General features: G+C 45.0%; 45 protein-coding genes (2 of these 45 only partly in view). 15 read left to right on the top strand and 30 right to left on the bottom strand.

All coding sequences use genetic code 11. The annotated features are described in order from the left end of the window. From M2470_RS01660 to M2470_RS01585, 16 genes are all read right to left on the bottom strand, one after another. Positions 1-305, bottom strand: partial view of an ABC transporter ATP-binding protein gene (locus M2470_RS01660; protein WP_280743042.1) — the beginning only. 361 nt of this gene lie to the left of the window's left edge; 305 of the gene's 666 nt are visible here — the first part of the coding sequence; its start codon is at positions 303-305; its stop codon lies off the left edge, out of view. 8 nt (positions 306-313) lie between these two features. After that, complete coding sequence (locus M2470_RS01655) at positions 314-2,416, bottom strand: PQQ-binding-like beta-propeller repeat protein (RefSeq protein WP_280743043.1); 2,103 nt, start codon at positions 2,414-2,416, stop codon at positions 314-316. A 190-nt stretch (positions 2,417-2,606) separates the two neighbouring features. After that, the gene (locus M2470_RS01650; protein WP_280743044.1) at positions 2,607-5,024 is read right to left on the bottom strand and encodes an NAD(P)H-dependent oxidoreductase subunit E; all 2,418 of its coding nucleotides are present in this window, start codon (positions 5,022-5,024) and stop codon (positions 2,607-2,609) included. Positions 5,025-5,026: 2 nt separating this feature from the next. Then, positions 5,027-6,808, bottom strand: coding sequence for a PQQ-binding-like beta-propeller repeat protein (locus M2470_RS01645; RefSeq protein WP_280743045.1), 1,782 nt, complete (start codon positions 6,806-6,808; stop codon positions 5,027-5,029). Further along, positions 6,805-8,061, bottom strand: coding sequence for a 4Fe-4S binding protein (locus M2470_RS01640; protein ID WP_280743046.1), 1,257 nt, complete (start codon positions 8,059-8,061; stop codon positions 6,805-6,807). Before M2470_RS01640 ends, M2470_RS01645 begins: the two co-directional genes overlap by 4 nt. A gap of 2 nt (positions 8,062-8,063) precedes the next feature. Next, a complete protein-coding gene (locus M2470_RS01635) occupies positions 8,064-8,636 on the bottom strand; it encodes a ferredoxin (protein ID WP_280743047.1) in 573 nt (190 codons plus the stop codon). Positions 8,637-8,890: 254 nt separating this feature from the next. After that, the gene (locus M2470_RS01630; protein WP_280743049.1) at positions 8,891-9,223 is read right to left on the bottom strand and encodes a hypothetical protein; all 333 of its coding nucleotides are present in this window, start codon (positions 9,221-9,223) and stop codon (positions 8,891-8,893) included. A 93-nt stretch (positions 9,224-9,316) separates the two neighbouring features. Continuing rightward, the gene (locus tag M2470_RS01625) at positions 9,317-10,336 is read right to left on the bottom strand and encodes a hypothetical protein (protein ID WP_280743050.1); all 1,020 of its coding nucleotides are present in this window, start codon (positions 10,334-10,336) and stop codon (positions 9,317-9,319) included. Between the two features lie 3 nt (positions 10,337-10,339). Then, positions 10,340-11,761 carry a PQQ-binding-like beta-propeller repeat protein gene (locus tag M2470_RS01620; protein ID WP_280743051.1) on the bottom strand — a complete coding sequence of 474 codons (1,422 nt, stop codon included), beginning with the start codon at positions 11,759-11,761 and terminating at the stop codon, positions 10,340-10,342. Positions 11,762-11,768: 7 nt separating this feature from the next. Beyond that, positions 11,769-12,968 carry a PQQ-binding-like beta-propeller repeat protein gene (locus M2470_RS01615; protein ID WP_280743052.1) on the bottom strand — a complete coding sequence of 400 codons (1,200 nt, stop codon included), beginning with the start codon at positions 12,966-12,968 and terminating at the stop codon, positions 11,769-11,771. 1 nt (position 12,969) lies between these two features. Further along, positions 12,970-14,178 (bottom strand): PQQ-binding-like beta-propeller repeat protein, encoded by a 1,209-nt coding sequence (locus M2470_RS01610; RefSeq protein ID WP_280743053.1) that lies wholly within the window; start codon positions 14,176-14,178, stop codon positions 12,970-12,972. Positions 14,179-14,381: 203 nt separating this feature from the next. Next, positions 14,382-16,109: a prenyltransferase/squalene oxidase repeat-containing protein gene (locus M2470_RS01605; protein ID WP_280743054.1), complete on the bottom strand. Its 1,728-nt coding sequence runs from the start codon at positions 16,107-16,109 to the stop codon at positions 14,382-14,384. Positions 16,110-16,180: 71 nt separating this feature from the next. After that, positions 16,181-17,053, bottom strand: coding sequence for a prenyltransferase/squalene oxidase repeat-containing protein (locus M2470_RS01600; RefSeq protein WP_280743055.1), 873 nt, complete (start codon positions 17,051-17,053; stop codon positions 16,181-16,183). Further along, positions 17,054-18,610: a polyprenyl synthetase family protein gene (locus tag M2470_RS01595; RefSeq protein ID WP_280743056.1), complete on the bottom strand. Its 1,557-nt coding sequence runs from the start codon at positions 18,608-18,610 to the stop codon at positions 17,054-17,056. Further along, positions 18,603-19,820 carry a radical SAM protein gene (locus tag M2470_RS01590; protein ID WP_280743057.1) on the bottom strand — a complete coding sequence of 406 codons (1,218 nt, stop codon included), beginning with the start codon at positions 19,818-19,820 and terminating at the stop codon, positions 18,603-18,605. Before M2470_RS01590 ends, M2470_RS01595 begins: the two co-directional genes overlap by 8 nt. Then, positions 19,817-20,446 (bottom strand): ferredoxin family protein, encoded by a 630-nt coding sequence (locus tag M2470_RS01585; protein WP_280743058.1) that lies wholly within the window; start codon positions 20,444-20,446, stop codon positions 19,817-19,819. The genes M2470_RS01590 and M2470_RS01585 overlap by 4 nt, the downstream gene beginning before the upstream one ends. A 232-nt stretch (positions 20,447-20,678) precedes the next feature. Here M2470_RS01585 and M2470_RS01580 point away from each other — a divergent pair, with 232 nt between their 5' ends. After that, entirely contained in the window at positions 20,679-22,022 is a 1,344-nt protein-coding gene (locus M2470_RS01580) for an MFS transporter (RefSeq protein ID WP_280743059.1), read from the top strand. Between the two features lie 53 nt (positions 22,023-22,075). Here M2470_RS01580 and M2470_RS01575 read toward each other — a convergent pair whose 3' ends face one another. Both M2470_RS01575 and M2470_RS01570 read right to left on the bottom strand, forming a co-directional pair. Continuing rightward, positions 22,076-22,282, bottom strand: a complete 207-nt coding sequence (locus M2470_RS01575; protein WP_280743060.1) for a hypothetical protein — start codon at positions 22,280-22,282, stop codon at positions 22,076-22,078. A 347-nt stretch (positions 22,283-22,629) separates the two neighbouring features. Continuing rightward, on the bottom strand, positions 22,630-23,037 hold the full coding sequence (locus M2470_RS01570) for a hypothetical protein (protein ID WP_280743061.1): 408 nt from the start codon (positions 23,035-23,037) through the stop codon (positions 22,630-22,632). Between the two features lie 84 nt (positions 23,038-23,121). On the opposite strand from M2470_RS01570, the gene menA reads away from it, so the two are divergent. Further along, the gene (menA, locus tag M2470_RS01565; protein WP_280743062.1) at positions 23,122-23,997 is read left to right on the top strand and encodes a 1,4-dihydroxy-2-naphthoate octaprenyltransferase; all 876 of its coding nucleotides are present in this window, start codon (positions 23,122-23,124) and stop codon (positions 23,995-23,997) included. A 66-nt stretch (positions 23,998-24,063) separates the two neighbouring features. Here the strand turns inward: menA and M2470_RS01560 are convergent, their stop codons facing one another. The 7 genes from M2470_RS01560 to M2470_RS01530 form a co-directional block, all read right to left on the bottom strand. Continuing rightward, the gene (locus tag M2470_RS01560; protein ID WP_280743063.1) at positions 24,064-24,663 is read right to left on the bottom strand and encodes a nitroreductase family protein; all 600 of its coding nucleotides are present in this window, start codon (positions 24,661-24,663) and stop codon (positions 24,064-24,066) included. Between the two features lie 42 nt (positions 24,664-24,705). Beyond that, the gene (locus M2470_RS01555; RefSeq protein ID WP_280743064.1) at positions 24,706-25,833 is read right to left on the bottom strand and encodes a family 20 glycosylhydrolase; all 1,128 of its coding nucleotides are present in this window, start codon (positions 25,831-25,833) and stop codon (positions 24,706-24,708) included. Positions 25,834-26,039: 206 nt separating this feature from the next. Beyond that, the gene (locus M2470_RS01550; protein WP_280764265.1) at positions 26,040-28,517 is read right to left on the bottom strand and encodes an alpha-amylase family glycosyl hydrolase; all 2,478 of its coding nucleotides are present in this window, start codon (positions 28,515-28,517) and stop codon (positions 26,040-26,042) included. A 74-nt stretch (positions 28,518-28,591) separates the two neighbouring features. Next, positions 28,592-29,998 (bottom strand): DUF5115 domain-containing protein, encoded by a 1,407-nt coding sequence (locus M2470_RS01545; protein WP_280743066.1) that lies wholly within the window; start codon positions 29,996-29,998, stop codon positions 28,592-28,594. A gap of 29 nt (positions 29,999-30,027) precedes the next feature. Then, on the bottom strand, positions 30,028-31,233 hold the full coding sequence (locus M2470_RS01540; protein WP_280743067.1) for a SusE domain-containing protein: 1,206 nt from the start codon (positions 31,231-31,233) through the stop codon (positions 30,028-30,030). A gap of 19 nt (positions 31,234-31,252) precedes the next feature. After that, positions 31,253-32,818 (bottom strand): RagB/SusD family nutrient uptake outer membrane protein, encoded by a 1,566-nt coding sequence (locus M2470_RS01535; RefSeq protein ID WP_280743068.1) that lies wholly within the window; start codon positions 32,816-32,818, stop codon positions 31,253-31,255. 25 nt (positions 32,819-32,843) lie between these two features. Then, complete coding sequence (locus M2470_RS01530; protein WP_280743069.1) at positions 32,844-35,876, bottom strand: TonB-dependent receptor; 3,033 nt, start codon at positions 35,874-35,876, stop codon at positions 32,844-32,846. Positions 35,877-36,095: 219 nt separating this feature from the next. Here M2470_RS01530 and M2470_RS01525 point away from each other — a divergent pair, with 219 nt between their 5' ends. Together M2470_RS01525 and M2470_RS01520 are read left to right on the top strand one after the other, a co-directional pair. Further along, positions 36,096-37,109 (top strand): LacI family DNA-binding transcriptional regulator, encoded by a 1,014-nt coding sequence (locus M2470_RS01525; RefSeq protein ID WP_348524205.1) that lies wholly within the window; start codon positions 36,096-36,098, stop codon positions 37,107-37,109. Positions 37,110-37,525: 416 nt separating this feature from the next. Further along, positions 37,526-39,982: a TonB-dependent receptor plug domain-containing protein gene (locus M2470_RS01520; RefSeq protein WP_280743071.1), complete on the top strand. Its 2,457-nt coding sequence runs from the start codon at positions 37,526-37,528 to the stop codon at positions 39,980-39,982. 7 nt (positions 39,983-39,989) lie between these two features. Here the strand turns inward: M2470_RS01520 and M2470_RS01515 are convergent, their stop codons facing one another. Next, on the bottom strand, positions 39,990-41,183 hold the full coding sequence (locus M2470_RS01515) for an aldo/keto reductase (RefSeq protein WP_280743072.1): 1,194 nt from the start codon (positions 41,181-41,183) through the stop codon (positions 39,990-39,992). Between the two features lie 23 nt (positions 41,184-41,206). Beyond that, positions 41,207-42,070, bottom strand: coding sequence for a DUF6599 family protein (locus M2470_RS01510; protein WP_280743073.1), 864 nt, complete (start codon positions 42,068-42,070; stop codon positions 41,207-41,209). 202 nt (positions 42,071-42,272) lie between these two features. On the opposite strand from M2470_RS01510, the gene M2470_RS01505 reads away from it, so the two are divergent. The 9 genes from M2470_RS01505 to M2470_RS01465 all read left to right on the top strand — a co-directional run bounded on the left by M2470_RS01505 (position 42,273) and on the right by M2470_RS01465 (position 51,910). Beyond that, entirely contained in the window at positions 42,273-43,520 is a 1,248-nt protein-coding gene (locus tag M2470_RS01505) for a serine hydrolase (protein WP_280743074.1), read from the top strand. 154 nt (positions 43,521-43,674) lie between these two features. Continuing rightward, a complete protein-coding gene (locus M2470_RS01500; protein WP_280743075.1) occupies positions 43,675-45,030 on the top strand; it encodes a dipeptidase in 1,356 nt (451 codons plus the stop codon). Beyond that, positions 45,027-46,337, top strand: coding sequence for a DEAD/DEAH box helicase (locus M2470_RS01495; protein WP_280743076.1), 1,311 nt, complete (start codon positions 45,027-45,029; stop codon positions 46,335-46,337). The genes M2470_RS01500 and M2470_RS01495 overlap by 4 nt, the downstream gene beginning before the upstream one ends. A gap of 9 nt (positions 46,338-46,346) precedes the next feature. Next, on the top strand, positions 46,347-47,606 hold the full coding sequence (locus tag M2470_RS01490) for an amidohydrolase (protein ID WP_280743077.1): 1,260 nt from the start codon (positions 46,347-46,349) through the stop codon (positions 47,604-47,606). Positions 47,607-47,684: 78 nt separating this feature from the next. Then, on the top strand, positions 47,685-48,506 hold the full coding sequence (locus M2470_RS01485) for a purine nucleoside phosphorylase I, inosine and guanosine-specific (RefSeq protein WP_280743078.1): 822 nt from the start codon (positions 47,685-47,687) through the stop codon (positions 48,504-48,506). A gap of 91 nt (positions 48,507-48,597) precedes the next feature. Beyond that, positions 48,598-49,353, top strand: a complete 756-nt coding sequence (locus M2470_RS01480) for a hypothetical protein (protein ID WP_280743079.1) — start codon at positions 48,598-48,600, stop codon at positions 49,351-49,353. Between the two features lie 163 nt (positions 49,354-49,516). Further along, positions 49,517-50,287: an SGNH/GDSL hydrolase family protein gene (locus M2470_RS01475; protein ID WP_280743080.1), complete on the top strand. Its 771-nt coding sequence runs from the start codon at positions 49,517-49,519 to the stop codon at positions 50,285-50,287. A gap of 97 nt (positions 50,288-50,384) precedes the next feature. After that, a complete protein-coding gene (locus M2470_RS01470) occupies positions 50,385-51,059 on the top strand; it encodes a response regulator transcription factor (protein WP_280743081.1) in 675 nt (224 codons plus the stop codon). Next, positions 51,056-51,910: an ATP-binding protein gene (locus M2470_RS01465; RefSeq protein WP_280743082.1), complete on the top strand. Its 855-nt coding sequence runs from the start codon at positions 51,056-51,058 to the stop codon at positions 51,908-51,910. The genes M2470_RS01470 and M2470_RS01465 overlap by 4 nt, the downstream gene beginning before the upstream one ends. On the opposite strand, the gene M2470_RS01460 is transcribed toward M2470_RS01465, so the two are convergent. After that, positions 51,894-53,789 (bottom strand): biosynthetic peptidoglycan transglycosylase, encoded by a 1,896-nt coding sequence (locus M2470_RS01460; protein ID WP_280743083.1) that lies wholly within the window; start codon positions 53,787-53,789, stop codon positions 51,894-51,896. The genes M2470_RS01465 and M2470_RS01460 overlap by 17 nt on opposite strands. Positions 53,790-53,882: 93 nt before the next feature. Here M2470_RS01460 and M2470_RS01455 point away from each other — a divergent pair, with 93 nt between their 5' ends. Next, positions 53,883-54,890 carry a 2-hydroxyacid dehydrogenase gene (locus M2470_RS01455; protein ID WP_280743084.1) on the top strand — a complete coding sequence of 336 codons (1,008 nt, stop codon included), beginning with the start codon at positions 53,883-53,885 and terminating at the stop codon, positions 54,888-54,890. A gap of 35 nt (positions 54,891-54,925) precedes the next feature. On the opposite strand, the gene M2470_RS01450 is transcribed toward M2470_RS01455, so the two are convergent. Next, the gene (locus M2470_RS01450) at positions 54,926-55,879 is read right to left on the bottom strand and encodes an NAD-dependent epimerase/dehydratase family protein (protein ID WP_280743085.1); all 954 of its coding nucleotides are present in this window, start codon (positions 55,877-55,879) and stop codon (positions 54,926-54,928) included. A gap of 194 nt (positions 55,880-56,073) precedes the next feature. On the opposite strand from M2470_RS01450, the gene M2470_RS01445 reads away from it, so the two are divergent. Next, the gene (locus tag M2470_RS01445; protein ID WP_280743086.1) at positions 56,074-57,285 is read left to right on the top strand and encodes a hexokinase; all 1,212 of its coding nucleotides are present in this window, start codon (positions 56,074-56,076) and stop codon (positions 57,283-57,285) included. Positions 57,286-57,361: 76 nt separating this feature from the next. On the opposite strand, the gene M2470_RS01440 is transcribed toward M2470_RS01445, so the two are convergent. Beyond that, on the bottom strand, positions 57,362-57,671 hold the final stretch of the coding sequence (locus M2470_RS01440; RefSeq protein WP_280743087.1) for an MG2 domain-containing protein. It continues 5,228 nt past the right edge of the window; the window shows 310 of its 5,538 coding nt (coding positions 5,229-5,538); its start codon lies off the right edge, out of view — the gene reads right to left on this strand; the stop codon is at positions 57,362-57,364.

Genomic DNA, 57,671 nt, shown 5'->3' with positions numbered 1-57,671 from the left:
TCCAGCGCCGTATACTGAGGCATCAAGCGGTGATCCTGAAAAACAAACCCGATCTGCTTATTACGTACAAGCGAATGATCTACCCCCGGCGTAGTCATCTCCACACCATCCAGCAGATAACTTCCTTCATCCGCAACAAGCAATGTCCCCAGAATAGATAACAAAGTCGTCTTACCCGATCCCGACACTCCCTTAACCGCCACAAATTCCCCTTTACCGACCGACATATCCAGCCCTCGCAAAACATGATTCACCCGGTTCTCCCCGTCCTGATAGCTCTTCTGTATGTTTGTTAATTGTATCATATAGAATCTTATTTTTTTCCAAAACAAAGCAATGTGCCTTTGGCGGTTAGGATCATGAAATGGTTTTTGATGATGGCGGGTGAGCTTACGATTTGTTCGCCTGTGTCGTATTCCCATTCCAGCTTGCCGTTGGATGCATCCAGGATAGAGACTATGCCTGTCTTGGTGCATATAATTAGCTTGTCATCGCATACTACCGGAGAGCTTTCCCCTACATTTCCTTTCAGCATGTATTCCCAGGTTTGCTTGCCGTTGATGCGGCTTATGGCTTTGATATTCCGTTCGCCCGAAAGGAAGTAAAAAGCCTCTCCCGAAATGGCAGGAACGGATACAAAAGAGCCTTTTTCGCTATCTCCGGAGATCATTTTCTTGTGGCGGATGATCTTGCCGTTTTCAAGCATCAGTTTATAGATATTCCCCGAATAATCACCCACATAGCAATAATTTCCCATAATGGCCGGAGAGGCCGGGACATAGGCCTCCAAAAGCAGGGAATCGGTCTGTACACCTGTCTGGCAGTCTATGATGCGTACCCAGGAGTCGCAACCTCCGAAGATAACATATTTCTTCCAGAGCGCAACAGCTCCGTTCAGGTAATAACCCGATTCAAAACGATTTATCTCTTCTCCGGTCTGATAATCCACGCAATACAGGAAATTGTCGTAACTGCCGAATACAACAGCCTTTTGCCCTTCAAAATCCACAATATTAGGCGAAGCAGATACTTGCCCCATGGTCTCATAATTCCATAGCGTATCTTTTGTGGCAAGGGATATGGCAGTCATAAAGCCATCGATCCGACCGATATACAAGGCAGAGTCGTAGATCATGGGAGTAGCTTCTACAGCCGTTGCCAGGTTATATTCAAAGGCCAACTCCCCGTGAATGTCAACCCCCCGTACAAGTCCCCGTTTGTCGCACCAGTAAGTCGTTCCACCTTTTACAACAGGAGACGATACGGTGCGCGTATCGCTTTTATAGCTCCATAACAGAACCGGGTTTTTGGGAAGCTGATGCTCCGTATAGCCGCTTAAAGCCGAGTTGCCGCGAAACAACAGCCAATCCATATCATCCGAACTGTCCGAAAAGCCACTTCCGCTTATGCAGGATGTCAATATCATTGCCAGAAGGATGCAGAACGCAGAACGCAATATATAGATCGCTCCTGTGGGGCACATTTCAGCCAGTTTGGGAGAGACGTTTGCCCGGTTTTCTTCCGGTAATACTACCTGCATGCCGAAGCCCCGGTCTTTGAAGGTGAAGCCGTTATCGCTGTTGTAAACACATATTCCGCAGCGGATGCATTTGGCTTGTTCAAACCATAGATCCTCTTTTATGTGCATCTTATTCATAACCGGAAGGGTAGAAGAGGCATCGTAGCGCGAACGCTTAATACCCTCTGCCGTAGCATATAAACGCAGTTTACACTCCGTACGTCCGGAGCAGGCACAATGCAGGCAACGCGAGGGTGTATTTACGGTCTCTTTCAGGCGCTCCCTCTCTTTCTCCGTAAATCGTCCCAAACGAGACTGGAAGCTGTTTTTGTCTGTATTGTGTATCTTTATTTCTTCAGCCAAAGAGGCTGTATCAAACATGCCGGCAAGTTCTTTTATGATCTCCCGGATAGACACCGCCTGATCGATTGTTCCCCGGCGGCAAGCCTTTTCACAAGGGGCTTTGCAGTTATCGCAGCCTATCTCGGGCAAGGCAAAGGCGGCAGCTATTACGGCATGTGCTTCCGGGTATTTCCCCGCATCGTAATAGCTCAGCATCTGCTCTATTTCAAGCTTTTGGGGACATACCATCGCACAAGGGGCTTCACAATCCGCCCGGTGATCGCTCAGCAGCAACTCCAATGACAAGGAGCGTACTTTGCGCACCTCCTCGCTATCTGTCGTAATCTGCATACCTTCTGTAGGATAGGTAGTACAGGAGGGGATGATCTGACCGTTCGCCGCATTCTGCACAGCACATACCATGCAGGAAGACTTATGCTTCGCTCCTTTGGCATAGCATAAGGACGGGATAGTGTGCCCCATCCGGCGAGCCGTCTCCAATATCGTCTCACCGCTTTTTGTTTCTACCTGATCGTTGTTTATATATATCAACATAACTTTTTATATAGCCTGTTGATGTTTTTTGCTTCTATCTACCTCTGTTTTTATTTAGACGTACCTCTAAATCGATTTACACCTACCTCTAAATAAAATTAGACCTACCTCTAAATTGATTTACACGTACCTCTAAATTATTTTGAACGTACATTAAAACCAAAAGAAGCCATTTTAAGCCAAAAAAACATCAAGCAGTCGTTACTACTTTATCCTTATAGTTTACATGCTCATTCAGTGCCACTTTACGGATGGCATTAAAACTACATTCATCAATACACAAGCCGCACTGTACGCAGGTTTCAACCTCTATACTGTGTATTTCGTAGGGGGTATAGGGGATGGCGTCTACCGGACAGGCTTTGGCACATTTGGTACAGCCTATGCATTCGTCGGTAACTACATATTTCACCATGTCTTTGCAAGTGCCTGTCTTGCAGACCCCTTTTACATGCTCTTCGTACTCTTCGCGGAAGTATTTCAAGGTGGTTAGCACCGGATTAGGAGCTGTTTTCCCCAAGCCGCAGAGCGACGATTTCTTTACATTCAGTGCCAGCTCTTCCAGCTTGTCTATATCGGCCATATCGGCCTTTCCGCTGCATATCTTGTCCAACAAATCAAGCATCCGGCGGATACCTACCCGGCAGAAGGTACATTTGCCGCAAGACTGTTCGCAGGTGAAGCTCAGGAAATAGCGGGCCATATCTACCATGCAGTCGCTTTCGCTCAATACCACCAGTCCGCCGGAGCCCATCATGGCGCCCATCTGGTTGAAGGCATCGAAGTCTACCTGCACGTCGCATAAATGCGCGGGAATACAACCTCCGGAAGGCCCTCCGATCTGTACGGCTTTCAGCTTCTCGCCACCTTCCACACCGCCTCCTATATCTTCAATGATCTGATTAAGCGTAACACCCATCGGTACTTCTATCAGGCCTCCGTGGCGTATCTTGCCTGCCAGGGCAAACACTTTAGTTCCTTTGCTACCGGAAGTGCCTATCCCGCCGTAATAGTCTGATCCGTTCCGCAGGATATAGGGGATTTGGCTCAGGGTTTCTACATTGTTGACAAGTGTAGGACGTCCGTTCAGGCCTTCTACGGCAGGGTAGGGAGGCCGCTGCTTGGGGAATCCCCGTTCGCCCTCTATGGAGGCTATCAGGGCTGTTTCCTCTCCGCAAACAAAAGCTCCGGCTCCTTCAAAGATGGAGATGTCGAACGAGAAGCCGCTTCCGGCAATGTTTTCGCCTATCAGGTTACGCTCCCGGCAAAGCTCCAGTGCCGTACGTATCCGCACCACCGCCAGAGGATATTCGGCTCGGATATAGAAGACTCCTTTGTCCGCCCCTACAGCATATCCGGCGATAATCATTCCTTCAATTACACGGAAGGGGTAAGATTCCAGCATCATACGATCCATAAAGGCTCCCGGGTCGCCTTCGTCTCCATTGCATATCACATATTTTTCTTTTTTAGGTGAAGCAGCTACGATCTCCCATTTCTTTCCTGTGGGGAAACCGCCTCCGCCACGCCCACGAATACCGCTGGAAAGGATACTTTGGATCACTTCTTCGCGTGAACGGGACGAGACTATAGCTTTAAGTGCTTCAAATCCACCGCTGGCCACATATTCATCAATATTCAGGGGAGCCAGAAAGCCATATCCTTCTGTAGATATGTGTTTCTGTCCGGAAAGGAAGCTGTCTATTACACCCGTCCGCTCGTTTTCGCCCTTCCATATCACATTATCCCAAGTAATATCGGTATGGAAGGTGTCGATATGATTCAACAGGCTGTTTTTTAATCGTTTTAAATAGCCCGCAGGTTTGAAGTGATGATGCAGTATTTCCTTTATTTCAATTGCTTTTACATTGGGGTAGCGGGTAATGGAGCTGTCGGGAAGCACTACATCAATCAGCGGTACTTTATTACAGACCCCTACACAGCCTACAGGCTTGATATTTACCTCTATACCCAATTCATCGGAAGCCGTCAGCAATTCTTTGTATATATCCGAAGATCCGCTGGCCTGGCAGCACGAGCCCATCCCCAGACGTATTTCTCCTGCCACCTGGCGTTGCTCCTGTTTGTTCTCTTCCTTTTCCTTCTTTTCTTGCAGGTTCAGGAAATCATCAATTACCTCGTTTACCTTTCCGGGCATGACATGCCCATATATTTTCTCGTCAATCTGCACGACAGGAGCCAATGTACAGCAGCCCAGACAGGCGATCTTCTCTATTGAAAACAACTGGTCGGAAGAGGTAATGCTGCCGTCTTCCATCTTCAGTTCGCGGCGGAATGAGTCATACACATTGCCGGCTCCTTTCACGTGACAAGCCGTTCCGGTACACACCTTGATCAGATGCTTCCCGTAAGGAATATGCCTGAATTGGGAGTAAAAGGTGGAAACACTAATCAGTTGCGCCCGGTCGATTTCCGTCCGTTCATACACCCGCTCGATAGCCTCTGAAGGCAGATAGCTAAACGCCTCCTGCAAAGCCTGTAACAAGGGGATAATCACCTGTCGCGAGGTTCCGATTCTGTCGATAATTGCATCTACCTTAGGAATCAGGTCTTCCGCTTTGTTATTATGTTCACACGTACAATTCATTCTTATTTGTTTTCTACACAGTATATGCTTTTTTCTGTTCGTACCACGATTTTTCCGTCAGTAAAGGCGGGTGTGGCAAAGGTTCTCTCGCCTGTTTCAAAGGATGCCAGCAGGCGGAAATCATTATCAGCCGAGAAGATATGCATCTTTCCGTCATTGCTGAAGAGGTATATCTTACCTTCGGCTATCACCGGAGAAGAGTAGAATTCGGTATTCAGTTCATGCTCTTTGCGGAGTTCTCCGGTCTGAGTATCATAAGCTGCCACTACACCGTAGCTGGTTGCCAGGTACAGATTATCCTTTGTAGCAACCGGGCTGGCAACTTCGGGCAGGAAATCATTCCCTTCCCATAACAGGCTTCCGTCTGCTGCATTGATGGCTACCATCTTGGCATATTCGCTTGCCCCAAACACCAGTCCGTTAGAGCTACAGGCGCTTGATCCTACTTCTCCGGTCATGCATTCCACCCGCCAGAGCTGTTCGCCATTGTTCGGGTTATAAGCTGTAATGGCGGGGTTTCCCATCAATACCAACTGCGGGGTATTATTGACATAGGCGATGATTGGGGAGCTCCAGGTAACTTTCTCTGTCCGGCTTTTGCTCCATCGTTCGGCACCTGTAGCAAGATCTAAAGCCATGACCTTAGGGGAGTTCTGGTTGTCGTACTGTACAATCACCAGATTACCAAAAATAAGGAGAGAAGAAGCATATCCGTAATGATTGTCCGGTACCCCCAGGTTCTTAGCCCATAGTTGTTTACCCTCCATATCGGCACAAAGGATATCTCCGGTAGCAAAGATGGCGCATACCTGTTTGCCATTTGTAGCTACACTAGAGGCTGCCAATCCGGTATCTTCCGTAGTTTTAGGCATTTGCGAAGGAGAACCGGGGATATTAGCGGCTGCCAGTGTCCAACGCTTTTCTCCGGTAGTCAGATCGTAGCAATAAAGCTCACGAGCCTGTGCATCGGCCCCTGAGAAGAAAACGTTATTTCCATTGATAACCGGTGAGTTATATCCCTGTCGGGGTATATCCTGCTTCCAGGCAATATTGGTTCCGCTGCCTAACTCCCATTTAACAGGTACCCCTTTGGCCGAAGATATCCCGTTGGAGTTATTACCCCGGAAGGCATTATGTGTTACTTTAGACACAACTACTTGTGGAGCGGCTTCTTCTACAGCTGTTTCCACCAGCTGAGTCGTATCTGCTTCCGATACGATTTCCGGCTCAGCAGGAGTGTCTGTTTCTGTTTCAGGCAGCTCTGTGGGAGCTTCCGCTAAATCGGCTAGCACTTCAACCGGCTCTGCTGTTTCTGCCTGTGGTGTAGCCTTCAGATAAGGCGAACTCAGGAAGACAAATACCAACCCTATGGCTGCTATGCCGGAGGCTATCCATATCACGTATTTCCGGGCTTCTGTCTTGATGGCCCATTCGTCTATCGGGTCTATTTCTTTACCCGGTATTTCTTTATCATGTGCGAAATAGAGACGGATGCAGATGATAAACACCAACAACATACCCAATAGGATATAAACTCCCACCATCAGATGATCCATCCGGATAAAATAAGCCTTCCGGGCCAACAAATCCAGTTGGCGGATCTGTTCCTGCAAAGCCGGATTATTGGCATTCTGATCGTTTATCTCTTTCAGCGTTTCTACCACTTCTGTCTGTAGCGGTGTAGTACCTCTCACCTGAAAATAGTTGGTAATCAACATAATCGAAAAGGTAACGATAAAGATAGCCGACACAATGGCTACATTTCTAAGAATTGATTTCTTCATTGTTTTTGATTCTGAGGACAATAACTAAAACATTTGCCGCATGCTACACAATCCGCATGGTCTATCTCATATACTTTATGGGTTCGTTTGACAGATAAACTGATCAGTGTCATGCCTATTACAAATCCGATCAAGGCTCCGCCTATTGTGGAGTAGAAACGAAAGTCGGCCTGAATTTGCTCTTGTTTTTCTGTCAGTTCTTCTACTACCCCTCCTTGTCCGTAGAAGGCTTCCAACTCCAAAGAGAGGATATCCTGCGGATTGGCTTCCTGTTGAATCACCATATCGTACAGCCGTACATCCTTGTTGACACGGCTCAGACTACTACTGGCAGAACGCATCAGGAATGCCCCGGCAACTACCATTAACGGGAGGATCAGGAAATAATTTACGATACGTTTTACCCCTTGCAGACGCTTCTCTTTCACTTTGTTGTCGTAAGGCGGTTTGATAGCATCTACCGGACAGGCATTATGGCAAAGTTCGCAATTAATACAAGGCGTCTTCGTCAGTTCTACCTTCCAGATGGACACCCGTGAAAAAAGGCTCAGCAGAGCGCCATACGGACAAATAAAGCGGCAGAATGGCCTTCCCGTGAAGATAGCAGCAATAAGCAAAAGCACTCCGAATATGATTAGTCCGATATCTCCTCCCAAACGGAAAATTCCGATAAACGGGTCGAACCGGCAAATAATAAAACTACTTCTGGTAATGGCATACAAGACCGCAAAGATCAGGTATATCCAGGGGATCATACCTAATACACTTGCCAGTGCCTTTGGCAATCTGTAATTCTTCAAATTCACCAATTCCTGCAAAGCACCGAAGGGGCATACCCCGGCACAAAAGACCCTGCCAAACAGAAAGGCAAACAGTATAGGTAGGATGAAAAAAAGAAATACCGATATGGGCAACACATACGTATTATCAACCAAAGCTAACGAAACATTCTGAATAGAGCCTATACTGCAAACACAGCCGCTACGGAAAAAGCCGAAATAAGCAACAGAGATAAGAGAAACCCATATCACAGGCTTACGCGTCTGCCGCTTTATCACAGCCCATGAGACAATGCTCATCAATACAACCAGTAAGATAATATCGATCGCCACCCATAAAGTTTCATTGGGCACCAGGTATTGTATATCCGGATATTGGTATCCCGATTCAAAATCAGGTTTGGGAAACCTGTTTTGAGCGCTTACTTCCGCCAGAAGTAACAAAGACATACACGCAAATAGTAATTTCTTCATCTTCAACCTTTGAGTTTATATGCTACAGAAAGAGGCACGCGGGATATCGCGTCGGATGCACATACGGTAGCGATCTTACATTCATTACAATCTTTGCACAAGTCACGTTTGATTTGCAAATAGAGAGAGCCATTGCCAAACGAACTACAGCCTTTCACACACTTTCCACATCCGTTACACAGGCTTTCGTTGATGGTATATTCGAAATAGGGATCTTCTACAAACTGGCGCTCAATGGCTCCGGTAGGGCACATCAGGTTCTCTGCTGCTGTATTCAACTCTTTTACATTGGAGCGATAGTATCCTCCACACAGGTCGCAATATCCACATACCATATTGGCATGGAAGCATTTTACAGCCGAAACCGGAAGCACACAATGCGTTTCGCAACGTCCGCATTGGGTACACTTCTGCGGATCAATCTGCCAATACAGGCTTGCCTCCTGCTCCTTCACCTTGCCGATCAGTCCACCCGATACCGCAAGAATCGAACCACCCGCCACCGCTGTTCCCAAAGCCTGTAAAAACTTCCGTCGCGCTATCGGGCTCCTGTTATTTCCGTTCTTCTCCTTCATACACAATTCATATTCAATCAAATAAAAAAAACGTGCAAACTCTTTATCGGTTTACACGTTTTTGTAATAAGAAATATATGCTTTTTATTATCGAATAATCTTTTTTAGCTTGGAAGGCTCTTGCCGAACATCCCAAATAGCAGCAATATAGATGTTGTTGTTTTCTATTTGATATACTATTCGAAGAGTTGCTGTTTTACGATAGTAATTGTAGATACTTTCAAGCTCTTCAATAGCTTCCGAATCCCAAAAGGCTACCATTTTTTCATTTCTTCTTCAAGTTCATCTGCACTAATGCTTAGTCCCAGACGTCGCTGTTCTTGCGCTCTCAGAAGTGATGCCATGCGCTCTTCGTGTGTGTAGGGGAGACCTGGAATACGTCCGCTTGTTTTCTGATCGACAGATTCTTCTCCGTAAAAATCAAGTGCAGGCTCTTGTACAGTAGCAGTAGATTCTTCATATTGGTAGTTCAAATCTGAATCTTCAAATATCCTTATAGAGCCATTGTTATTCTTTTCGAGAGAGCGGATGATATTCATCAGGCTTTTGCCTATTTCTGTTGTTTCATCTATGATGATTGTAGTCATATCTTAGCTATTTTGGTTATTTTTAGCAAAGATACGAAAAACGTGTAAACCAATAAGTCAAAGAGCACTTATATTCTCTGTTTGGAGAGAATATTATATGTTAATTCCTTCTCGTAGGGGGCAGTTTGCCTTGCAATCCGAGCAGGCTGTTTTGGCAGCCAGAGTTTTGTCGTATTGGAAGGTTGATATTTGGTTCTTGCCGGCTACGAATAGTTTGTCATTATCTACTTTGATGTCGTAGGCTGTGTTGCCTCCGCCAAGGGCTTTGCTGTCGAGCAACATACTTCGGAACTCGCCATTGCTTCCGTAACAGCTGATGCGCGGATTTCCTTTTTCAGAAGTAACGATTTCTCCTGTAGAGGTGGCGGACAGATGAACCGGATTACAACATCCGCAGAACATACCGATAGCGCCTCCTGCTTTGCCGAAAGAGCCCAGATATTCTCCGTCTGTAGAGTATTTCTCTACTTTGTGTCTGCCGGAGTTGGAGCAATAAATGATTCCGTTTACATACGTAATGCCAAATGAATAACTGGGTATAATAAAGCCGTCGGGGCTCTGAATAAATCGTACAAAATTACCTTCTGTTGTGTATTTGCAGATGTTTTTATTGGCAGCATCGGTTACAAACAGGGAACCAGAAGCAATAACCATAGAACAATAGTCTGATAGCTCACTGCATGCTTCCCAATCCCGAAGTAGTTCTCCGTCTTTGGTATATACTTCGATACGTGTTGGGAAAAGCAGGTAAATAGCCTCATGATCCACTACAATGTCACGAAGTTCGCTTCCGATAGCGAAATTATTGAGCAATCTCCCCGTACGATCATATATCGAGAGATTGTTAGGCATTGCAACAAGCAGATTATCACCTGCCAATTCAAAAGCCTCTATCTGATCAGGAACACTAAACGATAAGAGCCGTTTATAAGGTGATACAAAGGTGTTTTTCTGCACATTGGAAGTATCACCTCTCGACAAACGAGATCGTTTGTGAAGCAGTACAGCGGAAAGCCCCGTTAGACTTCCGCCTGCAGCTACAGAAGCGCAAATCTGCAGGAACGTCTTACGCGAAATCTTTTCTTTATTTTCTTCGTTTACTAACTTGCTCATGGTTTATACGATTTTGAGACAATTTACATTATGAGCATCCCGTACAATAAGCATTCCATCAGCATAGGCCAATGGCCCCCAGGCATCTGCACCATCCATGATCCGCTGCTTTTTCAGTAATTTCATACTTTTCGCTTGTACTTCATATACATATAGTTCGCCGTCATCCTTGAAAACGAACAGTTTATCGTTGATTATGATGTAAGGACCCAGCCCGAAGCGCTCGTCGGCTGCAGAAGTCCAGACCGGCGAATGTAAATCAGAGGGAGAATAATACACCAGTTTGCCCCGGTGTCCTCCGGCGTCTTTCGGCATAACACTGATGATCATATTATTGTAAAAAATAGGTGTTTGCTGTTCACTGGACAATCCTTCGTTCGGCTTGTACTGATCTGTTACGGTAGCCGTCCATTTGCCTGCTGAATGATCCACACGCAATAAGGCACCTCCGGTACCATATCCGGCAACCATGAATATCTGGTTGGAGGATAGTTGGAGTGGGGAAGGCGCTACTACAGAAGGCTGCCATTTACTTGTTTCCCACAGCAAGGTCCCCCGATCGCTCTCTTCTGCCGATACCCCGCATACACCTCCTACGCTAATATAGACATACGTCTTTTTACCTCCTAATGTCATAGGCATGACAGACGAATGCGACATCTTATATTTAAGGGTATTAGGGGTCGTCCAGCGTATGTCTCCCGTCTGGCAATCCAGTCCGGCCAGTAATACTTCTTCCCCTGCCGGAGCCAGGATCAGGGTACCATTATCTACGCGGGGGCATTGTCCAGTGTACCAGAAGGGTACTTCTGTTTTGAACTCCTTTTGCATATCAAGCGACCATTTCATATCGCCCGTAACAGGATCACAGCACATTACATGTCCCTCCGGGCCGATCGTGATAATATAATCGTCGCTGATAGCCGGAACAGTGCGCGAAAAACCATGATTCCGTTTGATAGGCACCCGGTACCACCTACGCCATAGCTCTTTTCCGGTTTCCAGGGAGAAACAGCGTAAAGCATCAGAGCTTAGCTGCTCGTTATAGTCGAGGAAATACACCCGGCCATTGTATATCACCGGAGCCGCATGTCCTTCTCCGGTTTCCACACTCCACAAAACGGGGTATTCCTCTTCGGAAGTGAGAATACTTTCTGTTGTTTTAATAATATTAGTAGATAAAGCTCCCCGAAAACTACTCCATTTCCCTGTGAGTTCGGAAGAAGCATCATCATACTTCATAAAGAACTCACCAATCAGTACATCGTTTGCCGCACGGGTAGATCCCTCCGGCCTGTTATCCGCTCCCGGAGCCTGGATTGTAAGATTTTCATGAGGAGTATATACATGCCACCCAATTATGACACCTGTATAAATAAGTATCACGAATAGAGTTATGCCTGTTATTATCCTTTTCTTTTTCACCTTGAACTTATTTAATCTTATATGCCATTAATGTATCTCCATGTCTTACGTACATCACGCCTTTGTAAATAACCGGATGTGCCCAATGTTGCTCGGTTCCTAAGGTGATGGGGAATTGGCTGATTATTTCAAATTTCTCCGGATTTGGTTTTACTAATGCCATCTCCCCTTTTTCTGAGTAGCAGTATAACAAGCCGTCGGCAGCAATGATGTTACCTACAGCTATCGTATTGTCGGCATACATGATCTTTCCGGTTTGCCAATCCACACAATACCAGTTTGTCCGGTTGCCGGGACCATAGATGTAGTTTCCATATTTCATCACGTGACCTGTGGTATGGCCCAGTTCCTTCATTTCCCAGACAGGCAATACCTTCCTGCCGCCATCGTTCAAGCGCAGCATGAGAGCTCCTTGTCCGTAAGCACTCATAAAGAGCAACATATTATCACTATACACCGGCGTATTGGGATGTTCGCTAAAGCGGTTTGTATGGGGATATGACCAAAGCATTTTCCCGTTTGTAACATCTAGTCCCAGGATATGGTCGCCCATCATAAAAACAATCTGAGGTACTTCCTGGTCGTCGAGAAGGATAGGTGTTCCGTATCCGGATATCCCTTTCATACCTTCGGAACTCCAGATGATATCACCGGTTTCTTTGTTCAAAGCAAGGACATTATGCGTAGGGCCTCCCGGTCCGATAATCAGCTTTTCGCCTATGATCAGTGGCGGGCCATTCCAGCCGTGTTTCGTATTTTCCGCGCCATAATCCGCTGCATAATTCTTCTTCCACAACAACTTGAGGGTCTGCATATCGAAGCAAAACAGTTCGGCTATTCCACTTACGACATATACTTTCCCCTCGTGGGGAATAGCTGTACTGCGCGTACCTGTAAAGTTATCACCGGTAAACTCAGTGCCATACTCCACTTTGTTCAGTAGTTTGCCGTTCATATCCAGTACATACAGATAACCTTTCGCATCGGTAAATCCGGTAACAAAGAGTTTCTCCTGGTCTATGGAGACAGAAGAGAATCCAAAGCCTAATCCATCGAAGTGCCAAAGCAACTCAGGGCCTCCTGCGGGCCAGGATTTCATCAGGCCGGTTTCATTATATATTCCGGTATGATCGTTTCGCCATCCCACCTGAGCGGAAACACTCAATAGGCAACATGCCATTATTGTAAGAATGCCTAACTTTTTCATTCTATTTCACTTTATACGCCATTAAGGTGTTTCCGTGCCGTACATACATCGTTCCTTTGTATAGAACGGGATGTGCCCAATGTTGCTCGGTTCCAAGTGTTATGGAAAAACGGCTTACGATGTCGAATTTTTCGGGAGTTGCCTTTGCCAGTACCATATTACCGCGATCTGTATAGCAATAAAGCATGCCATCGTTGGCGATGATATTCCCCATAGCCAGGCCTTTTTCTTTCCACTTGATGTCACCTGTTTTCCAGTCTACACAGAACCAATACCTATTACTGTCGCCCGAGCCATAGGCATAATCACCTACTTTTACCATGGCACCGATACGGTTGTCTAATTCTTTGGAGAACCAAGCCTCTTCTATGCTTCGTCCGCCGTTTGTAAGGCGTAGCATTGTAGAACCTCTCCCGTATCCGCTTGTCAACAAGATCATATTGTCGCCATAAACAGGGGTATTCGCATGTACCGAATAACGGTTTTTGTTTTCGTGCGACCAGAGCTTTTTACCGTTTGAAGCGTCTATACCAATGATATGATCGGCTGTCATAGTAACTATGATAGGCACTTGCTGGTCTGTAATATAAAGAGGGGAGCAGTAAGCAGACAAATCACCTTCTCCCGGGCTACTCCAGATCAACGCTCCGGTATTTTTGTTCAAAGCCACCATGTTATGCTGTTTTCCTCCGGGTGTAGCGATCACTTTTTCGTCAATAATCAAAGGCGCTTCATTGATCCCCCATTCAATGTTGGATGCATTATATTCTTTCAAAAGATTCTTTTTCCAAAGGGTATTTAGGGTATTTTGATCAAAACAATAAATCTCGCCTATACCACTGACCAGATATATCTTGCCTTCATTAACCGTAAGAGTACCACGCGGGCCATTGTAACTACTTGCCCATTCGTCTCCATACTCCTTTTTATTCAGCAATTTACCATTCATATCAAAGACGTAAATATAGCCTTTCTTGTCAGTCATTCCTGTTAGGTAAATCTTATCCGAATCTATGGCAACGGAAGAGTGTCCTTCTCCCAATCCGTCATAATGCCATAGTAGGGTAGGGCCTGCATCCGGCCAAACCTTTAACAATCCCGACTCCTTGTATATTCCGGTGCGATCCGTTCCCCGCCACTGGATATTATCCTGGGCAAACAAATTAAGAGCAAAGAGAAATAAGAAGGTAACAATGATTCCTTTTTTCATGATGATATGTTTTTGTTATTGTTCAAAATTTCCAATTTAAAGTTGAAGAAATATGTATTTATATTTGTTTATATATCAGAAGATTAAAGTAAGTAAAAAATTGCAGCCATCCTTTTCCCAAATCGCACGTATGCGTTTTTGAAATTGCATGCGTGCTTTCTTCAAAACGCATGCATGCGATTTTTACTTTATATGGCTTATTGTCATTCATGGTTTGTTTCTTTAACGTTAAACATTGAATACTGAGCCTTAAACTTCTTCAACGCATTCAGTACAAAAGTGATATTATATAGTTTTTCCGAATACCACAAACGAGAGAAATAAAGGCCTATAGGCTCGGCTTGTAAGAGTTCGCCTGCTTCATACTTGCGGTAGAGATAATTAAACGCTTGCTCCATAACTTCCTGATTCGTTTCCGGATAGGACGATAAGGCACTCAACGCACGAGCCGTTAAGGTTACTTTAGAAGGTACATCCTTGGCTCCGCCCCAGCCTCCGTCTGTGTTCTGAACAGAAAGAATATATTTCAAGCCTTTGGAAACCATTTCATGGGCTATCGGATCTTTAGAACCAGCCAGGTATTCAACAGCCATTGCCGTAGCATATACTGGCGAACGTTCGTCTTTTGCCTGCTGATCGCCAAACCATAAAGGAGTCCAGGAACCATCAACAGCCTGTATTTTCTGCATCCATTTCAGCATCCGTTGCATACTGTTCCGGCATTTTTTCTGAAGATCAGCCGGCAGTACATCCATCCACAATTGAAAGGCCAGCAGGGAATGAGCCGAGATATCCGGACTACTCCTGTCAAAAGGGAGCTTTCCCCAACCCTTGCAGAAGGTAGGCATACCTCCGTCTTTATTCTGTAAGTCCAGCAACCACTCAATACCTTTTCCGACTTCCGGGCTATATACACCATCCTGCAATATATGAAGAGCTACCAACGAACCGGAGGTATCATCGGCATCCGGTACAGCACCTGTCAGGTCTGTCCAACCCCAGCCCCCTTCTTTTGCTCCTGTAAAAGGATGCTTGAAGGCAAAGGCATTCTTTCTGATGGTATCTGCTAAAGCCTGTTTGTTTGTAATATCATTACCCAAGGCACGTACACTCAGAGCTGTTACCCAGGCGGCCAGGTCGGTATCGATAGGCCATGCTCCGTCTTGGCGTACCGTATCTGTCAGAAATCCGGCACCACGCTGTGTAGCGATATGATCCCGGTATCCGGCAGCACTCATACACATGGCAACAAAAGCCGTTAAGGGAGCCGCTTCCAGGAATCCGCCATGGGTAGGTTGCAGCTTTTCAAGTACCTGTAACGATTTATTGATAAACGATTTGCGGATAGGAGATAATAGATTCTTTCTGCCTTTCTTATAACGTAAAATACCTACAGCAATCAGGGCAGGTATGGCATAACTGACAACCGGCAGACGGAAGAAGCGGAACAGTTTCTGAGGCAAGACAGATACTTCAAAAGGCAACTGAGGTATCTCATCCCAACTGGAGATAACACCCGCCAAGGCACACATTACCAGGATAGGAGCAGAGAAGGTTAAATCTTTTCCATAATAGGCAAGTACCCCTTTTATGATATGCTGATCGGTTGATCCTCCGAACTTCCCGCTCAGATATTCCTTCGTTTTCTCCGGCGGGCGGCCTACAGCACAAAGCGAAGCATAGGTAAGCAAGGTAGCTGTCATATTAGAAGGGCTTTCAATACTGTCACCCCAGGTACCTTCGGCTTTCATCGTTGCCTTCAGCCATTCGGTTCCATTATGAATAAAAGACGCGTACTTCTCTTTATCTACCATATATAAAGCGAAGACAGATACGGATGTAGAGATGGCACTTGAAGAAAGTTCCCCTCTCCACAAAGCCCCTTCTTGCGGCTGTTCGTCCAACAGTTGCTTCCGCAAGACATCGATCATACCCCCTAACCCCCTAAAGGGGGGATTAAATTCTTCCGTTTTCAATTTTCAACTTTCAATTTTCAATTAAACTACATGCTACCCAATGCTAAAAGTCCATAGAATGTGTATTCTACATCACTTTTATCATCCAGTAAGGTGGCAGAAAAGCCTCCTGAGTCCAGCCAGTGAGCTTCAATAAAGTCTTTGGCAGGGTACTTGGGTTTGACACCATAGTTGCTCAGAATAAGAAGAGAGGTAGCCGTAGAAAGCAGATCGGGAACCGGTGAGGCTTCCGCTGCTTTAAAACCGCCGGACTCTTCTTGTAAATCCCTTACGTAGTTTATATCTGTATTTTCTTTGTATCCTACTAATTGGCCAATGACAGCCAGAGCCGCAGCCGTAGCATTTGTTGTGGCTGTCAGGCCGTCCTGGGTATTCATATATCCTCCCTCTGGCAAATGGTATGCTGACAAAGCCTCTGGTATTTCATCCTTGCCTGATATCTTATTGCCTGTATCTTCTAAGATGGAAAGCCACACAAACCAGGTATAAGGAGACTGTGGATCGTTGTGCGGCAAGCTATGAAAGCTTTCCAGCTCCCTGACAGCTTTTGAAAACAAGCTACTGAACAGCAAGCCTACTTTCCCTTTATTTGTCAAATTATTGATCATCCGGCAACGTATATAGGCCGCATAATGTATCAAATCCAGACTATTAACATCCTGTTGTGCCAGGTATAAAGCTGTCTTTTGTGGGTCAAGCCTTATACCTAAAACATAGGATAACATCCAGCCAAACAAGGTATAATACAGATCCGCCTTCCCGCTTTTGCCGATAAATGAATCTTCTGCCGTACGTTGTGATTCAAGAAAACATACGATTCTCTGAAGCGCCTCTCTTCCCAGTTGCCCTTTTCCCTTTTGCAGGGTATTGAATAACCTTATGGATATTGTTTCTTTCATTTACTTCAATATTCGCTGGGTTACACGGAAGAGTAATCGCTTCAATTCTATATTTGTGATTTCGTGCAAAGCATCCAATGCTTCCTTATGATACTGTTCAGCCTTTTGTTTTACCTGACGTAGCGCCTCTTCCAGCAAGGGTTTATTCTCTGCAAGGTTCAGGAATGTTTTCAGGTCTGCACAAGTCATCAGAGAGTCAATAAACTGATCGTCCCGGCATTGTTCACAGATTATAGCCAATACGGCAGAGGGACGTAAGGCTACGGGATGTTCGGTTTCAAAATCTTCCATGTCGTCTTGCAACTGATAGGCAATACCCAGGGCACGGGAGTAGTTATGCAGAGTAGTAGTCAGCTGCTTGTCGTTACCCACACAGAGAACTCCCATAATAAGCGAAACATCAAATGCAGGAACTGTTTTGTTACAGAAGATATCCAGTACGAAATCCATCGTTAATATGCGGGGATTTCTGCTCCATTCCAGTTCCGTTCCCTGCCCTTTGCAAAGAGCTATATGCGCTTCTGCCGCTACCTTTACCAACTCCATATTGCCACAATCTGTAAGTAAACGATAGCCTTCTCCTAACAGCATATCACCTACATTGATGGCAATAGGAACACCATATTGGGCATTAACAGTAGGTTTGCCATAGCGCAGATTGTCGTTATCCTGTATATCGTCGTGCACCAGTGAGGCTTTATGAAAGCATTCTACGGCAATAGCTGCCAGGCGTACCTTGTCGGGAATTTCCTTTTCTCCACTTAAAGCCAGATAAGTAGAAGCCAATAAGTAAGGTCTCCAGCGCTTGCCGTCACCCGCCAGACAGTCCCGTGTAATCATACTGGTCTGATCATCAGAAGAAGCAAGAAGCGAAGCTATATTTTCTTTGGAGAACCATGCCTGCAAAGTAGATTTCAAATGATCATAATCCAGGAAATTCGCGTCTTTATCCGAGCGAAGGCTAATCATTTGGCTGACATAATCATAATCTACATCCGTATCCTTACAGCCTGCCCTGTTCAAGGGGATAGCCAGTCCCGGCACAGCATTGTTTATCAGTAAAGGAAAGGCTTTTTCCAAGGAATCAAGACAGCTTACTCCGATTACCGTATCAACCACCCGGTTCTCTATCAAACCAATAACAGAAGTAAAGCCTTCAGCCACAATGCTCATCATACCCAGACTCTCCGCTTTATCCTGCAAATCAGGGATAGAGCAATGTTTACATCTGTAACATAAGAGTCCGAGTTCATCTACATCGGCCTTGCAATTTTTTGAATTACTCAGGCATTTGGGAAGTAGCAAAATACGTTTGTCATAAGGGATGGAGGCTACCGTATCACGCCAGATGCAGTTATTCACCTCTACCATAATCCAACCTTTTATTCCGGTATCAAGCTTGTGTTCTTCAATCAGCTGATCCGAAAGCAAATAGAGGTCTTCCATGGACAAAGGAGGAGTTAGCAAGCGATTACTCACAAACTGATCGATCAGGCTTCGCAAGTTATTCCGCTCTTTATTGCTCTGTGGAACGTTATATATCTGCTTGTTATCCATAGGCACCAAATCCAAAGAAATACTTCTTTTTTACCAGTTTATAAAAGATATTCTCTTCCGGAATCTCCTGTCCTTCCTGGTTGTGTCCGGCAGAGGGAGCCATCTTCTTATATTCTTCCAGCACATTGCCCCGGCTTGTTCCGTCGATAGCCTGATGCTTTTCCAGGAACTCTACCATTTTTTGTGGGTCTTCCAAGAGAATACAACCTCGTGAACTTTCAGCTGTCATCTTCCTGAAATCCGCCAGGAATGTAGAGTTTTCAAACAATTCTACCAGATTCGATCCTTCTCCATTCACATAATCTATTGCCATCTGAATAGGAGGGCAGAATTCAACAGCTCCGGAAGGTGATATATGGTGGCTCATCCCTGTAGCTCCGGGGCATAGGGCATTGCCCTTATCATCCCAATAGGTTTCAATAATGAAAAGAGGGGCATCTCTGCGTTGCTCAACAATAAAGCGGCGGAAAGCCAATACTTGCTCTTTATCCAAGGCATTATCAGGATTCGGATTTGCCCCTACAGGACGGTACAGGTAATACCATAAATAATGAACCCCTTCCTTAGCCAACAGTTCTATATATTCACGGTTTACCAAATCGTTATAATTGCTCTTGCAGATACTGGCAGCTACCCCGAAGATCAGTTTGGCCTTCCGGCAGGCACGAACGCCGGCCAAAGTCCGTTCAAATACGTCGTTCTTTCCGCGTCGGGCATCGCTTTCTTCCTTTAGCCCTTCAATGCTGATCAAGGGGGTTACATTTCCCATTTTTTTGAGACGCCTGGCCACTTCATCTGTCAGCAAAACCCCATTGGTGAATAACTGGAAATAACAATCGGGATGTCCCTCCAGTATACTCAGTAATTCTTTATACATCAAAGGTTCACCTCCCAATATGCCGAAGAAATAGGAACCTTTCTTCTTGCAACTGGTAATAATACTGTCTAATTGCTTATTAGTCAAAGCTCTTCTGCCTCCTTCGGTAACCCAGCAGCCACTACAGGCCAGATTACAACTTTCTGTAACGGAAATCATGACAAAAGCCGGAAAGAAGGGAGCTCCTTTGGCTTGCCTCTTTTCAAACCGACTGATATTCCGCATGCTTTTCCACCCGAAATTGTACATAAATTTCCAAACCAGGCGGGGAGAAGATTCACGGGGAACCCTCAATGCAGCCTTAGCCGTAGCGGTATATTCTCTGAATGTCATTTGTCGTCTTCTTTTAAAAGTGGCACACTGGCTCTTCGTTGTTGTAGCTTCATTCTCAGTCGCTCACGATACATAATGTCCATTTCCTGCGAATCAAAAGTTTCCTCCGGGTCTATTCCTCCGTTGATTGGTGACTTTTCGTACTTAGGAAAGATAATCGCTTTGTTCGGACACATCCGGGCACAAGCCGGACAATTATTCTTGCAGTTTTGTGGTTGTACCACCTTTACTTGCTTATTTTCGACTGTGTAGACTCCAAACAGGCAGAAATCATGGCATTTGCCACATTCCGTACATTTTGTTTTATCAAGTACAGGATACCAGGCATCGGTTCCTTCTTCTACAGGAAATGCTTTTATTTCCCTCAGTATCTCTTCTTTATCGTCCAGTCCATCAAGCGTTGAACAGGATATATTAAACTGCTGAAGCACCTCTTCGCTGCTGTGATTGCGTATATCAACAAATTGTCCGTTTTCTATCCCCAGCCAATCAAAGTGAGAACGCATAACCCGTGGATAACAAGCCATCATGACACCTGTAGCCATCTCCTTTAATTCAGAAGATGATTGCATGACCATCCGGCACAAATCGGCCTTTACCACCACATCATATCCTTCTTTTTTCATGGCAGATGCTATGACGGCAACTTTCTCTTTATCAATGAATGATCGGGAGGAACAAGCACAGATTGTTATTCTTCTATTTTGCATGAGTCGTCTTATCGTATTTCATATGGTATTATAATACAAATATGCAATTATTAATTTATAGCCGTCTATTTTTTTTCGTGAAAAAGAAAAACAGAGGGATTAACACGAAAAATCCAATTATCTTTGTTGCAACCACAAAAAAGATATCATGAAAAAGAAACCGTTTTTGAGTTTTTGGCAGATATGGAATATGACCTTTGGCTTTCTGGGAATCCAGTTTGGGTTTGCCCTTCAGAATGCCAATTCAAGCCGTATTCTGCAAACCTATGGAGCTGATGTTGAACACTTATCCCTTTTCTGGCTGGCTGCTCCTCTAACCGGTATGATCATACAGCCGATAGTAGGACATTATTCGGATCGTACCTGGTGTAAGCTCGGTAGACGGCGTCCTTTCTTTCTGGTAGGGGCTATCTTAACTACTATTGCGTTGGTACTGATGCCTAATGCCGGGTTATTTCTTTCTCCCGAAACAACCCATGCCATCCTCTCACCTGTGCTTATCGGTGCAGGTATGCTGATGATCATGGATGCATCTATTAATATTACGATGGAGCCCTTCCGGGCATTGGTAGGGGATATGTTGCCTGATGAGCAGCACACTACCGGTTTCTCTATTCAGACCTTCCTTATTGGTATAGGTGCTGTTGTAGGTTCGTGGCTTCCCAGTATCATGCACAAAGCGTTTGGCTTCTCCAATACAGCTGTGGCAGGCGAAGTAGCCGATAATGTAAAATATGCCTTTTATGCAGGGGCTGCCATTTTATTCCTGAGTGTATTGTGGACTATCTTGAAAACAAAAGAGTATTCGCCCCAGGAAATGGCTGAGTTTAACGAAGGCAGGGCTACAGCAACCGACACCAAGAAGCGTTCCGGATTTATGGAGATTATGCACGATATCGCCCACATGCCTAAAGTAATGTGGCAGCTGGGGCTTTGCCAGTTCTTTGCCTGGTTTGCCTTATATTCGATGTGGGTATATACTACTCCGGCATTGGCTGAACATGTCTACGCTTCTCCCGATCCGGCCTCTTCAGGCTATGCCACGGCTGGTGACAAAGTAGGAGAGTTGTTTGGTATCTACAATTTCGTAGCCATGCTGTTTGCTTTATTGCTTATTCCGATAGCCAAGCGTATCGGAAGGAAGATGACGCATGCTGTGTGTTTATGCTTAGGTGGAGCCGGACTGATATCGCTCTACTTGCTTACAGATACAAATATGATGATCATATCCATGATTGGGATTGGGATAGCCTGGGCCAGTATACTGGCTATGCCTTATGCTATTCTTTCGGATAATCTGCCCCCTGAAAAGATGGGGACCTATATGGGGATTTTCAATTTCTTTATTACACTTCCACAAATCACCAATGGAGTAATCCATGGTTGGATTGTACGTAATATTTACAGCGGGCATACGATTTACGCGCTTCTTACCGGAGGCTTCTTCCTGTTCTTTGCTGCCGCCGCTGTCTTTCTAGTGAAGAAAAAATAAAAAAAAAGATGTCCGAAATAAGTTATCGGACATCTTTTTTTATTTATATCAGTTTAATGCTCAAAGCCTTCGTCGGGTGTCTCTTCGGGCTGACGGCCTCCTAAAACGCGGAAGACAAGCATTAATACACTAACTCCACCAAGTATTCCCATCAGGATATTCTTCCCGGCATGGTTGTCAAACTCAGTTGTCCAGACAAGCACTAATATGATAAATGCCAGCATCATAACTGCATCTACCAGATCTTTGTTAATACGCATAAATTTAGATTTTATGATTCAACGTTTATAAGATTACTCATTCTCCGATACTTTGGCTGGAGGGCTACTCAGCCCTCTCATAATGCCATATAAACCGACACATAGAGATATCAGTACTACGATTAATTTGATATAATCATTTGTGATAATTGAACTACAGGCTAATACACAGCCTATTATTGTAAGTACAACAGATAAATAAATACCTTTTTTTGATTTCTTTGCTTCCATAATGATTTGATATTTAATAAATAACATAGTAAAATAGGTTGTACGGGTTAAGCACAACAACGTTTGTACGAAAACAAGGATTTTCATACAAGATTAATAAGCTTGTTTATTAAAAATCAAATAATGATTTTCCGCAAGGCATATATGAGATATCCCTTACGGCAAAGGAGAGCAGTATAATTTATGGTTTGACATTCAGAAACAAACTCAGACACTTTAAACAGTTGCTCTTTTTCTTTCAGACGAAAGAGCTGGAGTGTTCGTAATGTGTTTTTAAATATCTTAATATTCACGTTGAAATGGATGGTCTGCACATTCCTTCTGGGGGTCAGGAAATTCCGGCTTTTCAGATCATTGCTGAGTATTTCCAGCCGATGGTGCATATCCGTCAGGGCATTCTTTTCCTGCATAACCGCTCCTTGTTCCGTCAGAGTCCGATTTGCTCCTATCGTTTCCTCCGGTTGATAAGAGGTAAACAATAAGTAAAGGGCTAATATACCTGTTATGAAAAGAATGTTTCTCATGTTGCAAACATAGCATGTTTTCTTTATATAGAACCATTAAATGTGCTATTTGTTTTACTTTTGTGGCTAAAAGACAAAAAAACGATGATACGATACTGGATTTTGGCCGCAAGGCCCCGTACTTTGACTGCTTCTGTTAGTCCTGTACTTTTGGGATGCGCTTTGGCTTACCGTGACGGGGTATTTAAATGGCAGCTGGCTGTTCTCTGCCTTTTGGTTGCACTTTTTGCCCAAATAGCCAGCAACCTGGCTAACGATTATTTTGATTATAAAAAAGGTGCCGACGGAGAAGACCGCTTAGGTCCTGAACGGGCAGTAGCTTCTGGATGGATCAGCCCTCGGGCTATGCTGAAAGGAACACTGCTTATGCTGGGTTTGGCTTGTGTTTGTGGCCTGGGAGTACTCTATTATGCCGGTTGGGAACTGATCTTTGTAGGTATTGCTATTGCTGTTTGCGTATTGGCCTATTCTGCCGACCCATTTCCTTTGGCTTATAATGGCTTAGGAGATGTATGTGTCTTACTGTTTTACGGAATAATCCCGGTTTGCTTTACCTATTATGTGCAGGCTACATCCTTCAGTCTTCTGTCATTTCTGTTATCTCTGTCCGTAGGTTTTTTATCTATTAATATCCTGATAGTAAACAATTACAGAGACTATGAGCAAGACAAAGCCAGCAAAAAACGCACCAGTATTGTCTTATTCGGACGCACATTCGGAAAGATATTCTATCTGGCCAATGGCATACTGGCTCTATTGCTGATTCTCCCCCTGCTTATACAAGTCAATTGGTGGATGGAACTACTGTTTGCCACTTTTTTCCTACTCTTCTGGAGTACCTGGCAGCAACTATCCCGCCTTCAGGGACGCGAGCTAAACAAAACCCTCGGACACACTGCCCGAAACGTTCTTCTTTTTACGCTCCTCCTGATCGCCTTATTACTAATACCCGTTGGATAAATGATAATGAGGCTGCCTCAGTCTATGCTGAAACAGCCTCATTTATATGTAGATAATCTTGTCTGATTACTCAAAAACGATGCTTCTGTTTTCCAGTGGCTGGAACTCTTTGGGTCCGGGTTCGTTTACAGGGGTTCCGAAGGGCATTTGGGCTACCAGTTTCCATTTGGAATTGATGTTCCATGCTTTGGCCACTTCTGCGTCAATCAGCGGATTGTAATGTTGCAAAGAGGCACCGAAACCATTGGCTTCCAGTAAGGTCCAGATAGCAAACTGATGCATGGCCGATGTATGTTGAGACCATACCGGGAAATTCTGGCTGTAGGAGGGGAATGCCTTCTGCAAACCTTCTACAACAGACTCATCTTCAAAGAAAAGGACTGTGCCATGACCCGCACCGAAAGTATTGTCTATTTTGGCTTCTGTTTCATGAAAGGCCTCTGCCGGCACATGCGATCTAAGCGCTTCTTTCACGATATTCCACAGCTTTTTATGATGATCGTTTAATAACAATACCACTCTTGCTGTTTGCGAATTAAATGCCGACGGTACATGAAGTACTGCAAAGTCTATCAACTCTTTAATTTCTTTATCAGAAATAGGGCTCTTATCGTTTATACTGTAATATGATCTCCTATTTTCGATTGCTTTCATCCAATTTTTCATACTTTTTTACTCTTAATTTGTTCATTCGTATTTAATGAACAATCAAGGTAGCGAAAAGGTTCCGGCCTCCATTGATTTGTAAGCTTCGATCAGGCGTTTTACGGTCAGGGCATCCGACACGGTTTGTGTGCTGAGAGCCGGGTCGTAATAGCTTTTCAGGAAGCGTCCGGCATCCGACCATACAGTAGATATTATACCTTGGAAGTGTGATGTCATCGCAGGAGTAGAGTGTTTGCGGAAGCGAAGCATATCGTCTAATTGCTCCATAGCTATCTCTGGTTTTCTCCAGGGGCAGGTAGCTACGTCGAAGCCTTTCATGGCAAAGTAAACAGCCGTCTGGTCCGGGCGCTCATAATGCCAGTCGCAGATAAATACTTCTTTCGGAATCAGGTCGATTGCCCGGTGTGTGTTGTTCATACTAGCTTCCCAAGCGCCGATTCCGGTTGTTTTACCGTCTATCAGGCGGTCGCCCCAAATCATTAATCTACGGTCTTTTAATGTCAGGTGATTCTGTATTTTGGTTATTTCTCCGGCATATAATTCCGCCTTGTCATGTCCGCTGCAACGAGGGCATTTATCATCGCCAATGTAAAATACTTCGTCCATTCCGGCATGGAACAGATCGGTTTCAAATACGTCCATCAACTCATCTACCAAAGCAAAGACTATTTTATGTACTCCGGGATGTAGCGGACAATAGCTTTTGCAATATAAACCGTCAGGATTGGGCCAAGGTGTATAATTCTTGGTGTCAACATGTGGGGTTTCGTCAAACTCCGGATATTCACGCAACAAAGCATACGTTGTCTCTGCCCAGGATTGATGCCCCAGAAGGTTGATTTGCGGAGCCAGGCGGATTCCATGCTTCCGGCAGGTAGCAACAATTCGTTTTACATCTTGCTTTGTCAGCGGATTCGGGTCTTTCAGTTCCGGGTGACTTTCATAAGCATAATTCCAGTCAACCCTCAGAATCAATAGGTTAAAATGCCCGGATGCCAGCTCTTTATCGATAAATTTGATAAACAAATCCAGGTCCTGCTGCATGGGAGCAGCAATGGCCAGTCCGCGTACGGGAAGTGTACTGTCTAGTTTATCTACTTGGGTCTGTGCCATTAATGCAGTACTCAAACTGCTCACTAATAAAAGAATAGAGAATAGATAGCGTTTCATAATAATGGATAATGTGATTAGTGAATAGATTATTTAACCTTCAATAGTAAGCAATATATTCCACATATCCTCACTTTTAAGTATAACTTTTTTTTGTTTTTGGTTGCCGATAATTATCAACAAGCCTGCCGACAATTATCGGCAAGCTTGTTGATAATTATCGGCAGAATTGCTGACATATGTCGGCAACCAAAAAAATCAGCTTGTCATCGGATAAACTTGTCGTAATATCGCGAGCCTAATACCTGTGTTTCAACAATGTACATTCCTGAAGGAAGGTCTAAAACGCTATATGTAGAAACGGCTTTCCATTTTTTCACCAATGTACCACTTATATTATAGATACTTAGCTGCTCAACGGGATGCGGGCTATTGACCCGAATTTGGCTACTGCTCTTATCATAATATACCTGTACAGAGCGCTCAGCTGCTACACTTTCGTTGGCTGTCAAGTTCTTTGGCGTAAACAGCTTGAAAGAGTGGGGGGCAAGTGTTATCGCGCTATTCTTGTTTGCCTCCGTTATGTTAAGGGATTCGCCTGTAAACAACTCTTCCCAGGTGCCCGTAGAGGTGAATCCGGCAGGTATATCAATGCTTGACTCTATAAAGTTGCCCAGCAAGACCAACTCTTTATCTGTGCTTTTCAGGCGAATGGCGCGTCCGCCGCTCCAGTTGGCTATGGCTGTTTGCATATCTACCGAAACGGGTGCTGAGAACAGGGAGGCGTTTTCGGCGCGAAACTTCAGCAAGGCGCTATAGGTTTCGTATAGCTTTTTCCGCTCTGTATCATCGTAATACTCCCAGTGGACGGGCTTTTTGCCGGTTCGGCCGTTATAGTCGATAGAGATATCATAGCCCAGTTCGCCAAATTGCCAGATCATTTTGGGTCCCGGGGTGCAGAACAGGAAGGCGGCATCCAGCGCCGAGCGCTTCATTTGCAAGGCTTTGTCGTCTTTCATACTCCAATTACCCCAGGTTTTCGCGCGATAGACCAAGCGTTCTTCGTCGTGGCTTTCGGCGTATGTGATTAAGGCGGGGATAGTCCAGCCTCTGTAGGTATAACTACCTGACGTTAAGTCGCTCTGCTCTTTCCAGCCCATCAGGCTTTGCGAATAGGCGTGGTTTACATTGTTCCACAGCATCATGCCAGCTTCGGCCAGCTCTTTCTCTTCTTTGTTCTCGCAAAAATGTTCGAGAATCACGTAAGTATCAGGCTTTACAGATTTTATATGGCTGTTATAGTCCTTCAGGATGGCGATGCGTGAAGCATCGTAGTTCCCGGCTGTAGACTCTGTGGATTGCTTCTGTGTGAAACCTTTAGTCAGGTCGAATCGGAAACCGTCTATCTTGTATTCATTGATCCAATGCGTCAATACCCGCTTGAAGAAGGCACGCGTACCGGTGTATTCGTGATTGAAATCGTTGAAAACATTGTAAGGATGCGGCGCCGAGCGGTTGAACCAGGGGTTGTCAGTTGCCGGAGCGTTATCCTCCCAATACAGGCGGGCAAAGGGGTGCTGTCCGGTAGCATGATTGAACACAACATCCAGTAAAACAGCTATTCCGCGCTTGTGTGCCTCGTCTATAAAGGCTTTATAATCATCCGGTGTGCCGTAGGCCTTGTCTGCCGCAAAGAAGAAGCAGGGATTGTAGCCCCAACTGTCGTTCCCGTCAAACTCCTGGATAGGCATCAGTTCGATGGCATTTACCCCTAATGCTTGCAGGTAGTCCAGCTTTGCCTGTGCTGCTTTGATAGTACCTTCTTTGGTGAAATCGCGTATCAGCAGTTCGTAGATTACCAAGTCTTCTTTGGGAGCTACGGAGTAGCTTTTCGTTTGCCAGTTATAGGCTTGCTTGCCTGTTTTCAGGATAGAAACAATCCCTTCCGTCTGAAGCGGATAAGCCTGCAGAGCAGGGTAGGTGGTTGCCGGAATATCCTTGTCATAGTTAGGGTCTAATATCTTTTCGGTATAGGCATCGGCTATCTTGAAGTCGTTGTCTATCAGGTATTGAAAGCCATATTCCTTTCCTTTTTCCAGGCCATTCAGTGTAAACCACCAGTAATCGCCGTCTTTATATAGTTGATACGTGTTGTCTTTCTTCCAGTCGTTGAAATCGCCCATCAAGTGAACATGCTTCTTTCCCGGAGCGTAAAGGAGGAGTGTGGCGCTTTGGTTGTCAATGTAATTTATACCGTCTGTTAGGTTGGCAGGGCGTTGTTTTACAATGGGTTGAGTTGGTGTAAAGCTACTCTCGTTGAGCGTAATGAAGATATCTCCGTTTCCTGTATCTTTTCCTTCTTTAAAGGTGTCAGCGCTTCTGAATACAAAGGCTAATTTCAGGATGGTTTCTCCTTCCGGTACACCATAATAGTTTCGTATATTGGGGGTTAAATCTAATTGCCACAGATTATTACCCAAGGATGTGAGTTTATATTTGCTGCTGTTGTCGCCCCATTTGGAGGGACCATATTTCCAATCGCCACCGGAGGTACTTTTATCCGTAATTACTCCGGTATGGGCATATACGTCTCCTGTAAAATCAATCAAGCCTTTATTCCCTTCGGCTGCATTAAAGATAATCGTAGCTTTTTTATTTTCCGTAAGTACTTCCGGCTGTGTAGTAATAAGCTGAGCCTGGAGTATGTAAGGCAGGAAGAACAGTAAGAATAAGACTTTTTTCATGGTAAATTTGAATAAAAAACACTAAGACACAGAGTGTTTTCTTCTCTGTGTCTTAGTATTGTATAATAAATATATTATTGCTTAACGATCGTACAGGTGTATCCTGCCATCGGGTTTAAGAGTTTCAGGCTCACCAGATAGGTTCCCGAAGCATCTACTTTGATGTTGCCTCCGTTGGATACCAGCTTGTCAGGGCTTCCTCCCATGTTGATATCCCAGGCATCGTTGGCACGGAATTTGAATTCGTCACCGCCTGTCATGGCTACCTTCACACTCCAGGTATTCGTATCCCTGTCGTATGTCATCGGTGTGCTGCTATCCCATCCGCCCGGCGTAGCGCTTCCGATGAGTCCCCAATCGGTTTTTGTTTGCTGATAGGTCAGCAGGTTCAGGTCGGCTTTCAGGTAGTAGAAACCTGCTTCTGCGCTAAGGTTTCCAGCTCCTCCGTCTGTACTGAGTTTGCCTGCGTCTCCCTTACCGTAATTTGTATTGTCCCAGTTGGGTTCCGATGTAAATTTATACTCACCATCCAGATACACAAAGCCTTCGTACACCATATCCATTTTCTCGGTGTAGAGGGTAGGAGCCGTAGCTGGATTCCAGCTTTGGTGATTACCCGGTACATACAGATTCGGATTGAAGCTGATAGGCTCGATGGTGTAGGTGTACTCTTCCATGTTCAGTGTTATCCGCACGTAGCCTGCACTCTCTATCTTCATCGCTTGCGCGTTCTCTGTAACGATGCCTCCTGTCAGGGATGCGTCTCCGTCGATAGCTGTTCCTATTACGGCACCCCAGAAATCACCTCCTGCCGCCAATGCGTCTACAGCGCTTTGCGGAGCTATTTTAAAGTAGGTATTAGCTCCTACTTCCAGTAAGATTGAGAATATCGGATCTTCATACACATCGTTTCCGCTATGGCCGAATTTGGTTACATTTTCAGGGTTCCAACCATTCATGTCACCAATCAGGTAATAAGCCGACTCGATAACCGAAGATTTGGGAGTTAAAGTCACTTTCAGTTGATTGGATTGAACCAATACTACCTGTCCGTCTCCCGGTTGTATGCGTGAGATCGCTTTTACAAAGATTTCTCTTGCTACAGGGCGTTTGTCGAACATTTTCTCAATGATAGTCTGGATGTCCTTTGTATCTACTGTAAAATTACCGTTTGATAATTCGCTGACAGCCATCATCTTTCCTGCACCATCTTCTGTTGGGGAGAAATGAAGTTCATAGCTAACGGCAGCCCCTTCCTCTACTGCAGGGGAAGACGAGCTTTTCAGGATACTAAAGCGATCCTCAGTAATGCCATTCAAGTCGTATGCCGCCTCGAGGTTGGCTATCTGGAAGTTTACATCCATTGCCGTTTCGGGCTCATTCGTTTGCGGATCGGCAATATCTTTGTTGAAATCCTCGTCACAGGCTGAAAAGCCTGTGATTATGAGGAGCAATATAAAATATAATGATAACTTTTTCATTTGATTTTCATTTTAAGATTAACCTTCTGTTATTCCTGGATAAAGAATGCGTAACTACCTTCTATATCGTTGAATGTAACAATGTATGTTCCAGGTTGTACCGGTATATTGTCGCCTCCTGGGTCGCCAAGAGCAAATGGAAATTTGCCGTCATTGTTCCCCCAGTTGGTATCCCAGCCTGCATTGGCTCTGAACTTAACAGTACCTTCCGTGTCGAATGTAACGGTAGCAGTCCAGCTATGAGTTGTATTAGCGATATTGATCATGTCTACTGCGTTTTCTTCCCATCCGCTGAAGTCACCCAGTAACTGAATGGAGCTGTATGCCTTAGGTTCATCTACTAATTTGGTAAATGCCAATGTTTTTGCTACATCATCTACGTCTATCTTGTACCATCCGGATTCGGATACGCCCAAGTGTCCCGGGTTGCCTCCTTCGTTGTGTAAGTGCTGCAAGTCGGTGTTGCCCGGCAGGTCACCGTCTTCGCCATTACCCCATTGTTCGTTCCAGCTTATTGCACCATCAATCATGCCGATCAGTTTGAATCCATTGTTGCTTGTGGCTGCTTCAAAATACTCTGTATAAGTGAATTTACCAACACCTGTCTTCTTGTCATATTCGTAATTGCTGACAAGGCTCATAGGGATTAATGATGTTCCAACATCTTTCATATTGGTATCCCAACCTCCTACATAGTTACCAATCAGGAAGAAGAAGCTAGGAGCAGCGTCTTTCAATTCAATATAATAGGGCAGAACCGTTAGCTTTACAGAGTTGGAATAAATAGCCGGCAAAGAAGCATCTGCTGTTGCTTTCAGGCGAACAAAGATATTCATATCTGAGTCCGGTGCATCGCCTTCGCTGCTCCACTTGGATAGCTGTACAATTACCTTGTCTATTTCTTCAGCGCTAACTTCCAGCTTGGCTTGTGTGTAATTGTCCGTAAGAGCCATATAGGTAGCTGCTACATCTTCTGTTTCGCCTGTCCATGTATCGTTAAGCGAAATTTCTACGCTATAGGTCGTGGCAGCTGTAAAACCATAGTCCGGTTGCGTACAGGTAAGAACAACTGTCTTTGCATTTCTCAAATCGTAAGAAGCTGTTGCTAATCCCGGTGTATTCAACACAAAAGAGGTTGGCTGTGTGTACGTCGGATTGGAGTCCCGGTCGTCTTCACAGGCTATGAATGGAAGAATACCGGCCAGTATGATAATGAAACTTAGTATCTTTTTCATTGTTCAATTCTTTTTAAGATTAATAACCTGGGTTTTGAACCAGCTTTTCATTCGCATTCATATCAGAAGCCGGTATCGGACAGAGATTATAGATAGAGCTAACGCTTGTACCTTGTGCCGAACCACCTTTCCAGTCCCACAAATAACCTGCACCTGTAAAGTATCCATAACGGATCAGGTCGGTTCTACGATGCCCTTCGGCATAAAATTCACGGGATTTTTCATCTAATATATTGTCTAACGAAATAGATGCCAGTTGTGAAGCATGGGCGCGTGTACGAAGGGCATTGATGGCACCGAGAGCACTACCAGTATCGCCTCCTGAGCGTAAAACCGCTTCGGCATAGGTGAGATAGGCTTCTGCCAGGCGGAAGAACGGGATATCCATATCTGTGTATTTAGGGTCACTAGACGCATTGCCATCAGCCCTAATATTCGTAAATTTGGCAATAGACAAGCCTTCTTTAAAGGTATTTACATTAGCTATCTCGACTGTCCGTTCTTTAGAGAAAAACAGGGCGCGATCATCATTAGCCGCTTTGGCTACTTCCTTTTCATCTCCTGTAGGTACATTGCCATCCTGGAAGAATTTTTTAGCCAATGCTGCACGGGCGCGAACACCTCCCCAACCTTCGGTAGTACCCCACAAGGTCATTCCTTCGGTGTGAGTAGCTGCAATCAAAAAGAGCGAACCACCCCAACTACGGATATTAAGCCCGTCTTGTCTGATCGGAAGAATAATCTCTTGTGGAGACTGGTTCACACTGCTTCCATCATTGTCGCCCATAAAAAGATGAGCGTAATTCGCATTTAGCTGATAGCTTGAGTCCATTACCTTTTTGGCATAGGCAGCTGCATCACTCCAACGAGCCGTTCCGGTATAGACCTCTGCATTCAGATACATACGGGATAACAGAAGCCAGCTGGCTACCTTATCAGCGCGGCCAAAAGGAGCCTGACGTGCATCATACATGTCCGATTCTATCTCAAGTAACTCTTTTTCAATATAATTAAACAAGTCTGCACGCAAAATCTGATCGGGCAAATCACTGGTTACTTTTTCCGTAAACGGTACATTTCCATAGATATCCATCAGATAGTAGAAGTTCAGGGCACGCATGAAACGAGCTTCTGCTCTTTGACGTACCGTATTATCATCTGTCTTTCCGTCTGTCATTTCCAGAAAATGGTTACACAAGGTAACATCAAAGTTCAGACGGGCATACAAACCGGTGAGCATCTCATGAGAAGACGACCAGTTGATATAATTCAGTTCCGGTATACCCGGGTCGCCCCATGAGCAGATTACTTCATCGGTAGGATATTCATTAATTGTAAATATCAAACGGTAGAAAGCAGATGTACCTTCGTCTATACCATCCACATCGCCGTTTCCATCGGGACCTTTTTGTCCGGTCAACGCCATCGTGGCATATATCTTTGCAAATACGGCTTCCTGGTCAAATTCCTGTGTAACGCTGGGGTCTATCGGATCAACATCCAGGTCGCCAATACAAGCTGTTAATCCCAATGCCAAGCAGAATGACAGGCTTAACAGAATTGATTTTATATATCTTAGTTTCATGAATATTATGTTTTTAGGTAAATACTTAGAAATTGAGCGTAACACCCACCAATCCTACCATAGGACGAGGATACATGTTGTTGTCGATACCGTCGTTCTTTTCCGGATCCAATCCGTCATACTTGGTAATCACGAACAGGTTTTGTCCTGTCACGTATGCACGTCCGCTGACCGGATATCCAAAGAGGGTAGGGAACGAATAACCGAACGTTATATTATCGCAACGCAGGAAGGAGGCATTCTGTACATAATAATCAGAAAGGTAGTAGTTTCCTATTCCCTGGAAGCCCGTCTCTATCGTAGATTTCGGACGGTTAGAGAAGAAACCGCTAGTAGACCAGATACCAGAAACGCCTACATTGGCACGATTTGCCTGTATATCATTATACATATAGTTGTTGAAACTTGCGCGTAAGGTGAAGCCAAGGTCGAAGTTCTTATAAGTAAACTTAGAAGATAATCCCATCAACACATCAGCGGTTGGCTTCTTGTACATGTAACGGTCGTCGCTATTAATGATACCGTCTCCGTTTCTGTCTACAAAGAGGTTCTCTATTGGTTTGCCATTGCTGTCATATACCTGCTGGTACACATAGAAAGAAGAAGCCGGATAGCCTACCATATGTGCCTGCGCATTATTTCCGGTTCCGGAAGATATACCACCGGTAGCTACATAGTAACCTTCGCCGCTACCTACTGTTAGTTTCGTAATTTCGTTGTCATTGTATGTCAGGTTGTATCCAAGATCCCACACAAAGTCGCTGGTTACGATGGGTTTGGTATTGATGGAGAACTCAAAACCTTTGTTTTCCAATGATCCGATATTACTGATTACGCGGTTCTTGAAGTTTGTTCCTGCCGGTATATCAACGATATTGATCAGGTCGTCTGTCTTGCGGAAATAGTAATCCAACGATCCTGTGATGCGTCCGTTCAAGAAGCCAAAATCCAGCCCTGCATTATAGGTGGTAGTCTCTTCCCATTTCAAATCTTGATTATAAGCATCCGGACGATACAGACCGATATATTCATCGCCAAACTGATAGTATGCTCCTTCTTCATTCTTCACATAGGTAGGGATATACGGATAGTCTCCCTGATTCAGGTTCTGCTGTCCTGTAATACCATATCCCAAACGAAGTTTCAGGTCTGACAATACGTCTACATCCTGTAGGAAACCTTCTTCTTTTATCTTCCATCCCAAAGCTACAGATGGGAAAAGCCCCCAGCGATTGTCTTTGTTAAAGCGGGAAGTTCCGTCGTAACGCAAAGTAGCTGTAATGAGGTATTTGTTCAGTATGGAGTAGTTCACACGTCCGAAGAAGGAAACCAGATAGCTTTCTGTCTTCCAGATTTTAGAAGCTGGCGAGTATTTTTCTCCCGGAGATTCCGTATTGGTAGAAGGATAGGTTCCGTATTCGTTGTATTCGCCTTTGCGGTGGAAGTGCTGCCACTCGTATCCGGCCATTACATCGAGGTTGCTCCATTCAAAATCTTTTACGTACTGCGCGTATGCATTGAGTGAAAGATTGTATTTTGTTGTCTCGTCAAACTTATAATAACCAAAATAGTTGTTGGAGGCGGAATAAGGAGAAACATTTGTTGTTTGTTCCCCTTTAGAGAAATCTCCACCCAAGTTGGCGTGTAAACGTATATCGGGGAAGAAATGCAGTTTATAATCAGCTTCGATATTTCCAACAAAACTGTTGGCTTTTGAGCTGTCGTCTTTCAGTTCTAATACAGCAAGTGGGTTGGCAGGAGCCAGCGCATTGTATGTACGTTTCCAGGTAGGGTCATTCAATGCCGAACCGTCTACATCCCACTGCCAGTAGCCTCCGAAGTATTTTTGATACATCTCGCCGGAGCCATATACAGACTGAGTCGGGTCGAAAGAAACGGCTGCTCCTATCGCTCCATTGTCGGCATAGCGGTTTTTGGCATGCATGTATTTTGCATTGATGTTGAATTTCAGATAATTGTCAAAAAATGACGGACTGATGTTGGCTGATACTGTATAACGTTGAAAATCGGACGTTTTTACAACACCATTCTGGTTTGTATAACCTACAGAAAAGCGATACGGCATATTATTCAAGCCACCATATACATTAATATTATGGTCGGTGCTGATAGAGGTGCGGTATATCTGATCTTGCCAGTCTGTATTGGCTGTTCCCAATTTAGAAATGATATCGTCTTGTCCGGCATACAGCTTGTTTACATAGCTGCGGAATTCGTCACCGTTCATTACGTCGAGCGTGTTACGAACACCGCTTACAGACACGTTTCCGTCGTATGTAACCCTTGGTTTGGAACCTGCTGTTCCTTTCTTGGTAGTAATAATGATTACCCCGTTAGAAGCTCTCGACCCATAGATAGCAGTAGCCGAAGCATCTTTCAATACCGTAAATGTTTCGATATCATTAGGGTTTACCATAGATAGAGGGTTGGCCAAACCTTTCACTCCTTCATTATCCATAGCCAGCCCGTCGATCACGATCAGCGGGTCATTACTGGCAGAAAGAGAAGAGCCGCCACGAATACGGATCGTAGACCCTCCACCGGGAGTTCCACCGTCTGAAATAACACTGACACCTGCGATTTTACCGGCAATCATGTCTTGCGCATTGGTGGTAAGCCCACGATTCATTTTGTCCGGTTTAATAGCTGTAACCGAACCCGTAGCATCGTCCTTTTTAACGGTACCGTATCCGATAACTACTACTTCATCTAATAGTTCAACATCTTCTTGTAAAATGATTATTAGATTTTTTTGACCTTGAAATGGTATTTCCTGGAGTTTGTAACCGATGTAAGAAACTTGAAGCGTACTCCCGACAGGAACCTGTAGAGTAAAGTTACCATCATAATCGGTAACTGTTCCGTTCGTTGTCCCTTTCACAAGGACACTCGCCCCTATAATGGGCTCTCCACTCGAATCCTTTACATGTCCGTTAGCGGATGTAGTTTGTTGAGCAAACGCTGTAAAGGAAATAACTAATCCTATAATCAACGATAAGATTAGTTTTGCATTATAAGAAGTTCTTTTTCTTTTCATGCATTAGATTGTTTAAGATTTATACTAATTGCTTTTGTAAATGTTAGCACTGCAATGAAATGTTAATAGTATTCAATGTTAGACAAAGGTATATTTAAAGAACCAAAAAAGGAGTTAAAATGTTTATACAAACCCTTGGAAATTTGCGCAAACGTTCTCGCAAACGTTTGCACAACTGATATGGAATTAATATATTTGAGGATTATATATGTAAAACTGATGAAAAAGCGGCAACTGACAATTAAAGATATAGCAAAAGCTCTCAATATATCAGCCTCTACTGTGTCGCGTTCCTTGTCTGATCATCCGGATATAAGCCAAGAAACGAAGGATATAGTCGTTGCTTATGCCAAGAAAAACAAATATAAACCCAATGTATTAGCTTCTAGTTTGCGGACTCAGAATAACAAGATGATAGGAGTTATCATTCCCGAAATTGTTCACTATTTTTTCTCTACTGTTTTGTCCGGTATTGAAGACGAAGCCGAAAAAGAAGGATACCGGGTAATCATTAGCCAAAGTAATGAAGATTATGAAAAAGAAGTGAAAGGTGTACAAACTTTTCAGGAAGCCCGGGTATGCGGTGTATTGGTTTCCGTATCCAAAAAAACGCATCAATATGATCATTTTCAGGAATTAATAGACAATGAAATCCCGGTGGTTTTCTTTGATCGTATCTGTACCGGTATTCTGACCGACAGGGTAGTGGTAGACGATTATGCCGGAGCTTATACGGCTGTTGAACACCTGATAACAACTGGTTGTAAACGGATTGCGTTCTTTGGTTCACCCTCCAACCTGCCTATTTCCAACAACCGGAGGATGGGATATGAAGATGCATTAAGGAAAAACGGCTTGGAAGTAGACAAATCAATTATGAAGATTTGTGATAATTATCAGGAAGCTCTTACGGTGACTCCTGAGCTGTTATCGCTCCCAAATCCGCCGGATGCCTTTTTTGCAGTAAACGATGAAACCGCCATTGCCATCATGAATATAGTAAAATCCAAGGGATTAAAGATACCCGATGATGTGTCGGTTTGTGGTTTCACCAACAGCTCGCTGACAGAAATATGCGATCCCCCTCTTACCTCGGTAGACCAACATTGCTACGAGTTGGGAGCAAGCGCTATGAAGCTACTGCTAAACCGCATACAATCAGGAACAAACGACACACAACTAAACAACAAAATAATCAAAACTAATCTGGTTGTCCGCAAGACCACCCGCTAGTCATTTTACACGAAGTAATATAAGCTAAAAATCGCATGCGTACTTTTTTCAAATCGCACGGCAGCTTTTCAAAAAACGCATGCATGCGATTTTTAAAAAGTACGCATGCGTTTTTTTACTCACTTTAATCGTTTGATATATAATAGAGAATAGTTACACGCTATGCTTTGTCCTGTTATATTTTTTACTTATCTTTAAAGCTGTTAATTGTATCTTTTCTGCTCATGGATACATACCAGTTCAACGCCCTGGAAAAGCTGCACCCCTCGCCGAAGGACGCAGAAAAAAAGCAATTGTAGTCATAATCTCCTTGTTTTTTTCATAGATATCAGAACAAATATAAAACTTTTTCAATATATTGCCATTGGGTTTCTCTTGAGTCTGTTGCTCTCGTTTTTAAATAAATATGATCTACCATGAAACCACTTGTTATCTCTATACTACTGCTGGCTATGTGGCAGGCTAGCCTTGGACAAACAAAAAACACTCTTGTTTCGGATGTTGATGTGCAAAATCAGATAGCCAGCCAATTAGCAAATTATCCACAAGAGAAACTGCATCTGCACGTAGACCGTAACCACTATGTACCGGGAGAGAATATCTGGTTTAAAGCCTATCCGGTAGACGCTTTATCGCACCTTTCACCTACCAAAAGCCGCTATGTATATGTAGAACTGATCAGCCCGGCAGATACATTGATAAGCAGAGTAAAGATACGTCCGCAAGACGGTATGTATCACGGACATATCTTCCTCTCAGACATCGTACCGGAAGGAGAATATACCCTTCGCGCCTATACCCGCTATATGGAAAACCTGGGTTCGGAGTACTTTTACAGAAAGAAGATATACATCGGAAGCCTGTCGGCAGATACGGAACAAGAGCGGAAAGCAAAGAAGAAAAAGGCATCCCGCCTAAAGGATGATTATGATGTGTCCTTCTTCCCGGAAGGGGGTAATCTGCTGGCCGGAACGCTCTGTAAAGTAGCCTTCAAGGCAATGAACCGGAACGGCTATTCCGAATACATCACCGGCGAAGTGGTAAACGAAGCAGGAGACATGATGGCATTGATAAAAAGCCATCACGCAGGGGTAGGCGTCTTTTCTTTTATACCTGCAAGCGGAGGAAAATACTACCTGAATTGCGTGAACGATAAAGGCCTCTCCAAACGCATAGAATTGCCGGAAGCAAAAAGCGGCGCCCGTTCTCTACTGACTTACTGGAGGAATGACAGGCTCTTTATCAGCAAGCAACAATCGTTTGATATGCAGTTGGATTTACCTACTTACCTGTTGGTTCAGTCCAGAGGTGTTGTGCTGTATTTCGGAGCTTGGGATAAGCACAAATCTTATATATCCTTTACGCAGGAGCAATTACCTCCGGGCGTGATACAGGCTATCTTGTTTGATGATCAGATGAATCCCCTGAGCGAGCGGTTGGTCTTCTCCAAAAACGTACAAATGGAAACGGCAAAACTGGATATTCAGACAGACAAAACCAGCTACCAGACACGCGAGCAGATCACATCAACCATCAGAGTGTCGGATCAGGACGACCTTTCCCTGCTGGGGAATATATCTGTTTCCGTAACCGACGATAAAGACATCACCATAGACCCGTACGAATCCATTTTAACCTCTTTGTTGCTGACTTCCGAACTGAAGGGGTATATCGAGTCGCCAGGATATTATTTTGAAGAAGATACGGATAAAAGGAACCTTGAACTAGACTACCTGATGATGGTACACGGCTGGAAACGGTATAACATTCCGGAAGTGCTGAAAGGCACTATAAACCAGCCGGAAATTCCCTTTGAAGAAGGAGATATCCTGTCCGGGAGCGTAAAGAGCCTGTTCCGTGCAAAACCTGTACCCAACAGTGAGGTATCTGTTATCACCTCAAGTGGAGAGTTCGGATTGGCTCAAACCGATGAAAACGGGCTATTCTCTTTCGCTTCTATGGAAATTCCGGACAGTACCACCTACTTTGTCCAATCGTTGGGGAAGAAAGGTAGCCCACGCGTTGAACTAGTGCTGAACGAACATATATTCCCCGCCTTATCGAACCTTCTCGTCAAACCCTTGCCGGTTTTAACAGAACAGCTAAAGGCTGATTCTACCAGCAATCCCTTCCTGGAGAAAGCAGAGCAACGGGCTAAATACGATGAAGATATGCGGGTGGTTCATCTTGCCAATGTAGAGGTTGTAGCACGGAAAATAGAAAAACAAAAAGTTCAATTGCCCTGGTATTCACAAGGTTCGGATATTTCAATAGACCTGGAGACAATAGAAAAAAGGCATGCGTCATTGGTTATGCATTTAGTGCAGAATATACCGGGAGTACGGGTGTCTGGCAATGGCTATATCCATATCAGAGGTAGTAAAGATAATCCGCTCGTATTGATAGATGGTATACCTATGGAATGGCCGGATGTATTGTATTCGCCCTATGATTCTCCCTTAGAGGCGGTAAATAGTTCTGACATTGAACGTATTGATGTATATAAAGGACCTAGTGCCAGCATATTCGGAGTAAGGGGAGCCCATGGTGCCATTGCCATAACAACCCGCAGGGGAGGGAGTGGTATCCTCGACTCGCAAGAGTTAAACAAGCTTGTCTTATCTCCCTTGGGATACCAGCAGCCGGCTGAGTTTTATTCGCCCAAATACGACACACCGAAACTGAGATACACCTCCGGCCCCGATTACCGGACCACCATCTTCTGGAAGCCGGATATAGTTACCGATGAAGACGGCAAAGCCTCATTTGACTTTTACTCGTCCGACTTTTCCACCACCTACTCAATGATCCTGGAAGGGATAACTGCTGACGGTAAAATCGTTCATGCCGTAAAGAAAATACAGGTAGAATAAGCCCACCTTAGCTCAGGAACACATCAGAGACCTGCATAACAGGGGTAATGGCTGCTATTTTGCCGGCTACGTCAAAACCTGATATACAGTTTACCTTGCAGGTATCGCACTTTTTGCAGACATCCTTCGCCAGGTTTAATTCCGCCAGTGTTTCTTTGGACAGGCCGGCATTCTTATACCCGTAAGCATACATATAGGCACGCATGATATCAGGGATGGGCAGGTTTTCCGGACATTGATCCTGACATTTGCCGCATTGCTGGCAGTATAATAACTCCTGTCCGCATAACTGCGCCAGATACTCTTTGTCGTTGGGCGTTAATTGCGGGTTTTGCGCTGCAGCCAGGCAATCTTCCAGCAAGTCAAAACTGGTAAATCCGGGAATAGCTGTTGCGATATGTTCGTTGCTCCAGACCCATCTCAGGCAGGCTTGGCCGTTTATTTGCGTTTTTCCTTCGGCATCCTCAGAACCTCCGGTCATGGTCTTCATGGCTACAAAGCCTATTCCGGCCTCGGCTCCGCGAGCGATTGCTTCGTCCAGTTCCTTTAGCTTTTCCAACTTAAAGTTGTAGCTCAGCAAGATTACATCGTATATTCCTGCTTCAATAGCAGCATCTATCTGTGCCGCATTATTGTTGTGCATAGAAAAGCCGGCATGGCGTATTTTACCTTCCGCCTTTAACTTTTTCAAGGCTTCAATTACTCTCCCATCCTTCACTATTTCAGGACTTTTCATATCATGTGCATAGAGGATATCTACGTAGTCCATTTGCAGGCGTTTCAGGCTGATATCGAACATATCTGCAAATTCTGTTTCAAAATTATCTTTCAAAGGTTGGTCGAACTTAACCTTTGTAGCGATTCTGAAAGAGTCGCGGGGCTTGCCTTTGAAGAAGTTGCCCAGCATTTCTTCGTTACGCCCATTCTGGTATCCGTGTGCTGTGTCAAAGAAAGTGATACCCGAATTATAGGCTGCCCTTACAACATTCGGATTATCAGCCCGCATAACACCCATGCTGATAATAGGAACCTGAATGCCGGTTCTGCCTAAGGTACGAACGGGGAATCCGGAGGTACTATTCGTAGTAGCTGTTGTTTTTTGTATCGCTGCTGCTGCCGTATTGGGTAGTATAAAGGCGCCCGCTCCGGCTGTAGCGGAAAGCCGCAGGAAATCTCTTCTGTTTACGCTTTTGTTTTTCATGATTACAATTTAATTTACTTGGTTTAAAGGCTTTTCGCCAATTGATTGATGAAGCTGTCGGCTCCCTCGATAGTATCCCCGTTTTCATTGAATACACCGATGATGTATTGCCCTTTCCACAAAGCCGGGATATCTCCGTTATACCGGTCTTTGATCAGCAGTGTACCTTCCTGGTAATCCAGTGGCTGCTTGGTAAAGGTGAAATAGGCTTTCAGTATTTCTTCGGCTCCTTCGTTTGACTGAGCATCTATCAGAAAGAGCTGAAACGGCTGGTCTGCCGGATTTTTATAGGTCGCTACATATGCCGACTTCAGAAATTCGTGCCCTATGTAACTGGCTGTGATATAGGATTCGGTATAAGGCTGTTTTCCTTCCGCCGGAAATAGCTTGAGCAGCGAAGGATAGTCTGCCTGCGGATCTATGCATTGGGCAAGGGCGCTGCCAACCTGCCGGAGCGCTTCTGTGGCTGCATCGCTACTGGTCCACATCTTTACGTAGACAGAGCCGGCAAAGAAGTAGAGGTTTTTATCGTCGCCCTGCGCTTCTCCTCCGATGGGTAGATACGTCAGGTCAGACGAGCGCTCGGCCGAGTACATCCCGAAAGCATCAGCAGGCGTAGCATGCCGGTATGCCTGGATGGTGATGTAATCGTCTCCTTTTTTATACTCCAGAGATGTCATCTCCCGGAAATTATTCTCGATAAACAAGGGGGCAGCCCCGTTGATACGGTCAAACAAATTGTCAGGACTAAAGATTTCTGCTTCATTGGCTATCGTCCAACCGGGTACTTCCGGCAAACAAGCCTTCAAGGCTACCGGTGTTTGTGCATACACAAGTCCGGAAGCCAACATAAACAAACTAATTGCCAAATACTTACAAGAACTCATTTGCATACAATAATTGGTTTGCACAAATGTAAAAATATTTTCTTATATGTCCCACAACTGTTGAACATGTATTCAACAACTGTAGAACACGAATTCAACAATTGTAGAACATATGTTCTACAGTTGTGGGACGATTTCTCTGAATTATTTTTTTGTGTATATTTGCTACTATTAATGAATCTATTAACAAATACGTTTTTATATGAAAAAGCTATCTTTTATTGGCTTGATACTGATTGCAGTATCATTCGCGATGTCTGTTCAGGGACAGCAATCATTCAATTATCAGCCTGACTATAAGGCACTCAAAGTAGACGCTTCGCGCTTAGACCGGATCGATAAGCTATTGCAGGAATATGTAGACCAGGGGATTATCCCACACGCGCTTACCTTTGTGGCGAAAGACGGGCAGGTAATCCACAACAAAACGTTCGGATGGAGAAATGTAGAGAAGAAGATACCCTTGCAAAAAGACGATATCTTCAGGATGTATTCGCAAACGAAAGCGATTGCTACCGTAGCCCTGATGACCTTGTTTGAGCAGGGGAAATTCCAGTTGGACGATCCGGTGTCCAAATACATCCCGGAAATGACCGATCAGGTGATAGAAGAAGGGGAGGAGCGGAACAGTGAAAACCCCAAGACGCGGAAAGCTGCCTCGCCTGTACTGATCCGCCACTTGCTGAGCCATACTTCCGGTATTGTGGGTCCCCGCCGGGCACCCGGAGCACAGGTAGAAGGCTTTGAAACGCTGGGCGCTTTCGTAAAAGAACTAGTGAAATGTCCGCTGGCTTTTGACCCGGGAACAGGCTGGAACTACCATCCCGCCTCCGATGTATGCGGATACCTGGTAGAGTATTTCTCCGGTAAAACACTTCAGGAATATGTAAAAGAGGTGATTTTTGATCCGCTGGGAATCAAAGATATGGCCTATTATTACGATCAATTGTATGCCGACAGGTTTGTGACCATTTACCGTGAAAAAGACGGCAAAATAGAGCCTGTAGAGATGTGGAGCGGACGGAATCCCTTTGGCAAAGATCGTCGCTATGCAAACGCCGGAACCGGCCTGAACGGCACTATCGAAGGCTATGCCCGTTTCTGCCAGATGATACTAAACTACGGAACATTCAACGGCAAACGGATACTGGGCCGCCGCACAATTGAAATCATGGCCAAAAACCAGATCCCACACCCCAGCAATGCGGATGCGGACTTCAATTTCGGCATAGGCTTCCAGATATACCCCGGAGGAAAAGCAGACTGGGACATACTCCCCAACGCATCTCCCATGGTGTCTGAAGGTTCCCTGTCTTGGGGTGGCATGGCCAATACCGACTACATCATCGACCACAAAGAAGACATGATCATCCTCCTCTATACCAATCGTATACCCGATACTCTGGTGTGGGAAAAATTCCTCAATACGGTGTATCAGGTGCTGGAATAAAAAAAGTGCTACGTTGTAAGTGGTAGGTGGTATGAAGATATATTTCCCTTACCACCTACCACTTACTACTTACCGCTTTAAAAATACCTTAATAATGATAACCTTTCCGTCAAACCGTTTATCTTTGTTACTTGAATCAACTAAAATTAAATCTATGTCAGTAAAAGAGTATATCCAAACAAACAGGGAGCGGTTTTTAGACGAATTGTTTTCTCTGATCCGCATACCGTCCGTGAGTGCGCAACATGAGCATAAAGAAGATATGATGGCCTGTGCGCAGCATTGGACAAAAATCTTATTATCATCGGGAGCAGACAAAGCCGTAGTGATGCCTACAAAAGGGAATCCTGTTGTATATGGCGAAAAGATGGTGTCACCCGAATTGCCTACGGTATTGGTATATTCTCATTATGATGTAATGCCTGCTGAGCCATTCGAGCTCTGGAAGAGTGAGCCTTTTGAACCGGAAATCCGCGACGGACGCATCTGGGCGCGTGGTGCAGACGATGATAAGGGGCAGGCGATGATTCAGGTAAAAGGCTTTGAGATAGCCCTGAAAGAAGGCCTGCTGCAATGCAATGTGAAGTTCATTTTCGAGGGGGAAGAAGAGATAGGATCGCCCAGTCTGGAAGCCTTCTGTATAGAGCATAAAGAATTACTGAAAGCAGATGTAATATTGGTGTCGGACACCAGCATGGTTAGCGCAGAGATACCTTCGCTAACCACCGGCCTGCGAGGCCTGGCCTATTGGGACCTGGAAGTAACGGGGCCTAACCGCGACCTGCATTCCGGACACTTCGGCGGGGCAGTAGCCAACCCGATCAACGTACTTTGCAAGCTGATGGCCGACATTACCGATGCAGACGGACGGATCACCATCCCCGGCTTCTACGATGATGTAGAAGAGGTATCACCTGCCGAACGGGAGATGATAGCCAAAATACCCTTTGATGAAGAAAAATACAAAGCAGCCATTGAAGTAGACGAGCTATTTGGCGAAAAAGGCTACTCAACGCTGGAGCGCAACAGCTGTCGCCCCTCGTTTGATATCTGTGGCATCTGGGGAGGATATACGGGCGAAGGAAGCAAGACGGTGTTGCCCTCAAAAGCATACGCCAAAATATCCACGCGTCTGGTTCCCAACCAGGACTATCACAAGATACTGGCCATGTTTGAAGCCTATCTGAAGAAAGCCGCTCCCAAGTCGGTGAAAATAAAGATAACCCCTAGTCATGGTGGACAAGGATATGTTTGTCCAATAGACCTTCCGGCCTATAAAGCAGCTGAGAAAGCGATGGGGATTGCCTTCGGAAAAACACCCTTAGCTGTCCGCAGAGGTGGTAGTATCCCTATCATCTCCACTTTCGAGCAAGTGTTAGGCATCAAGACTGTTCTGATGGGCTTTGGCTTGGAACAAAACGCCATCCATTCCCCCAACGAAAGTATGATGCTCGACTTCTTCTACAAAGGAATCGAGTCCGTTGCCGAATTCTACAGAGAGTATAAATGAACGATCTTATTTCAAACGCACTGGCTAACGTCGGTATTCCGGCGCTGAACGAGATGCAACAGGCCGTGTTGGATGCGGGAACGACGAAGGATATGGTTCTTCTGAGTCCGACCGGTTCCGGCAAGACACTTGCCTTCTTGCTTCCCTTGCTGACTACTATGCGGCAGGGGGAAGCTTCCATACAGACGCTGATTGTTGCCCCTTCTCGTGAATTGGCTTTGCAGATAGAAACGGTTTTCCGCTCGCTGGGAGCCGGTTACAAGATAAACTGCGTATATGGCGGTCATCCGATACGAACGGAAAAGAAGAGCCTGGAGCATCCTCCGGCTGTCTTGATCGGTACTCCCGGACGTATTGTAGACCACTTGGATAGGGGAAATATCAACCTGGATACCGTACGGACGCTCATACTGGACGAATTCGACAAGACGCTGGAGCTAGGTTTTCTCTCTCAACTGAAGGAGATTCTGTCACATCTGCCAGGAGTTAGAAGGAGAGTCCTGACATCCGCTACCGAAGCGATAAACATACCGGCGTTTACGGGTATAACGGCTCCGGTACGTCTTTCTTTTCTGTCGGGTACCCGGCAGTCCAAAGGGCTGACGGTTTATGTTGTACAGTCTCCCGTCAAAGATAAACTGGAAACGCTTTACAAGTTGTTGGGAGAATTAAAAGGCGGCTCGGCACTGATCTTCTGTAATCTGCGCGAAGCAGTAGAACGGGTCAGCAGTTACCTGACAGAAATGGGGGTAGATAATGAACACTTCCACGGAGGAATGGAACAGCCCGAGAGGGAAAAGGCCCTCTCTCACTTTCGAAACGGAAGCGCTACCGTATTTATCTCTACTGATTTGGCAGCCAGAGGACTGGATATCCCGGAGGTAAAGAACGTTATCCATTACCATCTGCCGCTGAACGAAGAAGCCTATATACACAGAAACGGGCGTACGGCACGTATGCACGCCGAAGGAAACGCCTTTCTTATATTAAATGAAATAGAAACGATTCCCGAATATATCGAACGCGAACCGGAGGAGTTTTTCCTTCCGGAGAAAGCAAAGCAGCCGCTTCGTTCGGAATGGGTTACACTTACGATCAACCGAGGGAAGCGGGATAAGCTGAGCAAGAAGGATGTAGTAGGTTTTCTGTTCCAGAAAGGCGGATTAACGAAAGACGAACTAGGGGTAGTAGAAGTAAAGGAAAGTTGCTCGTATGCAGCTGTGAAACGGGATAAATTGCCTGATTTACTAAAACACATCCGCGACGAGAAAATAAAGAACATGAAAGCTAAATTTAATCAAAAATAAAAATTGACATTGAAAACAATACTGATAAAAGGGGCTGAGTTAAACGGTAAAGCCAGAGATATCTTAATCTCAGGCAATCATATAAAACAAATAGCCGATTATCTGCCAAATGATGCAGATACGGTGATAGATGCAAAGAAGAAGGCTGTAATTCCGGGATTGGTTAATATGCATGCGCATGCAGCTATGACCCTTTTCCGGGGCTTTGGCGACGATATGCCACTGATGCCCTGGCTGGAGGAAAAGATATGGCCAAACGAAGCTAAGCTCACACGCGAGGATGTCTACTGGGGTGCTAAGTTGGCTTGCCTGGAAATGATCAAAAGCGGAACGACTGCTTTCTTTGATATGTATCATAAGTTTCCGGCTACAGCTATGGCGACTGAGGAAATGGGGATCAGGGCTACGATTTCAAGCGCCTGCTTCGATCATTTTCAACCGGAACAGGCCGAGAAGGCCAAGACACATGTGCATAAGCTATTCGATGGAATGGGCAATTATGGCTCACGCATAAAGTTTGCACTGGGTCCGCATGCTATTTATACGGTTTCGGGAGAGTTGCTTCAATGGATTGACGCCTTTTCTGCCGAGCATCAGGTGCCGATTCACCTGCATCTGGCGGAAACGGAAACGGAAATGCGGGATTCTGTCAGCCACTTTGGACATACACCCGTCCGCTACCTGCATCAACTAGGCGTTTTATCGCCCCGTCTCATCATTGCACATGGCTTGTATGTAGACGAAGAAGAGATACAGCTATTGGCCGACCACGGGGTGAAAGTGGTACACAATCCGGCCTCTAATATGAAGCTGGCCTCCGGCATTGAGTTTAAATTTGCCGAGATGCGCAAGGCAGGTGTAGCTGTTGGCATAGGTACGGATGGTTGTTCGTCGTCCAACAATCTTGACATGGTAGAAGCGATGAAACTGGCATCTCTACTGGGAAAAGGTTGGCGGAAAGACCCGGTAGTATTGACAGCCGACGAGATGCTGTATGCCGCTACGGAACAGGGAGCTGCCATGATGGGACTAAAAGCCGGACGCATCGAAGAAGGCTACTTAGCCGACCTTTGCCTCGTAGACCTGCGGACGCCTGCTTTCACACCCAACTTCAATTTCGTATCAAACCTGGTATATGCCGCCAATGGCAGTTGCATAGACACTGTAATCTGCGACGGAAAAATCCTGATGCAGAACAAGCAAGTCCCCGGCGAAGACCAAATCCTAGAGAAAACAGCAGAAATCGCATACAAACTGATGGAAAGATAGTGACAAGCGGTATGCTGTAAGTGGTAAGTAAAAAAATAATAATTAATCATTAATCGTTAGAAATTAATCATTAAAGAAATGAACGAAGCAAATAAGAAATACCAGGAAGCTGCGGATTATCTGAAAAGCCGTATCAAGGGAAATCCAGAGACAGCTATTATATTAGGAAGCGGCTTGGGATCATTGGCCGATAAGATAGAAGAGGCTATTGTTATCCCCTATAAGGAAATTCCCCACTTTATGCACTCCACGGCCACGGGGCACAAAGGTAACTTTATCTGTGGCAAGCTGGGAGGGAAGCAGGTACTTGCCATGCAGGGCCGCTTCCATTATTACGAAGGATACAGTATGGAGCAGGTTACTTTCCCTGTTAGGGTGATGAAACTGTTAGGCATTAAGAATCTATTGGTTTCCAATGCTGCCGGAGGGATCAATACCACCTTCAAAGTAGGCAACCTGATGATTATCCGCGACCACATCAATATGGCCCCAAATCCGTTAATCGGGCCGAATAATGAGGCGTTCGGGACTCGCTTCCCTGACATGACGCGCACCTACGACCGCGAGTTTATCCGCCTGGTAGAAGAGATAGCCTCGGAACATAACATTCCGCTGAAAAAGGGAGTCTACGTAGGACTTACCGGCCCTTCATACGAAACACCTGCCGAGTATGCTTTCTTCGGAAAAGCGGGAGCAGACGCCGTTGGGATGAGTACCGTTCCGGAAGTGATCGTAGCCCGCCATGCCGGATTACGCATCTTCGGTATGTCTGTCATAACCAACGAAGGTTACCATTTTGCCGATGATTTTGTGAACGACGGAGAAGATGTAATCAAAGCCGCTAACGAAGCCGCCGGTAAGATGACATTGCTATTTACCCACTTGGTTTCTAGGATATAACAACTATTATTCGTATCTTTGCATCAGCAAGAAATATTAACACACCCTCTGTCCCCTCTCAAGAGGGGGAGGGTCATATAAAACTAAGCTTATGAAAAAATATGTATTTTCTCTTTTAATGATTGGATTGTTTTTCTCCTGTGATAATTCGTCCAAGGATCCGGATACGCCTTGTACGGAAGAATTTTGCTTTTATACCGTGAAAGTGCAGGATACAAATGGCAATCCGGTAGTTTTGGACAGTATAAAGGTTGTACTGGATGATAAAGACATCACTCCCCAAAAAACTCAGACAGCGTACGAGCCAGGAATGTATGAAATTACCAACGATAATTATCAGACATTACTGGTAGGAGAAAAGAAGGAGTTAATAATATCCGGCTATATAGACGGCGAAGCAGTATTTAATGACGGTTTTCTTTTTGGTGCCGACCGATGCCATGTTAGCTACTCAGGCGAAAAGCCTTTGGTTGTTACCCTGAGAGGAGATGATGATATCCAATGTACGGAGGTTCTTTTTTCGTTTGGAGTTAAGGTGTATTACGAAGACGAATCGCCTGTTATCCTGGATAGCATCAAAGTATTGTGGAAAGATACAGACATTACTCCATCCAAATATATGCAGGAAGATTTTCAACGAATCGGCACCTATTTTTATGCGCTTACAAGTGATGGTCTGACGAAGCTTTTCGGTGCTACCGGCAACGAAACAGTATCAGACTACATCACATTCTTTGGCTACATAAAAGACAAAGAAGTGATAAAAGAAGACTTCCTGTTCTCCACCGATAAGTGCCACGCCTATTACAATGACGAAAAACCGCTGACTATCATTTTAAAAAAATAAAATAGCTCGTTACCAAAATAAAATAGCTCACGTCTGAAAAAATATCGGATGTGAGCTATTTTTATTCAGACGTGACCCAGGAACTTCCGCGCTTTTTTGATAGATTTGTGTCGCTTTAGAACATGTAATTGATAGTAAGTATTAATCATAAATTTGATCACCTATGAAAGATTCAAGACGAGATTTTTTAAAAAAGGGAATGTTAGCCGGAGCAGGGGCTCTGATGATACCGGAATTAGCTAAAGCGGTTGTGCAGGAAAATATGGCTGTCAATGCGCCGAAGATTAGCCTGAAAAAAGACAGCGTGATTCTGTTGCAGGGCGACTCCATTACCGATGCCGGCAGAGACTACTCCAACAATAATGCAAACTCCATGCAGATGCTGGGGAATGGCTATTCACTTTTTATTGCCTCGCAGTTGCTAACAAAAGAGGCGTCCAAACAATTGAAAATCTATAATCGCGGAATAAGCGGTAATAAGGTATATCAACTTCGGGACCGTTGGGAAATGGAATGTCTGGCGTTCATGCCCGATGTACTGAGCATCCTGATTGGTGTGAACGATTACTGGCATACCCTGGGAGGCGGCTACAAAGGCACAGCCGAAGTGTATGAAAACGACTATCGCAACCTGTTGCGCTATACTAAAGAGAAACTACCCAATATACAGTTTGTAATCTGCGAACCCTTTGCTCTGAAAGGTGGCTCGGCCATTGAAGATGAAAAATGGTTCCCTAAGTTTGACGAATACCGTAGTATAGCCAAAAAGCTGGCAGCCGAATTTAATGCTGTTTTCGTGCCTTTCCAGGCCGGCTTCGACGCCGCCATCAAACAAGCGCCCACCCGCTACTGGGCCTACGACGGCGTACATCCCGACCTGCCCGGCCGTCAGCTCATGGCTAATATGTGGTTAGAGGCCTGTGGCCTTAAATAAAGCAGAACGCAGAACGGAACACGCAGAACGGCAGAATGGAAAGAAAAGGTAATTTCCCATGCTGCGTGCTGCGTACTGCGTGTTCCAATAAAAAGATATGAAGATACTACTGGTAGAAGACGAAGTAAATATTGCTTCCTTTATTGAGAGGGGGCTGCAGGAGCTGGGCTACGAGGTGCGGACAGCGTATGATGGCGAGGCAGGATGGGAATTGGTGCAAGAGGATCAGTTCCAATTATTAATTCTGGACGTTATTATGCCGAAGATGGACGGACTGGAGCTTTGCCGCAAGTATAGGGAGGCGTACGGATATGCCTCTCCGGTAATTATGCTAACGGCTTTGGGTACTACGGATGATATCGTAAAAGGACTGGCTGCCGGAGCAGATGATTATCTGGTGAAGCCCTTTAGTTTTCAGGAGCTGGACGCCCGTATCCAGGCTTTGTTGCGTCGTTCAAAGGTAGGGGAAACAAGCTCGTCGCTGAGCTGTGGCGACCTGGTGCTGGAAACAGAAAACCGGCGCGCCATCCGCAAGGGAGAAGCCATTAACCTGACCGTCCGCGAATATCGCCTGCTGGAGTATCTGATGCTCAACCAGGGAACACCGCTGAGCCGTGAAAACATTATCAAGCAGGTATGGGACAAGGAAGCAGACCGGAACATGAATGTCGTGGATGTGTATGTGAACTATCTGCGAACAAAGATAGATAAAGGGTTCGACCGCAAACTAATCCGTACCGTATCCGGTATTGGCTACATGATAGAGGCATGACATCGGCAAAGAAAATAGCATATTATTTCACGTATATCACAGTAGGGGTAATCACGGTTGTTTCTATTATCTTTTACTTGCTAATCGTGCTCTTCCCGGCTGTTTTTCTGCCGTACCGTATCTGGGTGTTTGTGGCTTTCCTGTTGATCAACGGGGTACTCATCTACTTTGTAGGCAAACGCTACGCCACCTATATGATTGAGCGGATAGATAATACCTATCAGAGCGAAAAATCCTTTATCAGCAATGCCTCTCACGAACTGAACAATCCGCTGACTGCCATACAGGGCGAATGTGAAATAAGCCTGATGCGCGAACGTACACCTGCCGAATACCAGATAGCCTTACAGCGCATCTTGTCGGAAACCAAGCGGATTATCCAACTGATGAAGCACCTGATGTTCCTCTCGAAAGGGGAGGATGAAATCCTGAAGTCGGCCACCGAAACAGTCTTCCTGGCTGAATATCTGATGCAATTCATGGAAAATCGTATCCAATACTCGCCCGACAACTTTGCTTTTACGCTGAATGTAAATCCCCAACTACTGAAAATCGCTCTGGAGAATATCATCGGAAATGCCTTGAAGTACTCAGGGGATAAGCCCATAGAAATACGCCTTCGGGGTACTACCCTTGAAATAGAAGACCAGGGAATCGGCATCCCGCCCGAGGAGCTTAGCCGCATCTATCAGCCCTTCTATCGGGCCGGTAACACTCGCGGACTACCGGGTAACGGGATAGGACTGAGCCTCTCGATCCGTATCCTGCATGTGTACGGAGCAGAAGTTTCTATTACATCCACCTTAAATAAAGGGACAAAAGTCCGGATAGATTTCAGCGCCATGGGATAATGGCGACATGGGGATTTCCTGCTGCAGCCTCGGCCGGACTGATCCAGCCCCGTTGAAGCATCCGTTTGACAGCATCTCTGTAAAAAATATGAAAGGCCGGTTTAACGTCGGTTCCATTCCCGTAAAAATGCCTGCGTGCCCGCTTGGGATCAGCAATAATGTACGACAGAAACACACACTCTCCCAAGGTCAGCTGCGAGGGTGTTTTACCGAAATAGTAACGGGCTGCCTCGGTTACCCCATATACATTCGGCCCCCACTCAATGACATTCATGTAGACCTCAAACATGCGCTCTTTAGAAGTAAGTCTGCAGGTTTCAATGAGCCACACGATCATAATTTCTTCCAGTTTGCGGACAATCGTTTTATTGCGGCTCAGGAACACATTCTTTACCAGCTGCATACTCAGGGTGCTGCCCCCGCGTGCAAAACGACGTTCCAGCAAATCCTGCACCAGCGACCTACGAAATGCATCCGGTATAAAGCCTCTGTGATGCATAAATCCTGCATCTTCGGCATGCATGATCGCCATCGGGAGGTAACGGGAAATAGAACGATAGGGGCGGAAGTCCGGATTCTCACTCCCCAGCCGGAAGGTACGGACAGGCTTGCCTTTCTCGTAAATGGTATGCAGGAAAGAACTGTTCATCTTCCTCAGATCGGTTCTCCCGTATTGGAGTATCCGGAAGTTGTGCGACTGTAGGGAAGACTCAAACCGCAGGTTTTCCACACGTGTCATATCAACATCCAGCAAGAAGTGGTAATTCAATGTCCCCTCGGCTTTTAGTCCTTCTATGTTATAGAAAAAGCCTTTGGGAATGGAGGAAAACAAATCGTCTGCCGGAAAATCTTTTTTATCCAGAGCTGCCCGGATGTGCCAGTCCTTGTTTTTTTCTATCCTGAGGTACGGACTCAGCTTCAGCTTGTTGAAATAAACAGTCGTAGCACTGCTATCTACCTCGGCAAAGTTGGGGCCTACATGCACTCGGTAGTTGATAAAGCCTCTGTCAAGGTAGATAGAATCCGGCGAGATACTTTCCTGATACAACACCAATCCTTTGATGCCTCCTTTGCCTGTAAGGGTCTTCACATCCGGCTGCAAATCATGGATAGTCAGCTCAAGCGCCAGGGTATCAAACAAGGCCGTGGCATCCCATCGTTGCCTGATAAAGGGCAGAGCTATCTTTTGGGAAGGATCTTCCGTAAACAAACGGAGGCTCAGTTTCTGCTTGTCTTCTTGTAAGGTCCCCCGGCAGATCCACTCGTTCTGTGTATTGCCTTCTTCGTTTTGGATCACGATATTGAACCTGTCTTTGTCCAGAAGCAGTTCCGGGATAGTTATAGAATACAACCTATCGTTTTTCTGATAAGAAACGAACAAATTCTTTACAGACAGCTGGAAATCCGGCAAAAGAGATAACATATCGTACGCGCGTCCTATCTTGGCTGCATAATCCGTTGTGCTGGCTATCGTCTCTTCTGCTTCCGAAAGGGCAGGATACAGACGGTATAATAAATCAAAGTTGGAATCGCTACCTTCCTTTGTCAGGCTGAACTCTACCTTGTCTGCTTCCATACTGTTGATACGGATCTTTCTCTTTAATAATTCGTTGAAATCTAAATGAGCAACAAAGGATTGGACTTTCAGTAGGCGGTCGGCATCTTTGGGAGTAAGGGTAAGCCCTTTGATCTGCACATTGCTCAGACCTTTCAGCAGAATGGCATTATATTGAATCGTGACATCATATTTCTTTTCAATAGCCTGTAGTTCCGGCTTCACAAGAAATCGGACAAACAGATTACCGCTCTGTAAAAGCGCTAACAACAAAAGTAGGATTATAATTGCTACGATACGGAATTTCTGATATGTCAACTTCATTTTAAATCGGTAATGCGCAGCAAAAGTACACTTTATTCTCTTTATTTCTGAAACATTCGCGCACATTTGTATGTTTAAAGAATAAAACAGATTATGGCACAAAAAATTGCTTTCTTCGGTGCGAAACCATATGATATCGCATCTTTCGATAATGTAAACAAACAATTTGGCTTTGACATTACCTATTATAAAGGGCACCTTAACCAAAACAATGTTATTCTTTCCCAAAACGCAGATACCGTCTGCATTTTTGTAAACGACACAGCCGATGCTGCAGTCATTAACTCTCTGGCAGAAAACGGAGTGAAGTTGCTGGCATTGCGTTGCGCAGGTTTTAATAATGTAGACCTGGAAGCAGCCAAGGGAAAACTAAAGGTTGTTCGCGTACCTGCTTATTCTCCTCATGCCGTAGCTGAATACACGCTGGCTCTGATGCTATCGCTGAATCGTAAGATACATCGTGCCTACTGGCGTACCCGTGATGGAAACTTTTCACTGAATGGCCTGATAGGGTACGACATGTTCGGAAAAACAATAGGTATTATAGGCACCGGAAAGATAGCCAAGATATTGATCCACATACTCAACGGATTCGGCGTACGTATCTTGGCCAATGATCTGTTTCCTGATTACGAATTTGCCGCTGAAGAAGGTATTACCTATACAACATTAGACGAGATTTACAAGCAATCAGACATCATATCCCTACACTGTCCTTTAACGGAACAGACACACTACATGATCAACGAGAAATCAATCGCCCAAATGAAACCGGGAGTCATGATCGTTAATACCGGGCGCGGACAACTAATCGACACACACGCCCTGATAGAGGCTTTGAAAAATAAACAAGTAGGTGCTGCCGGACTGGATGTGTACGAAGAGGAGGGAGAATACTTCTACGAAGATATTTCTGACAAGATAATAGACGATGACATGCTTGCCCGCCTGCTTTCATTCAACAACGTGATTGTAACCTCCCACCAAGCATTCTTTACCGAAGAAGCCATGCGCAACATAGCCGAGACCACCCTTCAGAATATTAAAGACTTTCGGCAGGGAAAACCCTTGGCGAATGAAGTAGAAAGTGGTAAGCGATAAGTTTCCATACCACCTATCGCTTACAACGTACCACTTTATACTAATAACTTTGCTTTCAGTTTAGCGATCATATCCTGAGTCATCGTGTCGAGGTCGTAGACAGGATTCCAGTCCCATTCGGCACGAGCGCAGGTATCATCCAACGAATTGGGCCATGAATCGGCTATCGCCTGACGTAATGGGTCTACCTGATATTCCATCGTGAACTCAGGAATGTATTTCTTTATGTTATTAAAGATGATTTCCGGGTCAAAGCTCATTGCAGCGATATTAAAGGCATTCCGGTGAACCAGGCGTGACGGATCGGCTTCCATCAGTTGAATAGCAGCGTGCAAGGCATCCGGCATATACATCATGTCCATAAAGGTTCCGGCAGCAATGGGACAAGAAAAGTGATTGCCTTTCACCGCTTCGTAGTAGATGTCTACGGCATAATCCGTTGTTCCGCCTCCCGGAGGTGCTGTATAAGAGATCAGTCCGGGAAAGCGAACTGAACGGGTATCCACACCAAAGCGAATATAATAATAATCGCTCAATAATTCTCCGCCTACTTTTGTCACACCATACATAGTGCGTGGGTTGCGGATGGTATCCTGAGGAGTTTTGTCTTTCGGAGTATTGTCGCCAAATACACCAATAGAACTGGGAGTAAATACGGCACATTTATGTTCACGTGCCACTTCCAATACATTAAACAAACCATCCATACCAACTTTCCAGGCCAATTGAGGTTTAGCCTCGGCTACGGCAGAAAGTAAAGCAGCCAGATTGTAGATTGTATCAATCTTATATTTTGATACAACATCTGCAATTTGTTTGTCGTTTGTGATGTCTACCACTTCCGCAGGCCCTGTTTCCAATAATTCCCCTTTAGGTTCGGCTCCCGGAATATAACCGGCTACAATATGTCCATTGTAGCGTTTTCTTAGTTCCAGCGTAAGTTCAGTTCCGATTTGACCGGTAGAGCCAATTACTAATACATTTTTCATCGTGTTTTGCGTCTTTAAGATTTCTGGACAAAGGTAGAGAGAAATAAATATTTCCGGCCTATTTATTCTTGTTTTTTTCTCTCTAAAAATTGCCACATGCGTACTTTTATTAACTTGTTTTTACATATATATAGGGAGGGTATAAAATTAGTTTCTTACTTTTGGGGAATTTGAAATAAAATTAAAAACTGATCATGAAAGAAAACATTTTTGAGCTGACCAACGAACAGTTAAAAGAAATTGCCGAGTCCCTGAAAACTAAGATAGAAGACGGACTGAGTAAAGAAAACCAGGAAGTACAATGCATTCCTACATTCATTACTCCGGAACCCGGTGCAAAGGTAGAAGGTAAAGCACTTGTGCTCGACTTGGGCGGAACTAATTACAGGGTAGCTACTGTAGACTTTGCAAAAGGTAAAACAACAATTCGCCCGGAAAACGGCTGGAAGAAAGACCTCTCAGTAATGAAGAAACCCGGCTTTACGGAAGAAGATCTTTACCAAGAACAAGGCGACCCCATTCTGGAAACAAAATTAGACGAGCCCATGCCTATTGGTTATTGCTTTTCGTATCCGGCAGCTTCCCTTCCCGACGGTGATGCCACACTGCTACGTTGGACAAAAGGGGTAAATATTCCGTCCATGATCGGTAAACCGGTAGGAGCCCCTCTGGTAAATTATCTGAACAATAAAGCCGGGAAAAAGCAATTCACAAAAGCTAATGTTATTAATGATACGGTAGCCAGCTTATTTGCCGGACTTACCGACAGCAGCTATGACGCATACATCGGCCTTATCGTAGGTACAGGAACCAATATGGCTACCTTTATAGATGCCGGAAATATTGAAAAATTAAACGGAAAAGGCATTTCCGGTTTGTTACCCATTAATCTGGAATCAGGTAATTTTGATCCTCCACACTTAACCAGTATCGACGAGATAGTAGACGCCAGCTCAGGTAGTTTTGGCGCCCAACGCTTTGAAAAGGCAGTATCAGGTATGTACCTGGGCGAGATACTCAAGAGCGTATTCCCCTTTGATGAATTTGAAGAAAAATTTGATGCTCAGAAGTTGACGAATATCATGGGCTATCCCGATATACACAAGGAAAAATACGTACGTGTAGCCCGCTGGATATATGAACGCTCTGCCAAGTTGGTAGCCGCTTCTCTTGCCGGATTGATCTTGGTTATGAAGACAGGCAATCCCAACATCAAACGCGTTCGCCTGATAGCCGAAGGAAGCCTCTTCTGGAGCGAAGACAGAAAAGGTGTAAACTACAAAGATATCGTATTGGTAAAACTGCATAACCTACTGGGAATACTCGGATACAAAGATGTCAGAGTAGACATAGACCACATGGACAATGCCAACCTGATCGGATCTGCCATCGCCGCACTATCCTGATCAAAAGACATAAGCTGAAACAAAAAGAGGTACACTTTGGATAGCGTACCTCTTTTCGTTTATATAATTCCGTCTTTTACTCTACAGTAACCATCCGGCCTACGGTGTTGGCTTGTGTCAGGTTATCGTACATGGCTTCGCAATATACAGGAGGCAGGTAGAAGCTGCCGGCATATGCGGTAGTCAGGTTGATCTGTACTGTTACATGCTTACCCGAACGGAGTAGGTCTATATAGGTATAAACCCTATCGTCGCGAATATCCTGATAGCTGATACCGTCTGTGGTTGTAGCTTGGGTATCCTCGTGCAGAAAGCGGGTATTCAGTATCTCCCAGCCGGCCGGGAATATTTCCGTAATTACCAGGTTTTGTATCTGCTGCGGAGAT

It is taken from the genome of Parabacteroides sp. PH5-46 (genome assembly GCF_029892785.1).
Classification (GTDB): Bacteria; Bacteroidota; Bacteroidia; order Bacteroidales; family Tannerellaceae; genus DFXE01.
Note: the sequence above shows the minus strand (reverse complement) of the source record. Positions and strands in the feature narration are given on the sequence as shown.

What these genes read in the sequence shown, in the direction of transcription:
- M2470_RS01510 (WP_280743073.1), bottom strand. Translation starts at nt 42,070, where the DNA reads ATGAGTTCTTGTAAGTATTTGGCAATTAGTTTGTTTATGTTGGCTTCC.
- M2470_RS01610 (WP_280743053.1), bottom strand. Translation starts at nt 14,178, where the DNA reads ATGAAAAAAGGAATCATTGTTACCTTCTTATTTCTCTTTGCTCTTAAT.
- M2470_RS01525 (WP_348524205.1), top strand. Translation starts at nt 36,096, where the DNA reads ATGAAAAAGCGGCAACTGACAATTAAAGATATAGCAAAAGCTCTCAAT.
- M2470_RS01470 (WP_280743081.1), top strand. Translation starts at nt 50,385, where the DNA reads ATGAAGATACTACTGGTAGAAGACGAAGTAAATATTGCTTCCTTTATT.
- M2470_RS01445 (WP_280743086.1), top strand. Translation starts at nt 56,074, where the DNA reads ATGAAAGAAAACATTTTTGAGCTGACCAACGAACAGTTAAAAGAAATT.
- M2470_RS01595 (WP_280743056.1), bottom strand. Translation starts at nt 18,610, where the DNA reads ATGGATAACAAGCAGATATATAACGTTCCACAGAGCAATAAAGAGCGG.
- M2470_RS01555 (WP_280743064.1), bottom strand. Translation starts at nt 25,833, where the DNA reads ATGAAACGCTATCTATTCTCTATTCTTTTATTAGTGAGCAGTTTGAGT.
- M2470_RS01505 (WP_280743074.1), top strand. Translation starts at nt 42,273, where the DNA reads ATGAAAAAGCTATCTTTTATTGGCTTGATACTGATTGCAGTATCATTC.
- M2470_RS01475 (WP_280743080.1), top strand. Translation starts at nt 49,517, where the DNA reads ATGAAAGATTCAAGACGAGATTTTTTAAAAAAGGGAATGTTAGCCGGA.
- M2470_RS01645 (WP_280743045.1), bottom strand. Translation starts at nt 6,808, where the DNA reads ATGAAGAAATCAATTCTTAGAAATGTAGCCATTGTGTCGGCTATCTTT.
- M2470_RS01515 (WP_280743072.1), bottom strand. Translation starts at nt 41,183, where the DNA reads ATGAAAAACAAAAGCGTAAACAGAAGAGATTTCCTGCGGCTTTCCGCT.
- M2470_RS01615 (WP_280743052.1), bottom strand. Translation starts at nt 12,968, where the DNA reads ATGAAAAAGTTAGGCATTCTTACAATAATGGCATGTTGCCTATTGAGT.
- M2470_RS01480 (WP_280743079.1), top strand. Translation starts at nt 48,598, where the DNA reads ATGAAAAAATATGTATTTTCTCTTTTAATGATTGGATTGTTTTTCTCC.
- M2470_RS01465 (WP_280743082.1), top strand. Translation starts at nt 51,056, where the DNA reads ATGACATCGGCAAAGAAAATAGCATATTATTTCACGTATATCACAGTA.
- M2470_RS01535 (WP_280743068.1), bottom strand. Translation starts at nt 32,818, where the DNA reads ATGAAACTAAGATATATAAAATCAATTCTGTTAAGCCTGTCATTCTGC.
- M2470_RS01485 (WP_280743078.1), top strand. Translation starts at nt 47,685, where the DNA reads ATGAACGAAGCAAATAAGAAATACCAGGAAGCTGCGGATTATCTGAAA.
- menA (WP_280743062.1), top strand. Translation starts at nt 23,122, where the DNA reads ATGATACGATACTGGATTTTGGCCGCAAGGCCCCGTACTTTGACTGCT.
- M2470_RS01540 (WP_280743067.1), bottom strand. Translation starts at nt 31,233, where the DNA reads ATGAAAAAGATACTAAGTTTCATTATCATACTGGCCGGTATTCTTCCA.
- M2470_RS01460 (WP_280743083.1), bottom strand. Translation starts at nt 53,789, where the DNA reads ATGAAGTTGACATATCAGAAATTCCGTATCGTAGCAATTATAATCCTA.
- M2470_RS01545 (WP_280743066.1), bottom strand. Translation starts at nt 29,998, where the DNA reads ATGAAAAAGTTATCATTATATTTTATATTGCTCCTCATAATCACAGGC.
- M2470_RS01655 (WP_280743043.1), bottom strand. Translation starts at nt 2,416, where the DNA reads ATGTTGATATATATAAACAACGATCAGGTAGAAACAAAAAGCGGTGAG.
- M2470_RS01570 (WP_280743061.1), bottom strand. Translation starts at nt 23,037, where the DNA reads ATGAGAAACATTCTTTTCATAACAGGTATATTAGCCCTTTACTTATTG.
- M2470_RS01585 (WP_280743058.1), bottom strand. Translation starts at nt 20,446, where the DNA reads ATGAAAAAAGAAGGATATGATGTGGTGGTAAAGGCCGATTTGTGCCGG.
- M2470_RS01640 (WP_280743046.1), bottom strand. Translation starts at nt 8,061, where the DNA reads ATGAAGAAATTACTATTTGCGTGTATGTCTTTGTTACTTCTGGCGGAA.
- M2470_RS01625 (WP_280743050.1), bottom strand. Translation starts at nt 10,336, where the DNA reads ATGAGCAAGTTAGTAAACGAAGAAAATAAAGAAAAGATTTCGCGTAAG.
- M2470_RS01600 (WP_280743055.1), bottom strand. Translation starts at nt 17,053, where the DNA reads ATGAAAGAAACAATATCCATAAGGTTATTCAATACCCTGCAAAAGGGA.
- M2470_RS01575 (WP_280743060.1), bottom strand. Translation starts at nt 22,282, where the DNA reads ATGCGTATTAACAAAGATCTGGTAGATGCAGTTATGATGCTGGCATTT.
- M2470_RS01630 (WP_280743049.1), bottom strand. Translation starts at nt 9,223, where the DNA reads ATGACTACAATCATCATAGATGAAACAACAGAAATAGGCAAAAGCCTG.
- M2470_RS01590 (WP_280743057.1), bottom strand. Translation starts at nt 19,820, where the DNA reads ATGACATTCAGAGAATATACCGCTACGGCTAAGGCTGCATTGAGGGTT.
- M2470_RS01495 (WP_280743076.1), top strand. Translation starts at nt 45,027, where the DNA reads ATGAACGATCTTATTTCAAACGCACTGGCTAACGTCGGTATTCCGGCG.
- M2470_RS01500 (WP_280743075.1), top strand. Translation starts at nt 43,675, where the DNA reads ATGTCAGTAAAAGAGTATATCCAAACAAACAGGGAGCGGTTTTTAGAC.
- M2470_RS01580 (WP_280743059.1), top strand. Translation starts at nt 20,679, where the DNA reads ATGAAAAAGAAACCGTTTTTGAGTTTTTGGCAGATATGGAATATGACC.
- M2470_RS01550 (WP_280764265.1), bottom strand. Translation starts at nt 28,517, where the DNA reads ATGAAAAAAGTCTTATTCTTACTGTTCTTCCTGCCTTACATACTCCAG.
- M2470_RS01530 (WP_280743069.1), bottom strand. Translation starts at nt 35,876, where the DNA reads ATGAAAAGAAAAAGAACTTCTTATAATGCAAAACTAATCTTATCGTTG.
- M2470_RS01560 (WP_280743063.1), bottom strand. Translation starts at nt 24,663, where the DNA reads ATGAAAAATTGGATGAAAGCAATCGAAAATAGGAGATCATATTACAGT.
- M2470_RS01520 (WP_280743071.1), top strand. Translation starts at nt 37,526, where the DNA reads ATGAAACCACTTGTTATCTCTATACTACTGCTGGCTATGTGGCAGGCT.
- M2470_RS01450 (WP_280743085.1), bottom strand. Translation starts at nt 55,879, where the DNA reads ATGAAAAATGTATTAGTAATTGGCTCTACCGGTCAAATCGGAACTGAA.
- M2470_RS01455 (WP_280743084.1), top strand. Translation starts at nt 53,883, where the DNA reads ATGGCACAAAAAATTGCTTTCTTCGGTGCGAAACCATATGATATCGCA.
- M2470_RS01605 (WP_280743054.1), bottom strand. Translation starts at nt 16,109, where the DNA reads ATGATCGATGTCTTGCGGAAGCAACTGTTGGACGAACAGCCGCAAGAA.
- M2470_RS01650 (WP_280743044.1), bottom strand. Translation starts at nt 5,024, where the DNA reads ATGAATTGTACGTGTGAACATAATAACAAAGCGGAAGACCTGATTCCT.
- M2470_RS01635 (WP_280743047.1), bottom strand. Translation starts at nt 8,636, where the DNA reads ATGAAGGAGAAGAACGGAAATAACAGGAGCCCGATAGCGCGACGGAAG.